Here is a 57,671-nt window from a genome sequence, read left to right as displayed (position 1 = left end):
TGTATAGAATCTGGGATAAATATACAAGGGATTAACCAAGAGGTGGCCATAGGTCAATGGGAGTTTCAATTGTTTGCAAAGGGAGCTAAAAAAGCAGGAGATGAGATGTGGGTGGCTAGGTTTTTGCTAGAGAGGTTAACAGAGAAAAAAGGCTTGTATATAGATTATCATCCCAAACCAATAAAAGGTGACTGGAACGGATCTGGGATGCATGCTAATTTTTCTAATCACACTTTGAGAACGTGTGGATCTGAAGATATTTATATGAAAATATGTGAGTCTTTTAGATCTGTTACAAAGGAACATATAGATAGTTATGGAGCGTATAACGATCAAAGATTGACTGGATTACACGAAACGGCATCTATACATGATTTTAGTTATGGTATCTCCGATAGAGGGGCTTCCATAAGAATCCCATTGATAACTGTAACTCAAGGCTGGAAAGGATGGTTAGAGGATAGAAGGCCAGCATCTAATGCTGATCCTTACTCTGTAGCTGGGAGAATTGTTAAAACGGTTAAATCTGTAAAAATTTAAGGTTAAGAACAAGAATAAGTACTTAAGTGATATAATAAAGCGGCGAGTTCTACGCAACTAGCTCCTATTTAATCCCCCAGGACAGGAATGTAGCAAGGGTTGAGTGGTTGTAGCAGTGTGATGTAGGTTGCTTGTCGCTTTTTTTAATTTTTTATACTATACTTTTCCGTGGAGATGTTTGTTATTTCTGTTATTCTGATTTCTATTTGTCTGTTGGGGCTGACAATAAAAATTTGGGGTAAAAAAAATGGAGAATTCTCTGGCACTTGTGCTAGTCAGAATATTACCTTTAGCGAAGATGGCAAAACCTGTAAAATGTGTGGTAGAGAAAAACAAACCCTAACTGATTGTAATAATAAATAGTTGAATTATTCTGAAAGAAAAATATATTCTCTTATAGAGCAAGCTCATTCTGGTAGACAAAAGGCTTATTTAAGCCTTCTAAAATTTTATTGGAATGATATTTACTCTTATATAAATGTTAAACTGAGAGATAAAACTTATGTAGAAGATCTCACCATTAGTACCTTTACCAAAGCTTTTAGTAAGTTATACTTATACGAGAGTAGATACGATTTTAAAACTTGGTTAATATCTATAGCTCATAACAATGTAATAGACTTTGTCCGAAAGAAAAACAAGTATCTTCTCATATATAATATTGATGAATTATTCGATAATGTAAAGGATAATACATCTCCTTCTCCAGAAGAAATAGTTCTAGAAAAGCAAAAGATTATAGAAATACGAAAATATGTAGATAGATTAAAGCCGATGTACAGAGATGTGATTGTACTTAAGTATTTTAAAGACTGTAGTCAAAAAGAAATATCGGCAGAATTAGGCCTTACATTGAGCAATGTCAAGATAAGATTAATGAGAGGTAAAAAGATATTATCAGATTATTATAGATCCATACAAGTATAATGCTTCATTCGACTAAAAACAAGAAATATGTATCAATTAATTAAAGAAACACATTCTGTAATTGCCTATTTAGTACTAATTGCCTTAACCTTTGCAGTAGTTAATGCTGCAAGGGGTTATTTCAAAAATGATAAATTTCAAAAAAGAGATAGAATTATTTTTCTTTTAGCTTTTATACTTTCACATATACAATTATTGCTTGGAATAGCTAATTATCTACTTTCAGATAAGACAAAAAATATCTCTAACATAAAAAATTCCCTTAAAATAAGCGATTGGAGGTTTTTTACTGTGGAGCATCCTTTTATGATGTTAATAGCCATAACTTTAATTACCATATCTTTCTCTAAGATGAAGAGAATGACTGTAGATAGAAATAAGTTTAAAACTATATTTGTTTTTTATGGTATAGCTTTAGTCTTTATTTTAATCAGAATACCTTGGAGAATTTGGTTACTTACATAATCGAAATTTAGAATGTATGCACTGTGGAGAAAAGAGATTTCTCAATTTTTAGGTTCTGTATTCACCTATTTAATAGTAGGGATATTTTTAGTTAGTCTTTCTCTATTTTTATTCTTTTTCAATGGAGACTACAATATACTAGAAGCGGGTTATGCATCTTTAGATTCCTTTTTTTTTCTAGTTCCCAAGTTATTGGTAGTATTCATACCAGCTATAACCATGCGCAGTTTCTCCGATGAAATAAAAACTGGAAGTATAGAGTTGCTTATGATATATCCCATATCTGAATTAAAAATAGTTCTAGCTAAATTTACATCTATCCTTACAATACTGCTATTATCTATATTGCCAACTATATTTTACGTATACATTGTTTATCAGCTATCTGATTTAGGAGACATAGATATAAAGAGCATCTTTGGAGCTTATATAGCTCTATTTTTTTTATCTATGATATTTTGTTCTGTAGGTATATTTATTTCTTCACTTACTAATAATAATGTGATTTCTTTTGTATTTAGTTCTTTTTTATGTTTTTTCATATACTTGGGGTTTGAAAAAATAGCTGACTACAATGTTATAGGATCTTTAGATTTTCTTTTAAAAAGAATAGGATTACAAGAGCATTATCTGAGTATGGTTAAAGGGGTTTTAGATATTCAATCTCTGATATATTTCTTTAGTATAACATCATTATTTATACTGCTCACAGAATTTAAGTTAAAAGCCACAAAATGGTGAAAAATAAAAGGAGAGATATTATAAGACTATTTGTTTTTATAACAACATTAGTATTGATAAATATCACATTTATGAGTGTGAGTAAAATTCGTATAGATTTCACTAAAGATAAGTTTTATACTATAAGAAATGAATCCAAAGAAATAATTGATAATATAACAGAGGATATATACTGTGAAGTCTATTTGACTGGAGATTTTCCCTCAGGTTTTAAAAAACTAGAAAAAGAGGTTTTGTATCTGCTACAGGAATTGAATATGCTAAATCACAGGATAAAGTACAGTTTTGTAGATGTAGACAACTTGAGTAACAAAGATTATTATATCAATCATATTCACAATATTTCTGAAAAGAAAATAACCCCTTTACAAATAAGAGAGAAAAAAAAAAATGAGTATAAGACAAAACTAATTTTTCCATATGCTCTCTTAAAATTAAAAGATAAGTATGCTACTATTTCTTTATTGAAGACATCTGTAGGGAATAGTCTGGAGTCTCAAATAAATAGTTCCATAGAAAATTTAGAGTACAGTTTTATCAATGGGGTAAAGAAGATAACTAAAAAATCAGATAAAAAAATAGCTTTTTTAAAAGGATATGGGCAATTAGAGGATTGGCAAATTGAGGATATAACCCATGAATTAAAAAAAAGATATGAAGTAGATAGTTTTAGAGTGGATAAGGATTTATCTTTTGATAAAAATTTAGAATTGCTACTAAAAAATGATCTTCTAATAATTGCAAAGCCGACAGTTTTTATTTCCCGATCAGATATCTATCTCATAGATTTATATACAATGAATGGTGGGAAAGTCATTTGGGCTTTAAATTCTACAAAAGCAGATATGAGCGATATTCACGGGGATAAGAAATTTACTGCCATCCCTCTTGATTTAGGATTAGATGAAATATTTTTCAAATACGGCTTTAGAATAAATAAGGATTTAGTAAGAGATCTACAGTGCGCTTATATAAAGGTGTCTACTGACAAATATTTAGGAAGTAACACAAAATATCAAAATATACCTTGGGAATATTTTCCATTGTCCATGTCATCAGATCACGATATTGTATACAATATAGAGGGAGTTAAATTACAATTTGCTAGCAGTGTAGATACCATATTAGCCGAAGGTGTAAAAAAAGAGATATTATTACAATCTTCGAATTATACCAAGGTTAGTTCCATGCCTGTGAATATTTCATTACACGATTCTAAAAGAGACGAAAGTAAATATAATGACGAAAAAAAGACATTTGGACTTTTGTTGTCAGGCAACTTTTCTTCTGGGTTTAAAAACAGGGTAAAACCTATAAAAACCCTTCATCATAGAGATAGTAGTGATCACAATGAAATGATAGTTTTTTCAGATGGAAATATTCTAGCTAATCAAAGAGTGAAAGACACTACTATTCCTTTAGGTATTGATAAATGGACTGGACATAGATATGGGAATAAGGAATTAATCTTGAATTCAGTAGATTTTCTATTAGATAAGAGTTTAATTGGTTTGAGAAATAAAAAGTTCATTCTAAGAACACTCAGTAAACAAAAGTTATTAAACGAAGACTACTTTTGGAAAATAAAAAGTATTTTCTATCCTTTGTTTAGCATATCTGTAGTAGCTGCATTATTCTTATATATGAGAAGAAGAATATATGCTATATGATGAAAAATATACTGTCGCTCATAGTATTTGTATTGTCGATCCAATCTTGTGAGAATAAAGATATCTCGGAAGATAAGACAACACAACCTGTAATACAATACGAGTTCCCTTCAGATAAGTATGAGGTGTCAAAAAAAACTCTAAATACCAAAGATACTTTTATCAGTGTATTATTAAGTCACAATGTAAAATATAGTGTTATAGCTAGAATTATTGAAAAATCAAAGGGAATTTTAAATTTCAAGAATATAAAACCTGGAGAGAAATATTTAGTACTATCTTCAAAAGGTAGTATTCCCAAATTACAAATGTTGATTTATGAAGACAGTCCAACAGATTATGTGGTATTCGATTTAAGAGACAGCATAAGTATTTATAAAAGAGAGAATCCAATATCTATAAGGGAGAGAACCTCTTTTGTAGAAATAAACAATTCTATTTCGAAGAGTGTAGTCGAAAATAAATTAGATTATGAATTGGTAAATAAACTCTCTGAGATCTATGCCTGGACCATAGATTTTTTCTCTTTGCAAAAGGGAGATTCCTTTAAAATTATTTATGATGAAGTATATGTAAATGACACATCTTATGTTCGAATAGACAAGGTGAAGGCTATAAATTTTTTTCATGGCAAAAAAAATCATTACGCTTTTAGAGTGGAAACAGATAATCTCATAGAATATTTTGATGAAAATGGTAAAAATCTTAGAAAATCTTTTTTAAGAGCTCCTTTGAAATATGCTAGAATTACTTCGATGTATTCTAGGAGAAGGTTCCACCCCGTTCTTAAAATGTGGAAGTCACATAAGGGCACTGATTACGCCGCTCCTAGAAACACTCCTATACTGGCTACTGCCAATGGAACTATAACTAAAGTCGGTTATTCTAAGGGGAATGGAAACTATGTGACTATAAGGCATAATTCAATTTACTCTACACAGTATTTACATATGAATAAATTTAAAAAAGGTATTAATAAAAATACTCGTGTCAAACAAGGTGATGTGATAGGATATGTAGGTAGCACAGGATATGCAACAGGTCCTCATGTGTGTTATAGATTTTGGAAGAATGGGGTGCAAATAAATCCAATGAGAGAAAAATTCCCAGATGCTAATCCCATAAAAAAAGAGCATGAGGAAAAACTTAAAGCCAATTACCAAGAGTATTTCGATAGGATACAAATTCAGGTAGATTAGTCCATTTTTAAAAAGCTTTTTCTCAGCGAACAGCACAGATTTTTTTTAGGTTTCTATCCTTTTTTTTTGTCATCTAAAAAGGATGATAATTTGTTTTTTAATTAATAAGTTTACTTTTGTCCCTATTGCTGTTTGGATCAACTAACCGTATATATATATAACACATTATGGCTAAAAATTTAGTAATAGTAGAATCTCCTGCAAAAGCTAAAACTATAGAAAAGATTTTGGGGTCTAATTATCAGGTAGAGTCTTGTTATGGACATATATGTGATTTGGTAAATAAAAATATGGGAATAGATATTGAAAATAATTTTAATCCTATATATGAGATATCTCCCGATAAAGTAAAAGTTGTAAGTGGGTTAAAGAAAAAATCTAAGTCGGCAGAAGTAATTTGGTTAGCCTCTGATGAAGATAGGGAAGGAGAAGCGATATCTTGGCATTTAGCCAGAGAGTTATCCTTGCCTAAGGAGAAGGTAAAGAGGATTGTATTTCACGAAATAACCAAGAAGGCTATTTCTAAGGCTATAGAAAATCCTAGGGAAATAAACGATGACTTAGTCAATTCTCAAAAGGCTAGACGTGTACTAGATAGATTAGTTGGATTTCAATTATCACCAGTTTTATGGCAAAAAGTAAAGTGGGGACTTTCTGCCGGTAGGGTTCAGTCTGTTGCGGTGAGACTTATAGTAGAGAGAGAAAGAGAAATATCATTATTTTCTTCCAAGTCGTATTTTAAGGTAGTAGCATTTTTTATCAATTCAAAAGGAGAGGAATTAAAAGCAGAGCTGTCCGAAGATTTTGAAACTGAAAAACAAGCAGAGAGTTTTTTGAAAGAGTGTATAGACTATTCATTTAAAGTAGACGATATTCAAAGTAAGGAAGCAAAGAGGACGCCATCTGCTCCTTTCACGACTTCTACTCTTCAGCAGGAGGCTTCTGTGAAATTAGGATTTTCAGTTTCCCAAACTATGAGAGTAGCTCAACAACTATATGAATCTGGACATATAACTTATATGAGAACTGATAGTGTAAATTTATCTGTCGATGCAGTAGATGAGATGAGGGAAGTAATTGTTGCTAAATATGGTGATAAATACAGTCAACCTAGATCATATACTACAAAGTCAAAGACAGCCCAAGAAGCTCATGAGGCTATTAGACCTACTTCTGTCAAACAAGAGAGTGCTGGATCTGATAATAATCAAAAGAGGTTGTACTCTTTAATATGGAAGAGAGCTCTATCTTCTCAGATGTCTGATGCAAAATTAGAGAGGACCAAAGTGAAAATTGGATATTCCTCTAGTGAAACGAAATTTATATCCAAGGGTGAAGTATTATTATTCGACGGTTTTTTGAGATTATCTCTAGAAGATAAAGAGGATAATAAAGACAATATGCTCCCTTTGGTAAAGAAGGGGGAAGCTTTGAAATATGAGACTATAACAGCCACTCAAAAATTCACTAGGCCTCCATCTAGATTTACTGAGGCTTCTTTGGTTAAAAAATTAGAGGAGTTAGGCATAGGAAGACCTTCTACATACGCTCCTACTATTTCTACTATCCAAAGTAGGCAATATGTAAAAAAGTCAGAATTAGAAGGTGATAAAAGAACTTCTCACGAGTTGGTATTGAAAGAGAAAGCTATCAGTTTGAATGTAAAAGAAGAGACTTTTGGAGCAGATAAAAACAAATTGATTCCCGAGGATATAGGTGTTGTAGTAAATGATTTTTTAGTTAAAAATTTCGAAAAAATTCTAGATTATGAGTTTACTGCAAAGGTAGAAGGAGACTTTGATAATATTGCTAAAGGCAAGGAATGCTGGGTAGAGATGATAAAGCTTTTTTATACTGATTTTAAATCTACAGTGGATAATGTCAAAGACAAAGCAGAGAGAACAGTTGGAGAGAGAATACTTGGAAAGGAAGAGAAAACTGGAAAAACTATCTTGGTCAGAATAGGTAAATTCGGTCCTATTGCGCAGATAGGTGATAGTAGTGATGAAGAAAAACCCAAATACGCTAGTTTGTTAGTTAGTAAACATATAGAGACTATTACCCTAGAGGAGGCCTTGGATTTATTTAAATTACCCAGAGAACTAGGTGAGTTTGAAGGGAAGGTAATAACTGTTGCTATCGGCAGGTTTGGTCCTTATATAAAGTTTGATGGAAAGTTTATCTCTATAAAAAAGGCAAGTGGTGATGATCCTATGACTATACAGAAAAGTAGAGCTATAGAATTGATTGAGGAGAAGAGAAAAGCCGATATAGATAAGTATATAAATGTTTTTAAAAATGGAGATATAACTTTAGAGGTGTTAAATGGCAGATTTGGTCCTTATATAAGAATAGATAAAAAAAATTACAAAATACCCAAGGAAATTGATGCCAAATTGTTGACTTTAGAAGATTGTTTGAAGATAAAAGATGAAGTAGAAGAAAAGAAAGGCAAGTCTCAACCTCAACAAAAAAAATCTACGAATAAAAAATCAAAATGATTTTAAAAAGATATTTACATATAATAGTAATATCTCTAAGTCCTTTTGTTATAAAAGCCCAACAACAACCTGACTTTTCACAATTTGTAAATAATAAGATTTACTTTAGTCCAGCCAATATTTCACACGAGGATCCTAGTTTTGTATCCCTTTATTACCAAGGCAGGTGGGTGGGAATAAGTGATTCTCCATTTATTTTAGGCTTTAATTTTCAGCATTTTTTTAAGGAAAAAAATATGGGTTTAGCCTTGAGTTTATTAAATGATAAAATAGGCTTTGAAAATAATATTAATATTAGGGGATCTTATTGTTATCAGTTAACGTTGAAAGAGGATAAATTAAATTTAGGCATAGGAGTAGGAGCTCTTTATAAGAGTTTAGTAAATAAAGAATGGATTACTCCAGATTTGTTAGGTGAGGATGATATTGTAATCCCCAATAGTTTTTCTGGTGGTATTTCACCGAATTTCCATCTTGGAATACTGTATTCCAGTAAAGAATATCACCTGGGCATTTCGGCTATAAACTTATTGGAGATGCCTTCGTCTATGGCTAATATTACAGTGCCTATGAAAAGGATCATTTATTTGCATGGGGGTTATGATATAAGTTTCTCAGATAATCTAGAGCTTAAGCCTCAGTTAATATTATCCTCAGATATGTCAGATTATACAGCTAATTTAACTACAATGGCAGTTTTATATAATAAGTTTCATTTAGGTGTTAATTATCTGTTTCAAGATTCTATGGGATTAATTTTTGGGATAAAGGCGATTGATAAATTGCTGATATCATATTCGTATAATTATCCATTTTTTAATGAGTTGAAGGGGAGTCATGAAGTTTTTTTAAGGTATTCTTTAGAATTAACAGATTTATTTGACAGTAATAATAGGATTAAACTCAATAAAAACAATAGAGTTAGAGGAATAAGGTTTTTATGAAAAAAAAAATAAAACAAAAACAAAAATATTATCTTTGGCTTCAGCTTATCACAAATTTGCAGTTTATGTTTGGCAAAGGTCATTTGTTTTATTTTGTTTGTGCGTTTTTGTTCACTTCTTGTCTAGATTATAAAGGGAATGGTGATTTGGTAGGCCATCCTAGGTCTGAAGGCTGGCAGTCTGTGGTTCCTTATGGTATGGTTCATATTCCTGCAGGATCTTTTTCTATGGGATCTGCAAATATTTTTTCTAACGATTTGGTGTCTCCTACCAGGCAGGTTACCGTGTCCGATTTTTATATGGATGAGACTGAAATAACTAACAGTGAATACAGGCAGTTTGTTATGTGGGTAGCAGATTCTATAACCAGGCAGAAATTAGGTGAAAAAGTTAAGGAGTTGGGAATGGATGTTACCGATTCAAGTGGTGATAATGACATATCAGCTTACAAGTTTATTCCCTTAAATCCTGAGGCTAGTGTTTTTGATAAGTATATGATTGACAATTATGCAGATAAGATAGATTTTGATAGAATAAACTGGGATGTTCCTTTGTTAGATATAACTGAGAGTCCAGATGAAAATTATGCTATGGTTTTGGATTCTATGCTTCTTCCCGTTGAGGAGGCATTGGGAGATGAAAGAAAAATAGACGTATCAAAGCTCAATTATGGGTACTACAAGTATGATTTGCAGCAGCTCTCGTCAAGTAGAGGGCTAGAACGGTCTGAATACAAGAAGAGAATAGATATAAATGTATACCCTGATACGTTGGTTTGGTTGACAGATTTTACGTATTCGTATAACGAGCCCATGCATGATGATTATTTTAGTCATGTAGCTTATGATGATTATCCTGTTGTGGGGGTTTCTTGGGGTCAAGCTAATGCTTTTTGTAATTGGAGAACAACGTTCAAGAATAATAGTCAGAGGGCTAATGGCTTGCCTAAGGTGAGCATTTTTAGGCTCCCTACCGAAGCTGAGTGGGAGTATGCAGCTAGAGGAGGTATTCACGATGGTGTTTATCCGTGGGGAGGTTCTGAGACAAAAGATGAAGAGGGGTGTTTTTTGGCTAATTTTAAGCCTATGAGAGGTGACTATATCTCAGATGGGTCTATTTACACTGTTAGGGCAGATGAATATCTGCCAAATGCTTATAACTTATATAATATGGCAGGTAATGTGTCTGAGTGGACTAGTTCATCTTATAAGGAGATGTCTTATAAGTTTACATCTACTCTAAACCCATATTATAACGATAATAATGAATTTAGAAAAGTGGTTAGAGGAGGGTCTTGGAAGGATATTGCGTACTTTTTAAATGTAGGTATTAGGGATTTTGAATATAGAGATTCTGCAAGGAGCTATATAGGGTTTAGAACTGTGCAGTTGAAACTGGGCAGATAGGTTTTGGTTAAAAATTTTTTATGGTAATATTATTTTGTTATGGCTGAAAAGGTAAATATATTTAATACTAAGAAGGGGAAGAAGGTTGTAAATATGATTAATGGATTGGGGGCTTCTGTCGTTATTCTAGGTGCTATGTTTAAAATCTTACATCTTCCAGGGGGTAGCTTTGTGATAGGTCTTGGTTTGATGGTTGAGGTAGTTATATTTGGGATATCAGCTTTTGACCCTATTGAAGAGAAGTTAGATTGGACAAAAGCATATCCTGAGTTAAAAGAAGGAGCTCCATCCGTTGAGTTAGCTGGAAGAGGAATGGGGGGTGGTTATGCTGGAGGCGATCCAGTGTCAGAAGGGCTTTCTAGTAAGTTAGATGAAATTCTAAGAGAGGCTCAATTAGATGTTAATGTCATAAAGGGATTAAAAGAAAGTATAGATAAGTTGCAAGTCAGCACCTCTGCTATTGGTGCAGGCGCTGATATTTCTAAATTAACATCAGAATATGGAGATCAGTTAGCTTATGCTGTTGATAATATAAAGGATATAAATAATATTTATGCTGATCAGATAGAGGAAAGTTTGGTTAACAAAGAAATACAGAATAATTTAACTCTGACATTCCAGAATACTGAAAAGCTTCAAACTGAAATGAGTACTCTTGTAGGGAATATAACTGAATTGAACAAAGTGTATGAGGGTATGTTAACGGCTATGAAAAAGTAAAACTTAGTATTGTTATAATAATATAAATAAGAAAAATAGAATAAGTCATGGCAGGAGGGAATTTGTCTCCAAGGCAAAAGATGATTAGTATGATGTACCTAGTTTTAATGGCTATGTTGGCATTAAATGTTTCTAGGGATGTTTTGGTTGCTTTTGGTGCTTTGGATAATACTACCGTTAGAATAATAAATAACACTACTGATAAGAATAATGCTTCCTATGGTGAATTAAAGCTCAAGAATGATAATAATCCTTTGAGATACAAGCAAGTATATGAATCTGCTACTGAAATAAGTAAAAGGTCTAATGCTCTTGTAGATCTTTTAAATTCTTATAAAAGCGATTTAATCCAGTTGTCTGGGGTTTATGATGAAGTGACCCAAAAATTAGATTATTCTTCTATGGATGGATCTCAGGGGGATGAGTACTTTTACCCAGGAGGTGATCCTGCAAATGGGAAAGGTCAGGAGTTTGTCTCTGAGTTAAGTAAGTATAGGGAATTCTTATTGACTCAGGTTGATAATGAGCGAATACAAACGGATATAAAACAAATATTAAGTACAGAAGATATTCCAAACCCTGACGGAATTCCCAGGTCTTGGTTGAAGACCAAATTGGAAGGGTTCCCTTTGATAGCTCAAATAACCCTGTTATCACAGATACAGGCGGATATTAGGTTTTTAGAGTCTGACATTGTGAATAATCTCATAAAGGGAGAATTAGCTACTCAGATGAATGTAAACAGTATAAAAGCATTTGTAGTTCCGTTTTCTAATGCGGTTATGAGAGGGGATAAATTTAAAGCGGATGTATTTTTAGCTGCTTATGATACTACATTGTCACCAGAGATATTCTTATACAAGTATGATTCTAAGGGGAATAGATTAGGTGACTCCGAAGAAAGCATTAAAGTTAAAGATGGTATAGGAGAAGTAGCTATTCCAACTGATAGAGTGGGGGATTATTATTGGGGAGGTAGGATAAAAATTAAGAATGATATGGGGGACGTCCAGTATTATCCTTTTGAGAAAAACTTGTATACAGTATCAGAGGTTGCGGCTGTAGTTTCTGCAAAGAAGATGAATATTGTGTATAGAGGGGTTAAAAATCCTATTTCTATATCGGTTCCTGGTGTTCCGGCCAATCAAATTACTCTGGGTGCTGGTCCTGGAGCAGATATTGTGAAAACTTCTTCAGGTGAATACTCAGTAGATGTTACAAAGTTTAAGGGTAGGGATTTAGATATGTATGTAAGTGCTAAGTTATCTGATGGAACAGTTAAAAAATTTCCTTCTCAGAAATATAGAGTGAAAGACATTCCATCTCCCAACGGAACGATAAGAGGAGAAATGGAAGCTAAGATGTCTTTGAGTAATTTATTTGTATCTACAATTAGGGTTGAAATTCCTAATTTTGAGTTTGATTTAAAGATGAACGTAGTTTCTTTCAGTATAAAGGTTCCAGGTAAACCAAGTGTCTCGGTTTCTGGAGATAGAATATCTGGAAGAGCAGAAAAAATAGTTGCTATGGCTAGTATTGGAGATGAGATTGTAATTAGAGATATAAAGGTTCAAATACAAGGTAATTCTTCTTATAAAGTTGGTAATGTTTCTCCTATACTAGTTACTGTTACTGGAAAATAATCAAAATGAAAAAAAATACTGTCGTAGCCATATTATTTCTTTGTACTTGTAATAGTTTTTCTCAAAATATATTAAATAGGGTTTCTCCTAACGTGGAGGAGGAGACCAATAAGAAAAATGAGGGGGCGAGTACATCTGTAGAGGGTAAGCTTTTAGAGCCATATAAGTATCCTTATGTAGATGACAGGGATATATATTGGTCTACGGTTGTTTGGGAGCGTATAGAACTATCTGAAAAAAAGAATTTTCAGTTGTATTTTCCTACAGACACTACTAAGATAGACAAACGAAGAATATCTTTGTTTGATGCTTTATTGAGGGGTGTTTACAATAAATCGATTAAAGAGGTTTATAGTAGTGAGTATTTTTTGCCTGAGCATAAATTAACATTGGAAGAAGTTAAGGATAATTTAAATAAGTTAGATACTCTTCCAAAAGGCTTCGAGCAGTTAAATGCGGGAGAACCTATATCTAAAGAATTTATAGATAAATTATCTATAGTGGCCGCAGATATAGTTAGCTATAAGATAAAAGGCATGTGGTATTTCAATAAAAAAATGGGTGAGCTTAAATATCGAATATTAGCTATATGTCCTGTTGGACCTGATGTTTCTGAAAAGAAATCAGAGAATCCTGATCTTGTAGAGTTATTTTGGGTTTGGTATTCGGATGCTAGAAAGGATTTATACAATACTGTAGTATTTAATCCTAATAATAAGTCTAGTCATTATAACTTTGACGATATACTTAATTCTAGAAGATTTTCTTCTGTAATATATAAGGAAGAGAATACGTATGAGGATAGAGGTATAAATGATTATATAAAGGAAAATGCTACTTTGCAGCTGATAGAATCAGAAAGGATAAAGGAAAGAGTGCGAAATTTTGAGCTAGATGTTTGGCAATATTAAATATTATAAAATTAATACTGTTTCAAATGATTTTTATTTATATCTTTGCAGCCGTTAAGTTTATGAGTGGTAATGCTCTAAGCATGATTAATACGTTAGTATGAATAACTATAACAGGGATCAGATTGTGAATATTCCTTCTGGAATAAAAAAGGTTTTATTTTTACTCGGTGCAGTTGTAATTTTTGTAACAATCTTTTGGTCTAAGATGACAGTTACTATAAAGTCTGGTGAAGCTGGGGTCTTGTTTCGTAAGTTTTCTGATGGGGTAGATGTTAGTACAACTTATAGTGAGGGGTTTCATTTTATAGCTCCTTGGAATGAGATGTTTATCTATGAAGTTAGGCAACAGGAGGTGTTGGATAAGATGGTTGTTTTATCTTCTAATGGGTTACAAATAACTTTAGATATTTCTTGTTGGTATCAGCCGCATTTTAAAAATCTTCCTCTTTTGCATAAGGAGAAGGGGATGAATTATCTCGATAGAGTGATAAAGCCGTCTATAAGATCTGCTACTCGTAGCGTTATAGGTCGTTATACTCCTGAACAGATTTATTCTGTTAAGAGAGATGATATCCAAGATGAAATATATGACGATACTAAAGTTATTCTAGACGGTCAGTATGTTCAGTTAAATAAGATATTGATTAGGGATGTTACTCTTCCTCCAGCGATAAAGTCTGCTATAGAAAATAAGTTAAGGCAAGAGCAAGAGTCTTTAGAGTATGAGTTTAAATTATCCAAAGCGAGACAAGAAGCAGAGCGTCAGAGGATATATGCTGAGGGTAAAGCTAAGGCAAATCGTATATTGAATGAGTCTTTGACTGATAAGATTCTTACTGAGAAAGGAATTGAGGCGACTTTAAAATTATCTGAGTCTAATAATTCAAAGGTGATTGTAATAGGGGCTGGAAAGTCTGGTATGCCGATAATTTTAGGGAATCAGTGATTTTAATTTAAAAATATTATTCCTCCTTAGCTCAGTTGGTTAGAGCATCTGACTGTTAATCAGAGGGTCCTTGGTTCGAGCCCAAGAGGGGGAGCTTATAAATTGTACTCTTCATTGTTTTTTTTTGAAGAGTATTTTTTTTTTAAATCTTTCCAAATTAAATATATCTCTTTTTATAGAGAGAGGTATTTATATAGTTACTAGTGATAAGTAATAAATTAAAGATATTTTTAAAAAAAATCCTACATCCCTACATATTTTCAGTTGTAAATGGGGATACTCTAAAGGAGAGGATTTCTATAAAAATAAAGCCTTTATATGTTTTGTTACTTTGTTTTATTTCTGTAATACTTATAGTATCTATAACTTCTATATTTATAGCTTTTACTAATCTTAAGGAATATATACCAGGTTATGATTCAGGAGGAATTAGACGAAAAGCTTTTTCTACAATAGAAAAAATAGATTTTTTGGATAAAGAGGTCTCACTAAATACTAATTACATTAACAGTATAAAGAAAATCTTAAAAGATTCTATAGAAATAGATAGTGAGATAGATGAACAAGAATTAAAAAAACAAATGTCCAATAATATAGATTTGTCTATAAAAGAAGGAGAATTAGAATTTAGAAAAGAAGTAGAAATTAGCGATCAGTATAATCTTTTTAAAGATGAGGGAAAATATAGCGATATAGTATTTTTTTCTCCTATAAAGGGAAATGTCATAAAAAAATATGATATTAAAAATAGTCCTTACGTAAGTATATCCTGTGAGGCTAATTCTCCTGTAAAATCAGTAGCTGATGGAGTTGTTTTATTAACTGATTGGACTTTAGAAAATGGCTTTATTATTGTTATAAAACACAAACAAAATTTTATTTCTATATACAGGAACAATGTTGTTTTAAAGAAAGAGCGAGGCGATTTTGTAGAAACGGGTGAAATAATAGCTAGTTCTGGAATTGTAAATGCTTTGTCAGATGAGGTATATCTCAACTTTGAATTGTGGCTCAATAATTATCCTGTAAATCCAGAGAATTATATAATTTTTAAGGATATATAATATATCTCCCATAAGTTCTTTAAAGAGATTTTTTTATTAAAATCAAGGTTATAAGTTATTTATTTTATGTTTGATGAAATTTCTTCAGAAATTTTTTTGAAATCAATATCTGTGACAGGTATTTTATTGGAGAAATTTAGATCAGACTGTTTATTAAAAGGTATTAGATGTACATGTGCATGGGGCATGTTTGATGAAATTTCTTCAGAAATTTTTTTGAAATCAATATCTGTGACAGGTATTTTATTGGAGAAATTTAGATCAGACTGTTTATTAAAAGGTATTAGATGTACATGTGCATGGGGCACTTCAAGTCCTTGAACTATTATGGATATTTTTTTACAGGGGATAACTTTTTTCATGGCTACGGCTATTTTCTTAGAGATGAGCATTAAACCTATATATGTCTTGTCATCCAAGTCGAATAAATAATCGACTTCCTTTTTAGGAACCACTAAAGTATGTCCTTTAGTTACGGGGAAGGCATCTAAAAAAGCAAAATAGTCATCATCTTCAAATATCTTAAACGAGTTTAATTCTCCTTTTATTATACGAGTAAATATTGAAGCCATATTATTGAGTGATATACAATTATAGATCTAGTAGATAGTGGTAAAGCTAGAATTTTATTTTAACAAAATTAAAAATTATTTTTGCGTGTCACCCACGCTAAGTAACAAAATTAAAAAAAAGAAATATGTCAGCAATTTCAGAAAATGATAAAAAAATACTAAGAGAAGGCTTAGCTTATGACGATGTTCTTATGATTCCAGCATATTCGGATATTTTACCCAGTGAGGTAAATACTGAGACGTATTTTACCAAAAATGTAAAATTAAACATACCCATAGTCTCTGCTGCTATGGATACTGTTACTGAGTCTAGTATGGCCATATCAATAGCGAGGGAAGGGGGTATAGGAGTGCTTCATAAAAATATGTCCATAGAGGATCAGGCGGAGAAAGTTAGGAAGGTAAAGAGGTCGGAATCGGGAATGATACTAGACCCTATAACCTTAGAGAAGAATGCTATTGTTGGAGATGCTAAAAAATTAATGAAAGAATATAATATTGGAGGCATCCCCATAGTAGAGAAAGATATGACTCTTATAGGTATAGTTACTAATAGGGATTTGAGGTTTGAAAGTGATATGAACTGCCCTATTACAAAGGTTATGACCTCTGAAAACATAATTACTACTCAAGAGAATACTTCCCTAAAAAAAGCTGGATCAATACTAGAGAAATACAAGATAGAAAAATTGCCTGTAGTATCGGAGTCTGGAAAACTAAAAGGTCTAATTACTTTTAGGGACATAGATAAGTTAGAGGTAAATCCTCTTGCTAGTAAGGATAAGTATGGAAGGTTGTTAGTTGCGGCAGCGGTAGGGGTTACAGAGGATGTTTTAGATCGAGTTACTGCTCTTAGGAATGCAGGTGTAGATGTATGCGTTATAGATACTGCTCATGGGCATACAAAGGGCGTAGCTTCAGTTTTAGATCAGGTAAAGACTAAGTTCCCAGATATGGATGTGATAGTGGGTAATGTAGCTACTGCAGAGGGAGCCAGGTATTTGCTCGAACTAGGAGCTGATGCTATAAAGGTGGGAATCGGTCCGGGCTCTATATGTACTACGCGTGTGGTTAGTGGGGTTGGATATCCTCAATTATCTGCTATAATGGAAGTGGCTAATGCTTTAAAAGGCACTGGGGTTCCAGTTATTGGAGATGGAGGTATTCGTCATACTGGAGATATAACCAAGGCAATCGCTGCAGGTGCTGATACAGTTATGTTAGGATCATTATTGGCGGGGACTAACGAGTCTCCAGGGCAGACTACAATATACGAAGGTAGAAAATATAAAATATACAGAGGAATGGGGTCTTTAGAGGCTATGAGAGATGGATCCAAAGACAGATATTTTCAAGCCTTTGAATACGATAATAAAAAATTAGTTCCAGAGGGAATAGTTGGAAGGGTGCCTTATAAGGGAGCTCTAAGAGAGACAATACATCAATTTATAGGAGGTCTTAGAGCGGGTATGGGTTATTGTGGAGCTAGATGTATATCAGATCTCAAAAATGCGAAATTTGTAAAAATAACTCCATCAGGTCTTCATGAGAGTCATCCCCATAATGTTACAATCACTGCAGAGTCTCCTAATTATTTTAGGTAGTATTTTTTTGATTTCAAATTATATTTTGATTTAATTATGATTAGTATAAAGACTCCTTCTGAAATAGAGTTGATGAGGGAGAGTGCTCTAATAGTTTCAAAAACTTTAGGGATGTTAGCCAAAGAGATAAGGCCAGGGCAGACTACTTTACACTTAGATAAATTAGCACAAGAGTTTATTAGGGATCACGGGGCTATTCCGGGTTTTTTAGGCTTGTATGACTTTCCAAATACTCTATGTGTTTCTCCTAACGATCAGGTTGTTCACGGTGTTCCAAATAATAATTTTTTAAAAGAAGGTGATATCTTATCTGTAGATTGTGGTGTTTTAAAGAATGGTTTTTATGGAGATCACGCTTATACTTTTCAAGTAGGGGAGGTATCATCAGATGTAAAACATCTGATTGAGGTAACCAAAGAATCTCTGTATTTAGGGATCAGGGAATTCAGAGTTGGAAATAGAATAGGAGATTTAGGTTTTGCGATTCAAGGTCATTGTGAAAAAAATGGTTATGGAGTAGTTAGAGAATTAGTAGGGCATGGCCTAGGCAGGGAGATGCACGAAGATCCTCAAGTTCCCAACTACGGGAGAAGGGGAAAGGGCAAAAAGATAAAAGAGGGAATGGTCATAGCCATAGAGCCTATGATAAATATGGGAACTCATAAGATAAAATCCATAGATGACTGGACTATAAAAACATTAGATGGGAGCATGTCTGCTCATTTTGAGCACAATGTAGCCATAATAGATGGAGAGCCTAGGTTGTTATCTACTTTCGACTATATATATGAGGCCTTGGGAATCATCTCTGATGAAGAGTCTGAGTTTAGGTGATTTTTTATTTATACAGATGCTTTTCACGATAGTGTCTGTATAAATTATATTAATCGTCTTTTAGTAATTCGGGTCTTAGGATTTTAGTTCTTTCTATAGATTTGGAGGTTCTCCATTCATCTATTTTTTTTTGATCTCCCGATAGTAATATTTCGGGAACTTTTTGTCCTTTGTATTCAGATGGACGAGTATATATTGGTGCTGATAACAAACCGTCTTGAAATGAATCGCTAAGAGCAGAGGTGCCATCTCCCAACACATTAGGAATTAACCTAACTATGCTGTCTGTTAAAATAGCAGCCGCTAATTCTCCTCCAGACAACACAAAATTTCCTATAGAAATCTCCAAGGTGATAATATTATCTCTTATTCTTTGATCTATTCCTTTATAATGACCACACAGTATTATTATATTTTTTTTAATAGATAATTTATTACACATAGACTGTTCTAGAATTTTTGCATCAGGAGTCATATATATTATTTCATCGTATTCTCTCTGGCTTTTTAACATATCTATGCACTTGTCTATGGGCTCTATCATTAGAACCATTCCAGATCCTCCTCCAAATTGATAGTCGTCTATTTGCTTGTATTTATTATTAGAATAATCCCTTAAATTGTGGATCTTTATCTCAACTATTTTCTTATCTATGGCCCTCTTAATTATAGAGTTTCCAAAAAAACTATCTAATAATTGAGGTATAGCTGTAATTATATCTATCCTCATTTTATATTGTCGTTTGGTTGAAATAACTGTTCACTGTTTTCTCTAGTTATATTCATAACTTCCTCTATAGGTAGACTATACAATGAAGCTACTTTATTAGCTATTTCTATTAGATAACAGGTTTCATTTCTCTTTCCCCTATATGGGTTTGGTGCTAAATAGGGAGAGTCTGTTTCTAATACTATGTTTTCTATTGGTATTTTATCTAAAAATTTATCTAGTCCACCGTTTTTAAATGTCACTATACCTCCTATGCCTATTTTTAATCCGTATGATAAAACTCTTTGAGCTTGTTCTAAGTTTCCAGAAAAACAATGAAAAACGCCTTTTAATCTATTATCACTTTCTTTATCTAAGACTTTGAAGATTTCATCAAAAGCCTCTCTACAGTGTATGACAATGGGTTTATTTATCTCTTTAGCCAATCTTATCTGTTCGATAAAAGCCCTTTCCTGCTCTTTTATATAAGTGGTATCCCAATGTTTATCCATCCCTATCTCTCCTATGGCTATGAAATCCCTATCTAATAGCCATTTTCTTACTATATCTAATTCTTTATCTACATCATCTTTTACATAACAGGGATGCAGTCCTATCATGGCAAAGCAGTTATTTGGATATCTATTTTCTAGTGAAAGCATTTTATCTATATAATCACCAGATATAGACGGTAAATATATTTTATGAATACCAGCTTTTATACTTCTATCAATTATTTCATCCCTATCTAGATCAAATTGTTCAAGATATAAATGCGAATGAGTATCTATGAAGTACATCTACAAAAAGTTTTCTACATTGCTATAAGGCATATTAAATGCTTGGGATACTGCTTCATATACTATTTCCCCTTTTATTACATTTAATCCTTTTTTTAATTCTTTATTTTCCTTGCAGGCATCTTTCCAATTTTTATTTGCCAATTGTATAATATAAGGTAAAGTAGCATTAGTCAGTGCTATTGTTGAGGTATATGGAACGGCTCCTGGCATATTAGTCACACAATAGTGGATTATATCATCTATTATAAATATTGGATCTTCGTGTGTTGTAGGAGAACCAGTTTCTATACATCCCCCTTGATCTACCGATACGTCGACTATTACCGTTTTAGGTCTCATTTGTTTTAGCATATCTCTAGTTATTAAGTGAGGTGCTTTAGCTCCTGGGGTTAAAACAGCTCCTATGATAAGATCAGATGTTTTTATATTTTTTTCAATATTGTACTTATTAGACATTTCAGTAAACACATTTGCTGGTAAAATTTCTTCTAATCTTCTCAGTCTCTCTAAAGAAATATCCATGATAGTTACGTTAGCTCCAAAGCCAGCTGCTATTTTTGCCGCTTGAGTTCCTACTATTCCACCGCCTAATACCAGTACTTTTGCTGGCTTTACTCCAGGCACTCCACCTAATAACATCCCTTTTCCTTTGAGAGGTTTTTCCAAATACTTAGCTCCTTGTTGAGCTGCCATTCTCCCTGCTATTTCAGACATGGGAGCGAGTAGAGGTAAACTTCTGTCGGACTTTTCTACAGTTTCATAGGCCAAACAGACAGAATTACTTTTTATCATGGCATCTAAAAGAGATTTGGAAGATGCAAAATGAAAGTAAGTAAACAACAATTGATTCTCTTTTACCAAGGGATATTCGTATTCAATAGGTTCTTTTACCTTTATTATCATATCTGATTTAGAATATACATCTTCTATGGTAGGCAATATTGTAGCTCCTGCATTTATGTATTCTTCATCTGTAATTCCGCTGTTAATCCCGGCTGAGGACTGTACATATACCTGATGTTGGTATTTTAGTAATTCTATAATTCCAGAGGGAGTCATAGCTACTCTATTTTCATTGTTTTTAAGTTCTTTTGGAATACCTATTTTCATAATATATTTAGAGTTAAAGTGTTTTTCAAAAAGACTATCAATTATAACAACTCAATATTTTAGCACAGGTAAATTGTGCTATTGAGATGGTTTAAATTTGAAACGCCGCAATTTACAATAGTTAATCAAAATTACCCTAATTTTGTTCTGTCAAAGGTATTTGATAAGCCTTTATATAGCTTTGCAGTTGATTTTTTTATTGGTTAAAGTTATACTGAAATTAGAGCTAGGTTCCTTAATCTCCAAAATCTGAACTTAAAACATATACTTTGAATTTTAAAAATTTACTCATTTTAAAGGATGAGTAATAGTAATGGCAATATAATTATGAAAAATTATAAAATGATAGCTAAGACACTCTATGGATTAGAGGATGTATTAGCTGATGAATTGAGCAACTTAGGAGCTTTTAATATAGAGGTAGGCATTAGGAATGTCAGTTTTTACGGAGATATAGGCTTCATGTATAAAGCTAATTTATGCTTGAGAACAGCTCTGAAGATTTTAAAGCCCATATGTGTTTTTAAGATTAGAAGTGAGGGGGATTTTTACAAGAAGGTAAAAGCTATAGTGTGGGAAGATTACATAAATGAAGATAATACTATACTGGTCGATTCTGTATTGTCAGAAGCTTTTTCCTTTAGTCACACTCAGTATCTCTCTCAAAGGACAAAAGACGCTATAGTAGATAGGTTTTTAGAAAATACAGGTCGACGACCTAGTGTAGATAAAGATTCTCCTGATTTGAGAATACATATTCATCTCCACAAAGAAACTTGTACTATATCATTGGATAGCTCTGGAGAATCTCTGCATAAGAGGGGCTATAAGACAGAGTCGACAACAGCTCCTATAAATGAGGTTTTGGCAGCTGGGATTATCTTGCTAACCCGTTGGAAAGGGGATACTCCTCTTTTGGACCCAATGTGTGGTTCTGGAACCTTCTTGATAGAAGCAGCTATGATAGCTATGAATATTCCTGCAAATATTCACAGAAAGGAATTTTCTTTTGAGAGATGGAATGATTTTGATTTAGATTTATTTGATAAAATAAAAGATCATGCCTTGAACAAAGAGGTGGAGCTAAAGCATAAGATAATAGGTTATGACAAAAGTAAATATGTAGTAGAAAAAGCAAATTCTAATATTAGAAATGCTCTATTAGACGGATATATAGAGGTTTATAAAAAAGACTTTTTCATGTCAGAAAAAAAAGATGATTCTTTTTATACATTGATTTTCAATCCTCCATATGGAGAGAGATTGAGCGTAGAGGTGGAGAGTTTTTATAAGATGATAGGAGATACTCTAAAAAAGGGATATGAAAACGTCCACGCCTGGTTGATCATGTTAGAGTTGAAAGGTTTAAAGCATCTCGGCCTAAGGACTTCTAAAAGGATAAAGTTATTTAATGGAAAACTAGAGTGCAGATTGGCAAAATACGAGATATACAAGGGGAGTAAAAAGATGCATAAGGCATAGGTATGTCAATATTTATAGAGGTTATAGTTCCGCTTCCCCTAAGAGATTTATATGTTTATGAGGTAGATGACAATGACAGGAAGAAATTAAAAATAGGAATAAGAGTTATAGTCCCATTCAGAAATAATTACTACACAGCTATAATCTATAGGATAGGAGTTGAAAAGCCGTCTTTGTTTAAAACTAAGAGAGTACATCATTTTATAGATATCAATCCAATTATAGATTCTCTTCAATTAGATTTGTGGTTTTGGTTATCCAGTTATTATATGTGTCCCATAGGGGATGTTTTTAGGGTTGCTATGCCTTCAGTATTCAGATTGGGAAATGAGACTCTGGTGACTAAGGAAAAAGATACAGAAAAGGATTTAGAAGTAGATCTCAGTATTATGAGCGATGATGAGCTTTCAGTTTATAAAGCCTTGAACTACCGAGCTTTAAGCATAGATAATTTATCTAAAGTTTTAAATAATAAGGATATAATTCCCATTATAAATAATTTAATAGAAAAAAAACTCATAAAAGTAGAAGATGTAGTAAAGGATAAGTACAAACCTAAGATGGTCAAATACGTTAGGATTCATCCAGATATAGGCCATGATATAGATAATCTCAATACTAAAGTAGATGGCATTATAGGGAAAGCCCCCAAGCAAAGAGAGCTCTTTATGAGGTTTATTCAATTAAAGTCTGAAAGTCCGTTGCCTGTAGCCAAGCTTTTAGGAAGACATCTAAAGATGACATCTTTAAAAGAGCTAGAAAAAAAAAGGGTTTTGCAAACCTACTATTTACAGACAGATAGACTTGAAATTACCAAAGGAGAAAAGCCATTATCTATATTAAGTGAAGAGCAATCTATAGCATTATCTAAAATAAGATCTGAATTTTTTCGTAAGAGAGTTACTTTCTTATACGGAGTTACCTCTTCTGGAAAGACAGAGGTGTATATTCATCTAATAAATGAATTTATATCTAAGGGCAAACAGGTTTTATATCTGCTTCCAGAGATAGCCTTGACAGTTCAAATAGTTCAAAGGCTATCTGTTTTTTTTGGTGAAAAGTTAATAGTCTATCACTCTAAGTATACAGATAACGAAAAGGCTGAAATATGGACTCGTATTTCATCTAAAAAATCTTCAATTGTATTGGGAACTCGATCAGCTTTGTTTTTGCCTTTCAAAGACTTGGGGCTAATCGTGGTAGATGAAGAACACGATCCTTCATTCAAGCAGCAGAATATACTTAGGTATCATGCAAGAGACATGGCTATTGTCTTGGCTGAAAAGTGTGGAGCTAATATTCTTTTGGGTTCTGCTACACCATCTTTAGAAACTATCTTCAATGTAAAAAAAGGCAAGTATTCTTGTGTTGAGATGACTACTAGGTATGGAAATATAGAGATGCCTGAAATAAAACTAATAGGTATAAGAGAACAATCAGAAAAAAAACAGATGAGAGGGGCTTTTTCTCTGTTTATGTTAAAAGAGATAAAGAGGGTTTTAGAACTAGGCGAGCAAGTTATTTTGTTTCAAAATAGAAGGGGATATTCTACCATTATGGAATGTGATATTTGCGGCACTTCTATGCGATGTGTAAACTGTGACGTTAGTTTGACATATCACAAATATTCCTCTACATTAAACTGTCATTATTGTGATTATGTCATAAGTAGACCAGATAGATGTATTTCATGTGGCAGCAGAGAAGTTGGAGTTAAGGGATTGGGCACTCAACAGGTGGAGAATCAGATAAAACAGATTTTTCCAGAGGCGATTGTAGACAGGATGGATTATGATACCACTAGAAGAAGGAGATCTTTCGAGGATATATTAGAGAGATTTAGCAATAAGCAGATAGATATTTTAATAGGAACTCAGATGGTTGCCAAGGGATTAGACTTTGAAAGTGTCTCTTTAGTTGGAATTTTAAATATCGATTCTATATTTAATTTTCCAGATTTTAGGGCTTATGAAAGGGCTTATCAACTCATAACTCAAGTAGCGGGCAGGGCAGGTAGAAAGGACAAAAGAGGAAAAGTTATAATACAGTCGTTTAATGTTTCTAACAGTGCTCTGACGTTATTACCTCATAATTATAAAGAAATTATGGATGATCAATTATCTGAGAGAAAACAGTACAATTATCCTCCTTATTGTAAGATTATAAAGATAGTTTTTAAGCATCCTAATAGAGATAAACTGAATAAATCTACAGATTATATATCTGGTATTTTAAGGAGTTTTTTCAAGGAAGATATGTTAGGACCTCAATACAATATAGTTCCCAAGATAAAGAACGATTACATAAAAAACATAATTATAAAGATTCCTATTGGAAAATCTATATCTAAGGTCAAGAGGTATATAAATGAGTCTCTCTATGATTTTTCTTTGAGGCAAGAACACAAAAGTATAAAGCTATTTATGGATGTAGACTCCTACTAAAACCTTGATTTTATGGCATTAAAAAAGGGGCATAAAAAACACCCCTTTTTTGAAAATTAAAATATTTTGAATCTATCCATATGTTATAGAATAGTAATAGCTTCAATAGCCGCTTTAGCTTCGTCAATAGCGGTTTTAGCCTGATCAGCAGCATCCTTAGCAGCATCAGCCTTAGTCTCAGCTTGAGTAGCAGCACTTTTAGCCTCAGTAGCCTTAGCCTCAGCTTGAGTAGTCGCTTCCTTAGCCGCAGTAGCTGCATCTTTAGCTTTTTGAGCAGCAGTTTCAGCATCAGACTTAGATTTTCCAGTTGTAATTTTTTCAGCTTCAGCTTTAGCTTCAGCAGCTTTTTTCTTAATTTCTTCAGCTTTTTCTTTAGCCATATTAGCAGCAGTTTCAGCTTCTTCAGCTTTAGTTTTAGCCTCTCCAGCAGCGGTAGCAGCTTCTTCAGCTTTAGCCTGAGCTGTATCAGCTTTACTTTTAGCTTCGGAAGCATCAATAGAAGTGCCAGCTATAGCAGAGATTAAAGCTTCTATAGCGGTTTTAACTTTTCCAACCTCAGTGGCAGCATCTTCAGAAGATCCCTTAGCGGTTTCAGCAGCAGATTTAGCTGCTTCAGCACTATTAGCTGCAGTTTCAGCAGCAGATTTAGCTGCCTCAGCACTATTAGCTGTTGTAGTAGCAGAAGCGGCGTTAGTAGCATCAACAGAATCGCCACTTATAGATGAAATAGCAGAAGCTAAAGAAGTAGTATTAGTCTCAGCTGTAGTAGCTTTATTCTTAGCTTCAGTAGCATCACTCTCAGCTGTAGTAGCTTTAGTCTTAGCATCCTTAGCATTAGTCTCAGCTGTTTCTGCGTTATTCTTAGCTGTGGTAGCAGCAGTTTCAGCTATAGTAGCTAAAGCTAAAATAGCTTTTTTAAGAGTTTCTTTAGCAGTAGTAACAGATTGGGTAGCTTTATTCTTAGCAGCGGTAGCTCTGCCCTTAATAGTAGCATCAATAATAGCTGTTTCAGCCTCAGTAGCAACAGTAACAGCTTGGGTAGCAGTGGCAAGAGCAGTTTTAGCAGTAGTTACATTTGTGGTGGCTGTATCAACTTGAGTAGCATCAGTAGTGTTTTTAGCAGAATTGGCTTGAGTCTCAGCATCAGTAGCAGCATTCTCAGCAAGAGTAGCAATAGCTCCTTCAGCTTTAGTTACAGCTTGGGTAGCTTTAGTTTTAGCATCAGTATTGGTAGTAGCGTCAAGAGCTATTTTAGCCTCAGTAGCAACAGTAACAGCTTGGGTAGCAGCAGCAAGAGCAGTTTTAGCATTAGTAACTGTGGTGGCAGCAGTAGCATCAGTTTCAGCTTTCTCAGCAGCTTTTTCAGCAGCAGTAGCAATAGCTCCTTCAGCTTTGGTTACAGCAGCAGTGGTAGCAGTAACTGCTGCTGTAGCTTTATTTTTAGTATCCTGAGTAGCTGCATCAGTTAAACCCGATTTAGCAGTAGTAGCAGTTTGAACAGCAGACTTAGCAGTGTCAAGAGCTGTTTTAGCAGAAGTCACTGCTGTAGAAGCAAGAGAAACAGTATTAGCGGCATTAGCTTGAGTCTCAGCAGCTTCAGCAACTGTACTAGCATTATTAGCAGCATTTTCAGCAATAGTAGCAATAGCTCCTTCAGCTTTAGTTACAGCTTGGTTAGCTTTAGTTTTGGCTTGAGTAGCTTTACCCTTAGCTACAGTAGCTGTATCAGGGATAACTGTTTCAGCTTCAGTGGCAGTTTGAACAGCAGACTTAGCAGTGTCAAGAGCTGTTTTAGCAGAAGTCACTGCTGTAGAAGCAAGAGAAACAGTATTAGCGGCATTAGCTTGAGTCTCAGCAGCTTCAGCAACTGTACTAGCATTATTAGCAGCATTTTCAGCAATAGTAGCAATAGCTCCTTCAGCTTTAGTTACAGCTTGGTTAGCTTTAGTTTTGGCTTGAGTAGCTTTACCCTTAGCTACAGTAGCTGTATCAGGGATAGCTGTTTCAGCTTCAGTGGCAGTTTGAACAGCGGCCTTAGCAGTAGTAAGAGCTTCGTTAGCTTTTTTCAAAGCTTGAGTAGCAGCTGTAACAGTATTAGCGGCACTAGCTTGAGCCTCAGCAGCATTAGCTTGAGCCTCAGCAGCATTAGCTTGAGTCTCAGCAGCATTAGCAACTGTACTAGCGTTATTAGCAGTATTCTCAGCAGAAGCTATAGCATCAGTCTGAACTTTAGTGTCAGCAGCAAGCTTAGCGGCATCAGCAGCACTCTTAGCAGCATCAGCCTTAGTTTTAGCATCCTCAGCAGCTTGGTTAGTTTCTTCAACTTTAGTCTTAGCTTGAGTTAAAGCTTCAGGAGTAGTAGCATCAGTCACAGCTTTAGTAGCAGCCTCAACAGCAGTAGTAGCAGTCTGAAGAGCAACCTTAGCATCAGCAACAGCTTGAGTAGCAATAGCCTTAACATCATCAGTTAAGGGTTTAACAATATCAGAGGCTGCAGTAGCAGTAGCATTAGCTTCTCCAATTTTATCGTTAGCAGTAGCTATAGAAGTACTAAGTTCCTCTTTAACTTTAGAATTAGACTTTTTGTATATAGTAGCTTTATAATTTTTTATAAAGGTTTTGTCCTCTATTGTATAAGTGACTGGAATAATGGCTTCATAAGTATTTTCATCATCTTCTTTCTTTTTGAAAGAAACTGTAGTTGGAGTAGTTGGGGAAGGGATATTTTTGTAAGTATCCTGACCGCCATCTGGAATTATTCTATTAAATCCTATAGTTATATCTAATTCAATATTCTCATCAGCAAGTTTATTCTTTAGATTTGGATTATCTGTAGAACCAAATATTATTGTTTGACTTAAATTATCAACAGTTGGAGTAGCAACATCAGAATTAGATAAAAGCTTTTCATCAGCTTTAATTAAAGTTTTAGTAGGGTCAATAGCATCAGGAGCTCTGAGTGCTATAACTCTATATTTTTTAACTGAACTGTCTTGATCAGCTGTAACAGTATACTCTACACCTGATTGTGATAAATCAAAAACATTTTCAGTAATAACGATTTTTCCAAGCTCTTGAGCTGACCCACTCTCAGGGCTTATAGTAGTGCCTTGGGATATCTCAACAGTAGGTTTAAATTCTTTAGTATCAGTATTTACATCATGAGGCAATAATAAAATATAGATTTTTTGTTCGTTTGATTCAATGACTTCAGCATTTATATCAACACCTCCTATTTGAGGATTTTGAGATTTCTTTAACTTTACACTTATTATCTCTTTAGGAATTGTGCTTCCAGAATTTTCATCATCGGGAATGATATTTTTCTTATCACATGAAAATGTAAAAAGAACTGACAATATGAGCAATGATGTTTTTTTTAGATTAGATATTTTCATAATTTCAATACTATTAAGTATGGATTAACTTTAAGTCTACTAAGGTAGTTTATGTTTAGCTAAGCGGGGAGAAAAAATATTAATTGAACTCAGGTTTATTTAAAAAAATATAAGGGGAGAAAGGTTACGCTACTTTTTTAGACGAAAAGTATAGATAATAATTATTACATTTGCGCTTACTAATGTAAAAGCAATAAACTTTTTTAAAATCAAAAATTATGTTAAAAGAAAAACAAAGAGAATCTATCCTAAGTACTAATTTAGTAAATAATGGTTGGAATATAGAGGGTGAGGCGTATGAGAAAAATGTATATTTCTCTGAGCCACCATATCTAGATCAACAGCAGAAGTTAGGAGACAAAAAACCCCATTGTATACTGTATCAAACAGGAACTAATAAGCCAATAGCTGTAATAGAGGTTAAGAAAAGTGCTAAAAACCTTGATTTGGCACTGAAAAGAGGTATGGAGTATGCAAAGGCTCTAGATGCGCCTTTGGTTTTTGCTATGAATGGCTCTTATTGTGAAGCTCGTTTTGTTCCTAATAACAAAGAGCTCGTTTTAAATGGTAAAGAAGTAAGAGGGGTGATAAATGAAAAAGAAGTTTTAGAATTTTTAAAGGTAAATAGTAATGAAGCTTGGACAATTCCTCAGTATGTAAAAGAATCTAGAGAAGAATCTGTAGATCAGTTCAAAAATTTGAATGAAGTTTTAAGAAGCGAAGGTTTGACAACTGAGGTTGAAAGATTTGTAGAATTTTCAAATATTATGTTTTTGAAGCTATTATATCAGGATGATAGGAAGTCTCTATGGGATGCCATAAAATCCCAACCAGACGATCGCATTATAGACTACGTAAATAGCTATGTATTAAAACAGGTAGAAGATAAATATGGTAAAGATATCTTCAAGCCGATTTCTATAAAAAAAACTCATAATTTCAGACATATAATAAACGCTATCGATCCCCTAGTTCTTTCTACTTCCAGTATGGATGTAAAGGGAGAGGTTTTTGAATATTTTTTGGAAAAAGCGACCTTGATAGAAAGTGATCTAAGAGAGTATTTCACGCCTAGAAATATTGTAAAGACTATGATAAATTTAGTCGCTCCTAAACTTAAAGAGAAAATTTACGATCCTTTTTGCGGTACTGGAGGTTTCCTAGTTGAATCGTTCAATTACATAAAAAAGAACAATATAATTAAAGACGAACTAGATTTAGAAATGCTGAAAAATGACACTTTTTACGGTAGGGAAATAACTGAAATTTCTAGGATTGCAAAGATGAATATGATTTTAAATGGTCATATAAACAGCGATATACAACAGATTAATTCTCTTAAAAAGCCTGATTATACGCAAAAGGCTATGTTTAAAGGCAAGGAGATAGATAAGGTTAAAAGATTTGATTTAGTAGTTAGCAGTATTCCTTTTTCTCTTAATATAAGCAGAAAAATAACCAAAGACAGAAAAACTATTATAGAAAATGATATCTCTCCTCTTTACTACAGTGGGATAGCTAGAAATAGCGGTGATGCTGCATGTGTTTTACATTGTCTTAGAGCTTTAAAAAAGGGTGGAAGGATGGCATTGGTGGTTCCAGAGGGATTTTTATTTAGAAAGAATAGTGTTGAAGTTCGTAAGTTTTTATTGTCAAGGGCAAAATTACACAGTGTTATTTCTCTTCCTAAAGGGACTTTCTTGCCATACACAGAGGTTAAAACAGACATCTTGTATTTTACTGATGCTCATATGAATAATGATCAAGAAAATTTCTCCTTTTTCAATACGAATAATATAGGTGTAACTCTTGATAATCACAAGAGAAAAATTAAAGGAAGTAATGATCTAAAAAAAATAGAGAGTTCAGATATTAAAAAAGTAGATGAAAATCCATCTTTACAGGATAATATTCTTGAAATGGGCTTTGAAATTATAGATCTAGATAAAGTGAGGGATAATGACTATAACCTAGTCGGCAGCTTGTACAGAGAAACTAAAAATCTATCGTCTTATCCTTTGATTAAGCTAGGTGATTTATGTCATATTCACACTGGAACCACACCCTTGAGAAAAAACGAATTTTACTGGAACAACGGAAGCATTTGTTGGTTTACTCTCAATGATTTAGAAAATGGTGAAATGGTTTATAAAACCAAACAAACCATAACAGAAAAAGCCTTAGAAGAGACTACTATAAAATTACTTCCTGTAAATACGGTTTTACTATCTTGTACTGCTACCATAGGGAAAGTGGCTTTGGCTAAAGTTCCAGTAACTACGAATCAACAAATAAACGCTTTGATAATAAGAGATGAGTATAAGGATAAAATTTTGCCAGAATTTTTATTCTATGCGGCTAAGTCTTTAGAGGATAGTTTAATTAAGATTTCTACTACTCAAACTACTAAGTACATCTCTTCATCTAAGTTGTCTAAGGTTCAAATTCCTTTACCTCCTATGGAAGAACAGAAAAAAATATTAAAGTCAATTCAAAAGAGAGAAAAGGAAATACAAAAATTAGAACAAAAAATTGGAGAAAATAAAAAAGGTATAAATCAAGAAATTAATAAAATATGGGAGTCAGAAGAGGAAACTAAATAGTTGAGTAAATATTTTTTAAAAAAAAAATATTCTCGGGCAAAATAGGAAGATGCGATATTTCAACTCTTCCTATTTTTTTTATATCAACAAAACATAATCGGAAAACTTCCTACTGGACTTTTGTAGCGTCAGATGATTCTGGTAAAGTCGGCAAAGGCGGCGGTAACGTTTTTTTGTATAGTTCAAGTGTGTATTTCCTTGAAAAGGAAGTATTCCTAATTATAGAAGTAACAATAATATCGCCGACATATTTATTGGCATTATTTTTTTTATCTCCTTTTTTGGTAAACAAAATATCTTTTGGAAATATGGTAATATCAGTCTCTTTAATACCATTTGGAGTTTTACTAAAAACTATCCCGTTTATGGTTATAGTGTCAAGAGTATCGTGAGGTAAAATAGGATTTGTAGGATCGCCAAAGGTTATTATTTCGTTAAAATTATCCACAGTAGTAGCTTCAATATCTTTGGTAGTAAAAGAATTTTTTTCAGTTGGTATGGATGTTCCACTTGAACTAAAAGCTACAGGGAACTTCAAAGCTAATATTTTATAGCTTTTCGTGCTCTTATCCTCTGCTTCTACAGTATAAATTTGAGGATCATTAACCTTAAAGAATTCTTTAGGTTCGTTATCAGCAGGACTTACATTAGACTTATCTGAAATGACAACAGTTGGCACAAGAGTTCTGTCACTTGCGCTTCCAATATTCATTCCACTGGGAAAAACGGCATATATATAATTCTGTTGATTGTCAGTCACTCTTTTGCCTTCTATATCATAATTTCCTATTCTAGATACTAAATTAGTTTTGTTGTCTTCCTTTTTGAAATAAAAAGATAGGATCTCTTTTTCTCTATTTGGTGAATAAGAAGATTTTTTATTTAGGATGTTCTTCTCTTGGTTACAAGAAAATAAACATGCGGCAATGAATGTTAAAACGGCTCTGTTAAAGTAATTATTTACGATACTTTTCACATTGTTATATAGAAATCTCAAAAGCATTTTTTTCATTTAAAATAAATAGTGTAAATAAAAAGTGTATTGTAAATTTTAATAAGATTTTAAATATTAAAACTGCGCAAAACGACTTCAATTTATCCCAAGGTGTTGGCCCGACTAAGGTAGTGATTTTTAAAATGATAATTCTTTGGTTCAATATGACTTAAAAAGAATTTTTTGAATGTTTAATTACTGCTTTTTAGGTATATGAAAATAATTTGTGATATAAAAATAGCTGGTGTAAAAGACAGAAGAATATACAGCTCCACTCAACAATGTGTTTTTGAAAAAAGGTAGGGCGGCTACATAACAGGCTGTTATTCCTCCAATATTATGTGGATATAGGTTTCCAGAATACCAAACAAAAAAATTAGATATTATAAAAAAACAAACCGAACTCAACGTAGAGTAGAAAATGACTTTGATAGGAGTTGTTCCAGATCTCATGAGTGATCCCATAAAAGAAGTTAGAAGTACACAAAAGTATGTTACTAGATTAGCTCTTATTATAAGGGATTCATTTGTTATGTAGTTTATGATTAAATCAGAACTTATCACGATAAACAAAGGGAATAAATAAGCCCATTTTTTACTGTAAAAGTATGTTCCAGAGAAAAGAGCTGCTGCAAATACAGGGGTAAAGTTAGGCGGATGAGGAACTAATCTACTCAATAGTAATCCAGTAATTACAAGAGTTTGAATCAATGGGCTGATGGTTGAATTATTTATTTTCATCTCTTATTTTTTTTGCTAAATTATAAATAAACATTCAAAATAAAAGACGATTAAAATAGAAATAAGCATTGCTATTTTTTCTAAAATATTAAAATCCCATCTCTATCATTTCCAAAGAATTGGGAGTTTTAAATCTATCTAGATTTACTTTGTAGTAAGATATGAGCATTTTGTTAAGTGTCTTTTTTTCATTTGTTGTGAAAACAGTACGGCAGTATTTATCCATTTTTAACATTTTATTAAACAAGAATAATTCATCATTTTCCAAATAGAAATTGTGATCTGGACACGTTAAACTACACCGGCCTTCTTTCATATCAAAAAATACTTCATCATTATTTTCGTACATGAGAGGGTATATTCCTATATATTTCAATAGTTCTTTCATGAAAAATAAATAAAAATTTTGGTGTTCTGTCAGTTGATCGAACCACATAATAGAATTCGAAATAAACTTGAACAATGGTTCATTTGTAAATTCATCTGTTATGGTCATGGTCAATATCTCAGATAAAAATAGGGTTACAGAAATCTTATTAGGATCGGTATAGATGCTATCGTAAATGTGATGAGATACTATTTCTCTTATGTGTTCTAATTTATTTCCCCTGTTGTAAACTATTAGATTTAACTGAGACAGAGGTTGGGAATAAGATTTTTTAAAGTAATTATTCAGATTAACCAAATAAGACTTAAATCCTAATTTTTCCGTATAACAATTGAGAATAATTCTATTGTCTGTATACTTCAAGGAGTTTAAAACCACGCTTTGGGTTTGAGTAAACATAGGTAAAGGCCTTCAAAAGTAAAGGGCTCAAATTTATGATTATAAAGCAAATTGTTTAATGAATATTAATGTTTCATTAAAAATTGTACTTTTGTCCGCCCAGGTTTTTTTTAATATTTAAAAAAGAGTAGTTTATGTTATCTAAAAACATCATAAAAGATTTGAATCAGCAAATAAAAATGGAAGCAATGGCATCTCAAATATACCTTTCTATGGCTTGTTGGGCTGAAGAACAGGGGTATGAAGGAGTCTCTACATTCTTGTATGGACATGCCGAAGAAGAAAGAGGGCATATGCTTAAAATCATAAAGTACATCAATGAAAGGGGCGGAGGAGTAGTTGTTCCTAGTTTAGAGGCTCCTCAAGAAGATTTTGAATCTCTAAATAACTTATTCCAAATGCTTTACGATCATGAAGTTAAGGTGTCTGAAAACATAAATGAACTAGTGTTTAAAAGTCTGCAAGAGAAAGACTACGCTACCCACAACTTTTTACAATGGTTTGTATCTGAGCAGGTAGAGGAAGAGACATTAGCAAAAACGATCCTTGATAAGATAGGATTAATTGGAAATGATAAGGGGGGATTGTATTTGTTCGATAGAGATTTAAAAAACATATCTAGTAGTGTACATTAATATAGTGAGGTCTCAAGCGTTTATTACTGAACGAATCTAAGTTGTTTTTTTTATGCAGAAAAATAAAAACTACTAACTTTGTAGTTTAAAAGTTACTTATGTCTGAATTTCAGCTAAAAATGCCCAAAATGGGCGAGAGCATAGATGAAGCTACCGTTAGCGTTTGGCTCAAAAAAGTAGGTGAAAATGTAAATGCAGAAGAGTCTGTATTGGAAGTAGCGACCGACAAAATAGATTCAGAGATTCCATCGCCAGTATCTGGGAAGTTGAGTAAAATATTTTTTCAGAAAAAAGATACTGTAAGAGTAGGTGATGTCATAGCTATTATAGAGACTGATGAGCCTCAGAGTCAAGAGGAAGAAAACAGTAAATCTTCAGAGTTATCTCATGCCCCTTCGGAATTATTAGAATTATCTGAGGATGTTATTCTAAAAGAAGCTCAAGCCATAAAGGATCCAATAGCTCCAGATTTAACAGAATATAGATCCATATCTCCATTGGTCAGAAGTATGTGTGCGGCTGAAAATATCTCTACAGATGAGATACAAGGAATAATTGGATCAGGTAAGAATGGTAGAATTACCAAAGACGATGTCTTAGATTACATAAAAAAAAGAGGGCAAAAAATAGTAGAGGAGAAAGAGACATCTTATTCTACAAATGATCAGCCCAAAGTAATATCTGCTCAAGAAATAAGTTTTAATACTAGTTTGGCTAGAGAAAATGAGGAGATTGTAGAAATGAGCAATACGCGTAAGATCATTTCAGAACATATGATCAGGAGTATAAATACATCAGCTCATGTGACCTCTTTTGTAGAAGCAGATGTGACTAATATAGTCATGTGGAGAGATAGAGTTAAAGAAGATTTTCAAAAAAAGAAGAAAGAAAAAATAACTTTTACACCTATTTTCATAGAAGCTATAGCTAAAACTATAGAAGATTTTCCTATGATCAATATCTCTATAGAGGGGGATTTTATTATCAAAAAAAAATACATAAATATAGGGATAGCTACTGCTTTAGACAATGGCGACTTAATTGTCCCTGTTATTAAAGATGCTAATAAATACAATCTTCTTGGATTAATAGAACAAGTAAATGACTTGGCTTCTAGAGCTAGAAGTGGTAATCTAAACCCTGCTGAAACTCAAAACGGAACTTTTACGTTCACTAATATTGGAACTTTCGGTAACATTATGGGGACTCCTATAATAAATCAGCCTCAAGCGGCAATATTAGCTGCAGGGGTAATATCTAAAAAAGTATCAGTGATAGAAAGCCCACAGGGAGATAGTATAGGCATCAGACACAAAGTGTTTCTCTCTCATTCATACGATCATAGAGTTATAGATGGGTATATGGGAGGGCTATTCGTAAAAAAAGTAGCTGAATACTTAGAAAATTTTGATATAACCAGAGATATTTAGACGTTTATTTTTTTTCCTTTTTTTAATCAGGCTATTTTTTTTCTTGAGAAAAATGATAAGAGCAAATAATATACATAAGTGCTATAACGATTCTCATATCTTAAAAGGAATAGATTTTAGTGTTGAGAAATCTGAAATAGTATCTATAGTAGGGGCCTCTGGAGCGGGTAAAACTACTCTATTACAGATACTAGGAACCTTAGACAAAGCAGATTTAAAAAAGGATACTTTTCTATTTATAAATGATATAGAGATATATAAACTCGGAGATAGAGAATTATCTAAGTTTAGAAATGAACATATAGGATTTATATTTCAATTTCATCAATTGTTACCAGAATTTACAGCTTTAGAAAATATTTGCATGCCTGCTTTTATAAAGGGAGAATCTAAGAAAAAGGCTGCTGAAAAAGCTAGTGAGCTGATGAGTTTTCTAGGAATAGAAAATAAAAAGAACAAAAAGCCTTCTCAACTTTCAGGGGGAGAACAACAAAGAGTAGCCGTGGGTAGGGCTCTCATAAATAATCCCTTAGTGGTTTTTGCTGATGAGCCCTCAGGAAATTTAGACTCTAAAACAGCAAGGGAACTTCACAACTTATTCTTTGAGCTGAGAGAAAAATACAATCAAACTTTTGTAATAGTAACACACAACCAAGAGTTTGCTGATATGGCTGATAAAACTTTTGAGATGAAAGACGGTTTCATAGTTTAGTTGTCATTTTTTTAGAAGATTCATCATTCTATGATGAGAAATTATATTCTTATAAGTTTATAACAATTTTAACTGAGCATGTGTTTGTCTGTAGAAAAAATAAACTTGTTGTGTAATAACAAAGTTTATTTCGCCTCTGATCAGCATTTTGGGATCCCTAATCGTAAAGAGAGTTTAAAGAGGGAGAAGATATTTGTAGGTTGGTTAGATTCAATAAAAAAAGATGCACAAGTCCTATTCCTATTAGGTGATATGTTCGATTTTTGGTTTGAATATAAACACGTCATTCCAAAAGGTTTTACAAGAGTTTTAGGAAAATTAGCAGAGTTGTCTGACTCGGGAATAAGGATTTATTTTTTTGCTGGGAATCATGATTTTTGGATGTGTAGTTTCTTTGAAAAAGAATTAAACATATCGATTTTTAATTCTGAAAAAGAAATACATATAAATAATAATTCTTTTTTCATAGCCCATGGTGATGGTTTGGGAACAAAGAGTAAAAAATATAAAATCATAAGAAAATTACTTCACTCTCGCATATGTCAATCTTTGTTTTACTTAATTCATCCTGATTTATCATTCAGAATAGCTAATTATTTCTCCAATAGAAACAAAAATAAATACTGCAAAAGTGAAAATGTATTTACTGGAGAAGATAGAGAAGAGTTGATTCTTTTCTCCAGAGAAAAACTAAAGGAAAAACACTTTGATTATTTTGTGTTCGGTCACAGGCATATGGCATTAGAGTTCAAACTTTCTGAAAAAAGCACATATTTTAACACTGGCGACTGGGTAAAGGATTATACCTATTTAGTATTTGATGGAAAAGAGGTAGTGTTGAAAAAAATAGAAGTATAGATCTATTATAACCTGGATTTTCTTAAGCAACCTCTTAAATTTCAATAAGTTTAAAAGATTCAAGCGTTTTTTTTTATTAATCCAACTCAGTTATGAATAATCGGGGATAATCCAGGTTAAAAAGTATTTCGCTACTATGTTAGCATATTTAAAAGAAAAAGTGTTAACTTTGTATTTTAATAATTCAAAATTTGAATAAATATGATTACTAAGACATTTTATTTTACTACTCTAAAGAGTGTTTTTTATTTTGCGTTTTTGTCGTTGTTTATTTTGTCTTGTACAAAGAATAATAAGTTTAAAAATAATGATAGTGGAGAATGCTCTATTAGTAAATTTATATTAGAGAAATCTAAGAATGAGGGGAAAATTTTTGCAAATAGAATTGGTGTTATCGATGAAAACCTTACTCCTCCTACCATAACACTACACCTATCTGAATCTGCAACTTTAAGCGGTTTGAAACCTACAATAATTCATTCTGGTGTCAGTTTTTCTCCTAATGAGAAGAAAAAAGTTCCCTTTAGTGCAAGTTTTTCAATGGAGCATAATGAAAAGAAAGAAGTCACCTTTAGTTCAAATTCTGCAGAGTATACAGTAATCGGTAAAAATGGACAAAAAAAAGTATACAAGGTTATAATTATTAAAGATTTAAAATCGTCTAAGTTAATATCTTTTAAGTTTAAAGCAGAAGGGGACAATCTAAGTACTGGTAAAATTGTTAAAGAATTAGATGGTGTTATTAGCACTACTGATTCGGATAATAATACAATAACTATTAATGTTCCTCATGATGCAAATGTTAGTAGTTTAATTCCAACTATAGAGATTTATGGAAATGGCAAGGTTAACCCTGAAAGCGGTATTCCTCAAAACTTTGAGAGCGCTAAAACTATAAGTTATGTAATAACGGGTGAAGATGGAACTATTGCTACTTACAATGTAGGAGTAATTAAAAACTCCGAACCTAGGATAAAAACTTTGATTTTTGATATCAACAATTCTGAAAATTTAAATAAAAACCTTGGAAATAGTAATGTAGTTGGTACAATTAATCACGATGATAATACTATAATGGTAACAGTTCCATATAATGCAGATCGTGGTGATTTACTTCCAACTATTACAGCTGACAATGATAATCTTGCTGGAACAGAAATATATAGTGGGGATACTGGAAATTCTCCTATTACTTCTGTTAGGTTTATAGATTCTGAAATTAATCCTATAAAATATACTGCAGTAGGTCCTGCAGGGGGTAGAAAGGTTTATAACGTAAGTGTTTATAGGGAGCAAAGAATAAATGGGCTAAAGTCTAGTAAAGATCAAAATGCTATAGATAGATCTTCTATTGACATGACAGATTATATTAGTGTTACGAGTTTACTCGGGGGGCCCTTCACCGAAGAATATAAACGAATCCAATCTAGGGGGGATAGAGAGGCGTTTAAAAAGAGGATACCCAATCCATAGATAACACATGTTTTAACTCAAATGAAGCTGTCTCAAAACCGAGGCAGCTTTTTTTTTGTTTGAAGGTGTAGTTTTTACCTGTTAGTTTATCTTGCTGACTGATTGATAATCAAATAGTATGAATACAAATTTCAGGGACTATAACCAACAACAAAATTGGCTTTTTCCACTTGGTCTATGATGATACAGTATTTATGGAGAAGAAATTTATAGAATTGGTTTTAGTGAGGCTGTATAAAGAGATTTACTAACGGATTACAAGGCGCTTATTTTAACGATTAACGAAAAAGATGTTCCAAAATCCATACAAAAAAATATGATTTCTGATGAAAAATAACGAAATCACTTCTGATGATGCTTTTAAACTCATGGTTGTATTAATGCACTGTCTAAACAGGTTATAGGTGATGAAAGCTTAATAGAAGCTGATCCAGTTCCTATTTTGGTTTGAATATAAACACGTAATTCCAAAAGGGTTTACAAGAGTTTTAGCCCGCATTATTCATAGTCATACTAAAATAGATTAGACGTGATATTTTTTCCTTAACTTTTTTACTAATCGAAGAGAACTCATCTTCTTTGTCGTTTTTTTGCACCTTTTTTTAGGATGACAATGCTCTTTTTTAGTGTTTTTACATGGTTTTTTAACGACAAGGCGTAACTATCCCAAGGTTGTTCATTTCACAAATAAACAACCGTTACTGGGTAATAATTTCCCGAAATAAACCCTTGTAAACAAAAGATTTAGATAGCTGATAATAGATTCGCCTTTTGGTAATTTTAATCGTTGCTCCTACCTTGAGAAGATAGGTTCTAATCGAACTGATTAACCATTTTTTTGCTACTTCAAATCTTGTTTTCTTTATCTTCTGTTTCAGTAATAAAAACATTTCATAGGCAAGACTACTCATCATAAGTCGAAAAAAATTAGCAAGAAAACTATGATTTGACAAACGATCAGAAAAACACATATTTTTAACTTCTTTTATTCTATTTTCACTTGAATCACCTCTTTTCACATAAAAGTCAAAGTAAATTTCTCTAGCATCCTTTTGGGGAAGATTACTAGAAAAATGCCTTATGTTCATCCCTAATCCTGTACTCTCAACTTTAGAATAGCACTGTTGAGGCTTGTGCCAACTCTTGGCTTTGTACGTAAAACTCATAAAATGTTGGTGCTTCTCTCCCTGATCTAAATACATTTTTTTTACAGCATTTTTTGACCAAGATACCTTTCTTTTTAAAACTTCATTGCTCGCTATGCCTGTCACATATAGTAAATCAAAATCATCTACTAATTGGTAAAAAGGAGCGCAACTAAAGCCGCTATCACTTCTAATAATTATTTCCATCTCTGGGTGACTCTCACGTATTTTGATAATTATTCGCTTTAAAATACTCACATACCATTTATTANAATGACTATTTCCTGGGCGGAGTACAGGAAGGATAATCTGTCCTGTTTTTCCATCATGAAAAAATAGTTCATTGTACATGAATTGACTATAATAACCGTTAAACATTGACAATTGTTGACTGCCATGAGTTGGATCATCAGTTGAATCTACGTCAATAACTATTCTCTTACGATCAGATAAACTTGAAACATATTTGTATAACCACGCATCACAAAACTTAAAAACAGCTTGTTTGTCAAAGCTATTCTCAAATCTTGATATAGTAGGTTGAGAAGCCAAATCACCTTGAAGAACATCTTTGAATAAAGGATCGTTATGTAAATGATTAACATCATNGGCGTCTTCATAGCCTAACATGATCATATAAACCCTTTGTTTTAACTGTTGCTTTCTGGTATAAGTAATAAATCTAGAGTCTCGAGTATCAGGCAAAAGTTTACTGTAATAATGAATCAATCTATGATCTCTTTCTAGTTTTTCAAGCATGATTAAAGATCCATCAGAGCTAATTTCTGATGATGAAAAAGTTAACTCAACAGAAGTTTTCCCTCTATAAAATAATGTGTTTTTATTCCTCATTTTTGGGCTATATTAAAGTATGTTTCTTTGGACTTTAATGCCTTAAAATTAACACTTTATGCGCAATATTTAAAGGGTAACTATGAATAATCTGGGTTAGGGAAATTAGCAGAGTTGTCTGACTCGGAAATAAGGATTTATTTTTTTACTGGGAATCACGATTTATGGATGTATAGTTTCTTTGAAAAAGAATTAAACATATCGATTTTTAATTCTGAAAAAGAAATACATATAAATAATAATTCTTTCTTTATAGCCCATGGTCATGGTTTGGGAGCAAAGAGTAAAAAATCTAAAATCATAAGAAAAGTACTTTCATTCTCGCATATGTCAATCTTTGTTTTACTTAATTCATCCTGATTTATCATTCATAATAGGTAATTATTTCTCCAATAGAAACAAAAATAAATACAGTAAAAGTGAAAAGGTATCTATTGTAGAAGATAGAGAATAGTTAATTCTTTTCTCCAGAGAAAAATTAAAGGAAAAACATTTTGATTATTTTGTATTCGGCCACAGGCATATGGCATTAGAGTTCAAACTTTCTGAAAAAAGCACATATTTCAACACTGGCGACTGGGTAAAGGATTATGCCTATTTAGTATTTGATGGAAAAGAGGCAGTGTTGAAAAAAAATAGAAGTATAGATCTGTTATAACCTGTAAGATTTCCTTAAGGAACCTCTTGAATCTCAATAAATTTAAAAGATTCAAGCGTTTTTTACTAAACAAATTATTAATCGAACTCAGGTTATGAATAATCTGGGATGATCCAGGTTAAAAAAAATATTTTGCTACTATGTCAGTATATTTAAAAGAAAAAGTGTTAACTTAGTGTTTCAAAATTTTAATGGACTAGTTATGATTACCAAGACATTTTATTTTTCTCATAAAAGGAGTATTTTTTATTTTGTGTTTTTGTCAGTGTTTATTTTGTCCTGCATAAAGAGTAATAAGGTTAAAGACAATGATGAGGTTAAAAACAATGATAGTGGAGAATGCTCTATTAGTAGTTTTATATTAGAGAAGTCTAAGAATGAGGGGAAAATTTTTGCAAATAGAAATGGTGTTATCGATGAAAAGGTCACTCCTCCTACTATAACACTACACCTATCTGAATCTGCAACTTTAAGTGGTTTGAAACCTACAATAGTTCATTCTGGTGTTAGTTTTTCTCCTAATGAAAAAAAGGGGATTACCTTTAATGTAAATTCTGCAACGGAGTATACAGTAATCGCTAAAAATGGAGAAAAAAAAATATACAAGGTTATAATTATTAAAGATTTAAAATCATCTAAGTTAATATCCTTTAAGTTTAAAGCAGAAGGGGACAATCTAAATACTGGGAAAATAGTTAAAGAATTAGGTGGTGATATTAGCACTACTGATTCGGATAATCATACAATAACTATTAATGTCCCTCATGATGCAGTACTTACTAATTTAACGCCTCATATAGAATTACATAAGGGAGCTAGTATTAGTCCTGAAGCTACTATAGCGCAAGATTTTAGTAGTCAAAAAACTTATACAGTTACTGCTCAGGATGGAACTATTGTTACTTACAATGTAACTGTAATTCAAAATGCTGTTCCTCAGATACAAAGTTTCACATTTACTAACACCGATAAAAACCTTGGAAATAATATAGTTGTTGAAGTTAATCATAGTGAAGGAGAAATAATTGTTAAAGTCGCTCATAATGCTATATTAGAAGGATTAACACCAACTGTTACAGCCGACAATAATAACCTTGATGGAACGGAAGTATATAGTGGGGATACTGGAAATTTTTCTATTACTGCTGTTAGTTTTATAAATTCTCATACTAATCCTGTAAAATATACTGCAGTAGGTCCTGCTGGGGGGAGAAAAGTGTATAACGTAAAGGTTTATAAGGAGCCAAGAATAAGTGAGTTAAAGTTTAGTAAAGATCAAAATACGGGGGCTAATTTTCCTTCTGGCATAGAAGAATATATTGGCACTGTTGATGAAGTAAATAATACTATAACTGTCACAGTTGCTGGAGCGGTTAACATAAGTTCTTTAAACGCTATTATTTCTGGTGATAACATTAATCTTTCAACCACTTATCCTCTAAATTTTACTGGATCTACTTCTCCTTATTCTCAAACTATCACGGTTAAAAATCAATATTTAGAGTCTTATTTTAAAAATTATACTGTGACAGTGACCCTGTCAAAAGATTTTGTATCAAAATGGAAAATTGGGAGGAGTAAGCAATTAGGATTACCCATAGATTATGATGGCAAGTATGATTTTATTGTAGATTGGGGGGATGGCAAATCCGAAAGAATTACTTCTTGGACTGTAAAGAATCATACATATGATAAAGAAGGTGAGTATACTGTGACAATCACAGGACAAATTGAAGGGTTTCACTTTGGAATAACAGGAACTGATAGTAGCCAAATAATAAGTATTTCATCTTGGGGGAATTTAAAATTTGGCAATGATAAAGGAGGATATTTTGAATATTGTTCTCAGTTGAAATCTCTACCTTTAGAGGCTCCAAATTTAGAGGGAATTACTAATATGTCTCGTATGTTTTCAGGTGCTACATCTTTCAACGGTGATATAAGTAATTGGGATGTTTCCAAAGTTACTAATATGTCTGAGATGTTTTCATATGCTACATCTTTCAACAGTGATATAAGTAATTGGGATGTTTCCAAGGTTACTAACATGTCTGGTATGTTTTTAAGTGCTACATCTTTTAATCAAGATTTAATAAGTTGGGATACTTTTAATGTTACTAACATGGAATCGATGTTTAAAGAAGCTACATCTTTTAATGGATATTTAAATAATTTTCAGGTTTATAATGTTACAAATATGAGTAGTATGTTTGATGGAGCCACGTCTTTCAATAAAAGTTTAAGCAACTGGGAAGTAAGTAATGTTACTGAGATGACCAATATGTTTAAAGGCGCTATAAAATTTAATCAGAATATTAGCCAATGGCAAATACATAGCAGTAATAAAATGACTGATATGTTTAGTGGAGCTACATCAATGACAGAAAGCTATAAGCCATAATAAAAATAAGGTTCAAGGATTTCTGAGGCAAAATTCAGGTCTATTTTTAGATAAATAGTCCAAAGGTTGAGGAGTAAAAATACTGAGAAAAACAATGTTTTTAACCTCAAAAATTTGTATAACTATGAATTATGAATAATCTGGGTTAAAAAGTATTTTGCTACTATGTCAGTATATTTAAAAGAAAAAGTGTTAACTTAGTGTTTCAAAATTTTAATGGACTAGTTATGATTACCAAGACATTTTATTTTTCTCATAAAAGGAGTATTTTTTATTTCGTGTTTTTGTCAGTGTTTATTTTGTCCTGCATAAAGAGTAATAAGGTTAAAGACAATGATGAGGTTAAAAACAATGATAGTGGAGAATGCTCTATTAGTAGTTTTATATTAGAGAAGTCTAAGAATGAGGGGAAAATTTTTGCAAATAGAAATGGTGTTATCGATGAAAAGGTCACTCCTCCTACTATAACACTACACCTATCTGAATCTGCAACTTTAAGTGGTTTGAAACCTACAATAGTTCATTCTGGTGTTAGTTTTTCTCCTAATGAAAAAAAGGGGATTACCTTTAATGTAAATTCTGCAACGGAGTATACAGTAATCGCTAAAAATGGAGAAAAAAAAATATACAAGGTTATAATTATTAAAGATTTAAAATCATCTAAGTTAATATCCTTTAAGTTTAAAGCAGAAGGGAACAATCTAAATACTGGGAAAATTGTTAAAGAATTAGGTGGTGTTATTAGCACTACTGATTCGGATAATCATACAATAACTATTAATGTCCCTCATGATGCAGTACTTACTAATTTAACGCCTCATATAGAATTACATAAGGGAGCTAGTATTAGTCCTGAAGCTACTATAGCGCAAGATTTTAGTAGTCAAAAAACTTATACAGTTACTGCTCAAGATGGAACTATTGCTACTTACAATGTAAGAGTAATTAAAAACTCTGAACCTAGGATAAAAACTTTTAGTTTTGATACCAACAATTCTAACAATGTAAATAAAAACCTTGGAAATAATATAGTTGTTGAAGTTAATCATAGTGAAGGAGAAATAATTGTTAAAGTCGCTCATAATGCTATATTAGAAGGATTAACACCAACTGTTACAGCCGACAATGATAATCTTGATGGAACGGAAGTATATAGTGGGGATACTGGTACTACTCAAGCTAACACTTCTTCTGATGATTTCAGTAATTCTCATATAACTCATGTAAAATATACTGCAGTAGGTCTTGCTGGGGGGAGAAAGGTGTATAACGTAAAGGTTTATAAGGAGCCAAGAATAACGGAACTAAAGTTTAGTAAAGATCAAAATACGGGGGCTAATTTTCCTTCTAGTATAGAACAATATATTGGCACTGTTGATGAAGAAAAAAAGACTATAACTGTCACAGTTGCTAACCAGGTTAATATAAGTTCTTTAAATGCTTCTATTTCTGGTGATAATGTTACTGCTACTAATCCTATAAATATAACTTTTACCTCTACTAGTGGTGCTTCTACTTATTCTCAAGCAATCACAGTTAAAAATAAATATTTAGAGTCTTATTTTAAAAATTATACTGTGACAGTGACCCGTCTGTCAAAAGATTTTGTATCAAAATGGAAAATTGGGAGGAGTAAGGAATTAGGATTACCCATAGATCATGATGGCAAGTATGATTTTATTGTAGATTGGGGGGATGGCAAATCCGAAAGAATTACTTCTTGGACTGTAAATAATCATACATATGATAAAGAAGGTGAGTATACTGTGACAATCACAGGACAAATTGAAGGGTTTCACTTTGGAATAACAGGAACTGATAGTAGCCAAATAATAAGTATTTCATCTTGGGGGAATTTAAAATTTGGCAATGATAAAGGAGGATATTTTGAATATTGTTCTCAGTTGAAATCTCTACCTTTAGAGGCTCCAAATTTAGAGGGAATTACTAATATGTCTCGTATGTTTTCAGGTGCTACATCTTTCAACGGTGATATAAGTAATTGGGATGTTTCCAAAGTTACTGATATGTCTGAGATGTTTTCAAATGCTGAATCTTTCAACAGTGATATAAGTAATTGGGATGTTTCCAAGGTTACTAACATGTCTGGCATGTTTTCAAGTGCTACATCTTTCAACCGTGATATAAGTAATTGGGATGTTTCCAAAGTTACTGATATGGAATCGATGTTTTCAGGTGCTACATCTTTTAATCAAGATTTAATAAGTTGGAATACTTTTAATGTTACTAACATGTCTCATATGTTTTTAAATGCTACATCTTTTAACGGATATTTAAACAATCTTAATGTTAATAATGTTACTAATATGGAATCGATGTTTGAAGGTGCTACATCTTTCAATAAAGGGTTAAACAGCTGGCATGTAGATGTAGGTAATGTTACAAATATGACCAATATGTTTAAAGGCGCTGTAGAATTCAATCAGTATATTGGCGACTGGCAAATACATACCAGTAATGCAATGACTAATATGTTTGATGGAGCCACGTCAATGAAAGAAGACAATAAGCCAAAAAAAAATTAAGGTTCAAGAATTTCTGAGGCAGAATTCAGGTCTATTTTAAGGTTATTTTGCATGGATATTCAAATAACAAAGGTTAGTAGGGTGCCCGCATTATTCATGGATATATTTGAATATTGTGGGGATAAAGCCCAAAAGAGTAAGGAATAAAAACACTGAGTAAAACAATGTTTTTAACCTGAAAAATTTGTATAACTATGAATAGTTAGGGTTAACGCACCTTTTTTTTTGTTATTGAAACCGTTTTAGCTCTCTAGGATTATGATTTTTTCTTCAGAGAAAAGGGATAACCAATGTTTTTAAAAAAAACTGGGAGTAAATAAACCTGATCTTAAGGTTTTTGTTTTAGATATTATATAGATTTAAAATTACAGCCTCAAGACGATTACATCTCAAACATATAATATTCCTTATCTATTTTTTTTACTATTTCCTCTGTTCTCTGGTAATGAGTATCTGAAATAAATATCTGTCCAAAATTATCTCGTTTTATGAGATTTATAATTCTCTCTATTCTAACTTGATCTAATTTGTCAAAGATATCATCTATCAATAAGATAGGTTTGATATTACGTGTTTTTTCGAGGAAGTATAACTCAGCGATTTTTAAAGCTATGAGAAAAGATTTTTGCTGACCCTGAGATGCATTTTTTTTAACTGGGAATTCTCTTATGCTAAAGAGCCAATCGTCTTTATGTATTCCAGTCGAGGTGCTTTGTGTCTCCATGTCCCTGCCAATAGACTCTGAAAATAAAATATCAGCTGTTTTATGATTCAGTTGACTTTGATATTCTATTTCCACTTTCTCGTCACATCCAGAAATATTTTCGTATATCTCTTTAAATAAAGGAAGAAAATCCTCTAAAAAAGACTTTCTTCTAATGTGTATTTCAAAAGATAGATCGGATAATTGATCGTTGTATATCTCTAAATTATCCCTATTAAAAACATTATTACTGGCAAAATGTTTGAGCAAATAATTTCTTTGAATAAGTATCTTTTTGTATCTGACGAGTTTATCTATATAATTTTTATCTAATTGACAGATTATACTATCTATGAATTTTCTCCTCATCTCGCTTTTTTCTATAATATCTCTATCTGTGGCAGATATTATGACTATAGGGATTTTGCCTATGTGTTGGTATAATTTTGTGTATTTTTTCCCATTTCTTTTAACTATTTTCTTATTGCCACGTTGAAAACCACAAAGTATAATATCTGTATCTTCTGAGTTTTTATATTTTCCTTCTATAGAAAAAAAATCTTCTCCGTGTAATATATTTTGAACATCGATATTGTTGAAATAACTCTTACAACACGAGAGATAATAAATAGCATCTAAAATATTAGTTTTCCCCACTCCATTATTGCCTACAAAGCAGTTTATATTCGGAGATAATTTGAAATTTTTATTAGCTAAATTTTTGAAGTTTGAGATGCTTATCTGTGATAGAAACATGTAACACTTAAATATTTTGTTTTGACCCGCCAAAGTATTAAAAAATATCAATGTTAAACCTGGTTAACATATGAGCTAGTTTAACTATTCCCTTTGATATCATAAATTAAATTGAGATATATTTTAACTAAATATTAATCGAACTCAAAGTTTATATAAGAGGTATGATCGTTCCAAATAATTATTATTATTTTCTACTGTCTACAAGTAAACGTTAATTTTGCTCAGATTTAGTAAGAGCACTTTATATGTCATTTTTAAGATATTTTAAAAGCAAATATTTCCTCATTACCACAGGGATTATTTTCACAACTACAATAACATTGGTTTTTATATTGTCTATTGTATTGAAATGGATGACATTACACAATGAGCATATTACAGTTCCTGATTTAATAACTATGAAAATAGACGATGTGGAAAAAAAATTATCTAGCGAATCGCTCAAATACGAAATCATAGATTCTATACATTACAATGACAAACTAGAAAAAAATAGTGTGGTAGATCAATTACCTTTGGCTGGAGAATTAGTAAAAGTCAATAGAGTAATATATTTAACTATTAATTCTTCTAGCTATTATAAAGACACTATTCCAGATGTATTTCAAAAGTCTAAAAGGCAAGTCATACCACTTTTAGAATCAAAAGGCTTTAAAATTCGAAATTTAAAATACGTGCCCGATTTAGGAAAGGATATTCTATTGGAAATACGTCACGAAAATAAAATAGTTGAAAAGCATGAACTTCTAAGAGTAGGGGCAGAGTTAGATTTAGTCTTTGGATCTGGATTGAGCAACAAAAAGGTTTCACTTCCAAATGTGATGGGCTTAACATTAAATAAGGCAAAAAAAGTATTAAAAAGGAAATCACTTACTTTGGGAAGTGTAGTTTACGATGGGGAGATAGTAGATACTTTAAATGCTATTATATACAATCAATTCCCAAAATTTAAGGAAAATACCAGTATGTATATTGGAGAGAGCCTTGACGTCTGGCTATTAGAGGTGGGTATGGAAGAGTGAGACAAAGAGATAGGACTAATTCTTAGATTAATTTCAACTGTATTTTTTGTAAAAAATGATTGATAAATATGAATTTAAAGTAGATGAAGATCAGCACCCTTTAAGGGTGGATAAATACCTCATGGGTGTATTGAAAGAGGTATCTAGTCGAAATAAAATTCAGAGTTTAATCGAATTAGGAAATATTAAGGTTAATGATGTAGTTGTAAAATCTAATTACAAGGTAAAGTCTAATGATATGGTTAAAGTAACCATATGCTCTAATCCTTATGAAACTGAAGTTATACCTGAAAATATTCCTCTTAATATAGTTTATGAAGATCAGTGTATAATAGTTGTGGATAAAGAGCCAGGGATGGTTGTACATCCTGGCAATGGCAACTACAATAAAACTCTAATTAACGCTTTGTTATTTCATTTTGATAAGTTGCCTGTAGCCCAAAAAGATAATCACAGACCTGGATTAGTACACAGAATAGATAAAAACACAAGTGGTCTTTTGGTAATTGCCAAAGATGAATCCTCTATGGCGCATCTTACAAAACAATTTTATGAGAGGACCACAGAACGAATGTATATAGCCTTAGTTTGGGGAGATATAGAACAAGATAGTGGACGTATCACAGGCAATATAGGTCGTGATTTGAAAAACAGAAAGATCATGAGAGTATTCCCCGAGGGAGATATGGGAAAAAAAGCTATTACCAACTATAAAGTCATAGAGCGTTTTGGATATACAACTCTTATAGAATGTAAATTAGAAACTGGTAGAACTCATCAGATCAGGGTTCATCTAAAACATATAGGACATCCAATATTTAACGATGATACCTACGGAGGAGATAAAATCTTAAAAGGAACTACATACAGTAAATATGAGCAATTTATTAGGAATTGTTTTAAAACGATGAATAGGCATGCTCTGCATGCAAAAACACTGGGATTTGAACATCCTAATAACAGACATTTTATAAGATTTAATTCTCTTATACCGCCTGATTTTGATGCCTTGTTAAAAAAATGGAGAAACTATTCTAATCGAGAATAGAAAGCCAGATTATCTAATAGTTTAGAGATTTATATTATCCTAGAATATATGGATTAGTTCTTCTAATTTCATGGATCTAGATCCCTTTATGAATATTTTTTTGTTTGAGAAATAATCATTTTTTAAATCGCTTTTTAGATTTTCTATATCTCTGTATTTATAAATATTAGGCTTTGTAATATTTGTCTTAAAGAATTGATCACCTAATAGATAAGTTTTGTGAAAATTTCGCTGTTCAATGAGAAAAACCAATTTTTGGTGTTCTTCTTCTGAAAAGGATCCCAATTCTGCCATATCTCCTAATATTAAAACCACATCACTTTGATTTGATAAACTGCTCAAAGCTATTTCCATACTCGAAGGATTTGCATTGTATGCGTCCAAAATTATTTCTAGATCCTCTTTTTTTAAAACTTGTGAACGATTATTTGTAGGGAAATACTTTTGTATTCCATCTTTTATCTGCTCAAAACTCAATCCAAAATGCTCTCCTATAGCTATGGCTGCAGATATATTATAAAAATTATAGCTGCCTATTAGATTAGACTTTATAATCTTACCCAAATAATTGACACTTACAAAGGGATCGATGTTTTCGAGATTTATATCTGTATTCGAATCAGGTCCAAAAGGTATGATATCGATAATTCCTTTTTTAGATAATATTGTATTTTGTGTTTCATCTGCAGTGTTTACAAAAACTTTTGCGCTGTTGTTTTTTAAAAAGTTATAAAGTTCAGATTTTCCCTCTATAACCCCTTCCAAATTACCAAATCCCTCCAGATGAGCTCTTCCAAAATTTGTTATATATCCATAATTGGGCTTTGATATTTTACATAAAAAGTCTATTTCACCTTTATGATTGGCACCCATTTCTATTATGGCCATTTCCGTATCAGTTTGTATAGATAAAATAGTGAGAGGTACTCCTATGTGATTATTTAAATTTCCTTTTGTACAGTGAGTTTTATATTTTTCCAATAGAACAGAATTCACCAATTCTTTGGTAGTAGTCTTTCCATTGCTTCCAGTTATGGCTATAAATGGTATCTGGAATTTATCTCTGTGATAAACGGCTAACTCTTGTATCATTTTAAGAGTATCGGGAACGTATATTACATTTTCTAAATCAGAATATTTTTTGTCATCTACAAAAACTAGTTTAGCTCCTTTACTCAACGCTTTCTTTGCAAAGGCATTTCCATCGAAATTTTCTCCTTTTAAAGCTACAAATACACTGTTGTCTTCTATAGATCTGGTATCTGTACTTATTCTTAGATTTTGTTTGTAAATAATCTTATAAATCTCTGAAATATCCATATGATTATCAGCTAAAAAAAGATGAATTCTATAATATTTATATTATTTCAGTTGTAAATATGCAGTGTCTGATATTGAGAATTATAACTAACCTCATATTTCTTCAATCCCACTGTTGGATTTCCAGTTAAGGGTTCTCCTGTCAGGAGCCAAAAAGTGCTGTTATCACAATCACATTTTGCTATAAAAGAGTCTTGGTTTATAATCATTTTACTGCATCGTTTAGGGTATATATGAGGGCAACTCTGTTCATAAGCGAAAAACACATCTTTAGAAGATCTATAAATTATTATACCCTTTATTCCTGCATCTATGGTTTTTATTCCGCCTATGATTTGTAGATCTATATTGGAAGGATTGTTTAACCATAGGGTCTCATCTACTGAGACATGAGGCAAGATGTATTCTTGATCTCTAATACATCCTAATCCGACTAGTGCACACAAGATTATTTTAACAATTGATATATATCTATATCCCATAGATAATTATTTCTTTTTTTCATTTACACAACCACATCCTTTTTCACTATTACAGCAACTATTACTGCCAATAGTTTTTTTTATGTGTTTAAACATAAAATATGCAGAATACAAAAACAAAATGGCTATGATTATTTTTTCTATCATTTTTTTTGTTTTTTATCCTTAAAACAGAAGGAATATATTATAAGTAATCCAAGCAGATATATAAGCGTATATCGTCATAAAAATTACCTGAAAAATAGCCCACTTCCAACTATTTGTTTCTTTTCTTACTACAGCTACAGTACTCATGCACTGCATAGAGAAAGCATAAAAAATAAGTAAGGAAGCACATACAGCATTAGAAAATATGGGCTTATTAGTTTTTGGATTTTTTTCTTTTTTAAGGCGTTGCCTTATGGCTAAATCACTATCTTCCGTATCTCCTATACTGTATATTGTAGTAAGTGTGCCTACGAAAACCTCCCTGGCACTAAAAGAAGTTATAATGGCAATGCCTATTTTCCAATCGTAACCTAATGGGGAAATTATAGGTTCTATAAATTTTCCCATCTTGCCTATATAAGAGTTTTCTAGTTTATACGACTCTATTTCTCGAGATAGTTCTTCCTCACTTAGATTCTGATCTTTTACTTGTTGGGCGACTATCTCATGGGCATTATCGCTGTAACCATATGAGCCTAAAACCCATAACAGTATAGATATAGAAAAGATAATTTTCCCTGAACGAACTACAAATGATTTAGTTTTTTCTACCACAGTATAGAATATATTTGATATTTGAGGTATCTTATAACTAGGCATCTCTATCAAAAAGAGACTAGTGACTTTGGATCTTACAAACTTATCTAAAATTAAGGCAGCTATCAAAGCTGTGAAAAAGCCTACTAAATACATGGCCATAAGAACTAATCCTTGTAAATTGAATCCAAAAAAAAATTTATCTGGAACAGCTAATCCTATTAATATTGCATAGACAGGCAGTCTTGCAGAACAAGTCATAAAGGGCACGATCATTATTGTCAATAACCTCTCCTTTTGAGTTTCTATATTTCGGGTAGCCATAATAGCGGGAATCGAACAAGCTACACCAGATATCATAGGGACTACACTTTTGCCATTGAGATTGAACTTTCTCATAAATTTATCTAACAAGAATACGACCCTAGACATATAACCAGTTTGTTCTAATACAGAAATAAAGAAAAATAATATAGCTATCTGCGGTATAAAAATAATAACACCTGAGATTCCCGGTATGATTCCCTCTGTAATTAGATTTGACAAACTATTTTCAGGCAGAATGGATTTGAGAGTTTCAGATACATTAGAAAAAAGACTATCTATCATATCCATGGGATACGAAGCCCAAGAAAATATACATTGAAAAATAAATATTAGCAGAGTAAAGAAAATTATATATCCGTAAAATTTATGAGTGAAAGAGGCATCAATCTTATCTGTGAGATTATATTCACTTTTAGATGTGTTTACAGTTTTTTTTATTATATCGTTTATACGTTGATATCGTTTTATGGATTCTCTTATACTAAACTTAAATCTCTTGTGTTTTTCTAAAACACCACTTATATCTGATCTTATATCCATTGGAATATTCTCAGATATCAAGTTTTGTTGTACACAGTACAACCACATAAAATAATGCGTTTTATCCTTAAAATAAGGTTTTAAATCTTCTATAAATTCAGGGTTTTCTTTTTCAGAGTCAAATACGGGTTCCTTAGACTTGACAAAAATATTTTGTGCTATATAATCTTTTATGTCATCTATGCCATTACCCTTTGAGGCATTTATAGGTATAATATCTGTATTTAGCTCCTTTTTTAATTTTTCTATATCTACCTTTAAGCCTTTGCTTTTGGCTATATCTAACATATTTAGAACCATCAAAACTGGTCTTCCTATATCTAATATTTGAGAGAATATATATAGATTTCTCTTTATGCTAGAGGCATCTACAACCACGATGAATAGATCTATATCCTCTGATAGGAATAATATCTCTTTTAAAACTATAACCTCATCGAGCGATGAAGGTTCTAGAGTATATGTTCCAGGGAGATCTGCTATCGTTACATCTGTGCCATTTTTTAGGGTAAAATGTCCATATTTTTTTTCAACCGTACTGCCAGGATAGTTTACTACTTGTTGATTTAGCCCTGTAAGCTTGTTGAATAGACTAGTTTTTCCTGTATTAGGATTACCTATAAGCGAAATCTTCATGGACTTAAAAGAATTATTTAAGTAAAATTTTTCTGGCTTCTTCTCTTCTAATAGCCACGTCGCAGTCTAGTAATTTTAAGCACAACAAATCTCCGAATGGAGACATGCATTTTAGGCATACTTCCCCATCTGGAATACATCCCATATTTAACAATCTTATAGGGATATCGCCATCGATATAGCCCATTATGATCGCTATTTCTCCAATTTTCATATCTAAAACTGATCTGTGCATTTTTTCTAAAGGCATTTCAGCAAAAATAAATATTATAATTTTAATTTAGTCTTAATCTATACTTTTTTAAAACTAAATGAGCTTTTTCTTAACTTTTCTCATCAATTAAGAAGCTTAACGTTTCATTTTTTTGAAAATTAAAAGACTTATCAGTCAATAAGTTCTTGAACTTTTTCTTTATCTCTTTTCTTTTATAAGGTTTAACAAATAGTTTCCATATCCGCTTTTGAGCAGAGGAATAGCGATTTTTTCTATCTGTTTTTCATCTATAAATCCCATTCTATAAGCGACCTCTTCTATAGAGCCTATCTTTAATCCCTGTCTCTCTTCTATTACTTGAACGTATTGTCCAGCATGCATAAGTGAAGAAAAAGTCCCAGTATCTAGCCATGTGGTTCCTCGACTTAAAACTTCTACTTTTAATTCCTTTCTGTTGAGATATTCATTGTTTACATCGGTAATCTCATACTCCCCTCTAGCACTAGGCTTTAAACTTTTGGCTATATCTATAACCTTGTTATCGTAAAAATATAATCCCGGTATAGCATAATTAGTTTTAGGATTTGTAGGTTTTTCTTCTATAGATTTAACATTAAAATCCTTGTCAAAGTCTACCACGCCATATCTCTCTGGATCATTTACATAATAAGCGAATACGGTGGCTCCACTCATATCTTTTTTGATACTCTTTAGTATATCCTCCATTTTTCCACCGTGGAATATATTATCTCCTAATATTAGGGCTACATTATCATGGCCTATAAATTTTTCACCTATTACAAAGGCCTGAGCCAAACCATTAGGAATATCTTGTATAGAATAAGAGAAATCACACCCTATATTTTTTCCATCTCCCAATTGTTTCTTTATAAGAGGCAGATCATGAGGTGTAGAAATAATTAAAATTTCCCTTATTCCTGCTGACATCAATGTAGATATAGGATAATATATCATTGGTTTGTCGTATACGGGCATCAGTTGTTTTGTGACCGACACAGTAAGAGGATACAATCTAGTACCTGAACCGCCAGCTAATACTATTCCTTTCATAGTTTTTTATTGATTTCTCGTATGTATTCTATTATTTCATCACGTCCTATTCCAGAGGAAGAAGAACTCTTGAATATATTTGGAAGGAATTCCCAAGTTTTTAACATCTCATTCTTAAAATTTGATATGTTATTCTCTAGTGCAGAATTACTTATCTTATCTGCCTTAGTAAATATAATGTCAAATGGAATTCTGTTTACTCCGAGCCATTCGATGAATTCCAAATCTATTTTTTGTGGAGAATGCCTGCAATCTATCAGTACAAAGAGAGTTATCAACTCCCCTCTTTTAGAGATGTAATCTGTAATAATCCTCTTGAATTCATTCTTTTTAGACTTAGACACTTGTGCGTAACCATACCCTGGCAAGTCTACTAAAAACCAACTGCCATCAATTTTAAAGTAATTTATAAGCTGTGTTTTGCCAGGTTTATTAGACGTTTTAGCTAATCCCTTTCTTCTGACTAACATATTTATCAATGAAGACTTGCCCACATTAGAGCGCCCTATAAAAGCATATTCGGGAATATTATCACTTGGACATTGCTCAACATTTGTGCTGCTCGTTACGAATTCTGCATTTATAGAGTTCATAGTTGTTCACATTTATGAAATATCTTTTCACTCAGCCATTTTCCCAAAATATCGTTAAATAATTCAGGGTGTTCCATCATTGGAGCGTGTCCACATTTATCTAATAAATAAAGATCAGAATTTGGAAGTAAAGTGTGAAATTCCTCAGCGACATTAAGGGGAGTGACAATGTCATTTTCGCCCCATATAATACAAGTGGGAGCCTTTATATTAGGTAATTCATCAGATATATTATGTCTCATAGCGCTCTTAGATATAGCTATTGTACTGATGACTTTTTTTCTGTCTTGTGAAATATCAAAAATTCTGCTTGTGAGCTCTTCGGTAGCTATATCAGGATTGTAAAACACTTCTCTAGTTTTTTTCTTAACGTAATCATAACTTTTTCTGTGTGGAAAAGAATTAGTCATACGCTTTTCATAAAGTCCAGAACTAGATACTAACACCAGAGCTTTAACATTATCTGGACATATTACAGAGTAAAGTAAGGCGATGTGGCCTCCTAGAGAATTGCCTAGCAAAACTACCTCATCCAATGCTTTGAAAGCTATAAAGTCTCTTATGAAGTTAGCTAGAAACTTAACTCCTATTTGTAAAATAGAGGTTGAATACAGAGGCAAGACAGGCATCAATACCTTGTAACCTGTTTTACCTAGAAAAGAAATAGTCGAATCAAAATTGCTTAAATCTCCCATCAATCCGTGGAGGATAATTATAGGTTCACCTTCTCCGAACTCTAAATATTCGAATTTATCTTCTCTTTTTATTTCCCTTTTCATTTTTATAATCAAATTTTAAAAATGGATAGTAAAAGTTTATTTTCCTATATCCTAAAACCTCATGTTTAACCCCATAGAAATAATCATAGATTGCGCAAGGGGATCGATTGAAATAGATTCACGATCGTAGCTTTTGTAATTTGTAAGGGTGGGTATATTAAGAGCAGATAGATAAATTCTAAAGTGAGACATTCCTATTTTTTCTAGAACAATATCAGACAGAGAATATCCTAAGACTAACTCTTTGAGGTGTAAATGGTCAGAACTCTCTAAAAACCTAGTAGAAGGATTACTGCCGTTGTCAATTCCATAGATTAGTTTTGGGGTATTGCTATTATCTCCTTTCTTTTGCCATCTTTTTAGCATTTCAGAAGACTGATTGTGTAATCCCTTTGAAAATCCTGACTCATGTATTTCCCTGTGTTTACTGTATCTCTTGCCTCCCACTGTTGCTTGGAAAGCAAAAGACAAATCAAAGCCAATATATTTGATGGTGTTATTCAACCATATAAAGGCGCTTGGAAATAAGCTTCCAAAAATTCTTTTTTCTGCCTCTTGATAATTTTCTGTTTTTGTCTTGTCTAACTCTCCATTATTTTTGAGAGTGTTTTTGTAGTACATAGCCTTTCCGTTATTTGGATTAACTCCAGCATATTCCTTCAAATAAAAAGAGTTGATAGCACTTCCTTGTCTTAAAATATTATTGTCGATTACAATATCTGCCCCCCCTCCTAAACTCCTAATTTTATTGATATTTACAGATATACTAAAATTAGTATTCCACAAAAAAGACAAATCTTCTAGTACTATACTTTTAGTGTTTAAACTAAATTCTATTCCCTGATTGCTAATGCCTATATCTTTGAATTTATCATATTGAGAGTTTAAAAAAACACCATTTGTGATTTTCTTATACAGATCTAAGCTACCTGTTAATCTATCTTCATAAAGAGAGTAATCTA

The 57,671-nt window shown here is 32.3% G+C and carries 48 protein-coding genes, 1 tRNA gene, 1 other RNA gene and 1 pseudogene (2 of these 51 running past the window's edge); 32 read left to right on the top strand and 19 right to left on the bottom strand.

Annotated elements, in window-relative coordinates; all coding sequences use genetic code 11:
• The 16 genes from JBKA6_RS07225 to JBKA6_RS07145 all read left to right on the top strand — a co-directional run.
• Window positions 1–540 carry the 3' portion of a glutamine synthetase beta-grasp domain-containing protein gene (locus JBKA6_RS07225; RefSeq protein WP_096687249.1) on the top strand. Its footprint begins 468 nt before the window's first position, so only the last 540 of its 1,008 coding nucleotides appear in the window; its start codon lies off the left edge, out of view; the stop codon is at window positions 538–540.
• 40 nt (window positions 541–580) lie between these two features.
• An RNA gene (ffs, locus tag JBKA6_RS07220) (signal recognition particle sRNA small type) lies at window positions 581–680 on the top strand.
• A gap of 223 nt (window positions 681–903) precedes the next feature.
• The gene (locus JBKA6_RS07210) at window positions 904–1,467 is read left to right on the top strand and encodes an RNA polymerase sigma factor (RefSeq protein WP_096687245.1); all 564 of its coding nucleotides are present in this window, start codon (window positions 904–906) and stop codon (window positions 1,465–1,467) included.
• Window positions 1,468–1,494: 27 nt separating this feature from the next.
• Entirely contained in the window at window positions 1,495–1,932 is a 438-nt protein-coding gene (locus tag JBKA6_RS07205; RefSeq protein WP_096687243.1) for a hypothetical protein, read from the top strand.
• Window positions 1,933–1,944: 12 nt separating this feature from the next.
• Window positions 1,945–2,673: an ABC transporter permease subunit gene (locus JBKA6_RS07200; RefSeq protein WP_096687241.1), complete on the top strand. Its 729-nt coding sequence runs from the start codon at window positions 1,945–1,947 to the stop codon at window positions 2,671–2,673.
• Complete coding sequence (gene gldG, locus JBKA6_RS07195) at window positions 2,670–4,343, top strand: gliding motility-associated ABC transporter substrate-binding protein GldG (RefSeq protein ID WP_157777005.1); 1,674 nt, start codon at window positions 2,670–2,672, stop codon at window positions 4,341–4,343. Before JBKA6_RS07200 ends, gldG begins: the two co-directional genes overlap by 4 nt.
• Window positions 4,343–5,542, top strand: a complete 1,200-nt coding sequence (locus tag JBKA6_RS07190) for a M23 family metallopeptidase (RefSeq protein WP_157777004.1) — start codon at window positions 4,343–4,345, stop codon at window positions 5,540–5,542. Before gldG ends, JBKA6_RS07190 begins: the two co-directional genes overlap by 1 nt.
• Window positions 5,543–5,709: 167 nt before the next feature.
• Entirely contained in the window at window positions 5,710–8,043 is a 2,334-nt protein-coding gene (gene topA, locus JBKA6_RS07185) for a type I DNA topoisomerase (RefSeq protein WP_096687235.1), read from the top strand.
• Window positions 8,040–8,987 (top strand): PorP/SprF family type IX secretion system membrane protein, encoded by a 948-nt coding sequence (locus JBKA6_RS07180; RefSeq protein WP_096687233.1) that lies wholly within the window; start codon window positions 8,040–8,042, stop codon window positions 8,985–8,987. Before topA ends, JBKA6_RS07180 begins: the two co-directional genes overlap by 4 nt.
• A 65-nt stretch (window positions 8,988–9,052) precedes the next feature.
• Window positions 9,053–10,393 carry a T9SS ring complex lipoprotein PorK/GldK gene (gene porK / locus JBKA6_RS07175; protein WP_096687422.1) on the top strand — a complete coding sequence of 447 codons (1,341 nt, stop codon included), beginning with the start codon at window positions 9,053–9,055 and terminating at the stop codon, window positions 10,391–10,393.
• A gap of 39 nt (window positions 10,394–10,432) precedes the next feature.
• Window positions 10,433–11,113, top strand: coding sequence for a type IX secretion system motor protein PorL/GldL (gene porL / locus JBKA6_RS07170; protein WP_096687231.1), 681 nt, complete (start codon window positions 10,433–10,435; stop codon window positions 11,111–11,113).
• A gap of 47 nt (window positions 11,114–11,160) precedes the next feature.
• Window positions 11,161–12,756 (top strand): type IX secretion system motor protein PorM/GldM, encoded by a 1,596-nt coding sequence (porM, locus tag JBKA6_RS07165; protein ID WP_096687229.1) that lies wholly within the window; start codon window positions 11,161–11,163, stop codon window positions 12,754–12,756.
• A gap of 5 nt (window positions 12,757–12,761) precedes the next feature.
• Window positions 12,762–13,667 (top strand): type IX secretion system ring subunit PorN/GldN, encoded by a 906-nt coding sequence (gene porN / locus JBKA6_RS07160; RefSeq protein ID WP_096687227.1) that lies wholly within the window; start codon window positions 12,762–12,764, stop codon window positions 13,665–13,667.
• 100 nt (window positions 13,668–13,767) lie between these two features.
• Window positions 13,768–14,616 carry a prohibitin family protein gene (locus tag JBKA6_RS07155; protein ID WP_096687225.1) on the top strand — a complete coding sequence of 283 codons (849 nt, stop codon included), beginning with the start codon at window positions 13,768–13,770 and terminating at the stop codon, window positions 14,614–14,616.
• Window positions 14,617–14,636: 20 nt separating this feature from the next.
• Window positions 14,637–14,710: transfer RNA gene (locus tag JBKA6_RS07150), tRNA-Asn, on the top strand.
• Between the two features lie 109 nt (window positions 14,711–14,819).
• Window positions 14,820–15,680 (top strand): murein hydrolase activator EnvC family protein, encoded by an 861-nt coding sequence (locus JBKA6_RS07145; RefSeq protein WP_096687223.1) that lies wholly within the window; start codon window positions 14,820–14,822, stop codon window positions 15,678–15,680.
• 59 nt (window positions 15,681–15,739) lie between these two features.
• Here JBKA6_RS07145 and JBKA6_RS07140 read toward each other — a convergent pair whose 3' ends face one another.
• Complete coding sequence (locus JBKA6_RS07140) at window positions 15,740–16,252, bottom strand: HIT family protein (protein WP_096687221.1); 513 nt, start codon at window positions 16,250–16,252, stop codon at window positions 15,740–15,742.
• Between the two features lie 125 nt (window positions 16,253–16,377).
• On the opposite strand from JBKA6_RS07140, the gene guaB reads away from it, so the two are divergent.
• Together guaB and map are read left to right on the top strand one after the other, a co-directional pair.
• Window positions 16,378–17,856, top strand: coding sequence for an IMP dehydrogenase (gene guaB, locus JBKA6_RS07135; RefSeq protein ID WP_172843120.1), 1,479 nt, complete (start codon window positions 16,378–16,380; stop codon window positions 17,854–17,856).
• A 36-nt stretch (window positions 17,857–17,892) separates the two neighbouring features.
• A complete protein-coding gene (gene map, locus JBKA6_RS07130) occupies window positions 17,893–18,690 on the top strand; it encodes a type I methionyl aminopeptidase (protein WP_096687219.1) in 798 nt (265 codons plus the stop codon).
• Window positions 18,691–18,739: 49 nt separating this feature from the next.
• Here map and trmD read toward each other — a convergent pair whose 3' ends face one another.
• Genes trmD through ald form a run of 3 tightly spaced genes read right to left on the bottom strand, consistent with a single transcriptional unit; the run spans window position 18,740 to window position 21,312 of the window.
• Entirely contained in the window at window positions 18,740–19,420 is a 681-nt protein-coding gene (trmD, locus tag JBKA6_RS07125) for a tRNA (guanosine(37)-N1)-methyltransferase TrmD (RefSeq protein ID WP_096687217.1), read from the bottom strand.
• A complete protein-coding gene (locus JBKA6_RS07120) occupies window positions 19,417–20,199 on the bottom strand; it encodes a TatD family hydrolase (protein WP_096687215.1) in 783 nt (260 codons plus the stop codon). Before JBKA6_RS07120 ends, trmD begins: the two co-directional genes overlap by 4 nt.
• Window positions 20,200–21,312, bottom strand: coding sequence for an alanine dehydrogenase (gene ald, locus JBKA6_RS07115; RefSeq protein ID WP_096687213.1), 1,113 nt, complete (start codon window positions 21,310–21,312; stop codon window positions 20,200–20,202).
• Between the two features lie 324 nt (window positions 21,313–21,636).
• On the opposite strand from ald, the gene JBKA6_RS07110 reads away from it, so the two are divergent.
• Complete coding sequence (locus JBKA6_RS07110; RefSeq protein ID WP_096687418.1) at window positions 21,637–22,794, top strand: THUMP domain-containing class I SAM-dependent RNA methyltransferase; 1,158 nt, start codon at window positions 21,637–21,639, stop codon at window positions 22,792–22,794.
• 2 nt (window positions 22,795–22,796) lie between these two features.
• The gene (priA, locus tag JBKA6_RS07105; RefSeq protein ID WP_096687211.1) at window positions 22,797–25,238 is read left to right on the top strand and encodes a replication restart helicase PriA; all 2,442 of its coding nucleotides are present in this window, start codon (window positions 22,797–22,799) and stop codon (window positions 25,236–25,238) included.
• An 83-nt stretch (window positions 25,239–25,321) separates the two neighbouring features.
• Here the strand turns inward: priA and JBKA6_RS07670 are convergent, their stop codons facing one another.
• The gene (locus JBKA6_RS07670; protein WP_157777002.1) at window positions 25,322–28,636 is read right to left on the bottom strand and encodes a hypothetical protein; all 3,315 of its coding nucleotides are present in this window, start codon (window positions 28,634–28,636) and stop codon (window positions 25,322–25,324) included.
• Between the two features lie 218 nt (window positions 28,637–28,854).
• Here JBKA6_RS07670 and JBKA6_RS07095 point away from each other — a divergent pair, with 218 nt between their 5' ends.
• Entirely contained in the window at window positions 28,855–31,239 is a 2,385-nt protein-coding gene (locus tag JBKA6_RS07095) for an N-6 DNA methylase (protein ID WP_096687209.1), read from the top strand.
• 109 nt (window positions 31,240–31,348) lie between these two features.
• On the opposite strand, the gene JBKA6_RS07090 is transcribed toward JBKA6_RS07095, so the two are convergent.
• From JBKA6_RS07090 to recO, 3 genes are all read right to left on the bottom strand, one after another.
• Window positions 31,349–32,215 carry a hypothetical protein gene (locus JBKA6_RS07090; RefSeq protein WP_157777001.1) on the bottom strand — a complete coding sequence of 289 codons (867 nt, stop codon included), beginning with the start codon at window positions 32,213–32,215 and terminating at the stop codon, window positions 31,349–31,351.
• Between the two features lie 213 nt (window positions 32,216–32,428).
• The gene (locus tag JBKA6_RS07085; RefSeq protein WP_096687205.1) at window positions 32,429–32,974 is read right to left on the bottom strand and encodes a DUF6580 family putative transport protein; all 546 of its coding nucleotides are present in this window, start codon (window positions 32,972–32,974) and stop codon (window positions 32,429–32,431) included.
• 88 nt (window positions 32,975–33,062) lie between these two features.
• Complete coding sequence (gene recO, locus JBKA6_RS07080; RefSeq protein WP_096687203.1) at window positions 33,063–33,761, bottom strand: DNA repair protein RecO; 699 nt, start codon at window positions 33,759–33,761, stop codon at window positions 33,063–33,065.
• Window positions 33,762–33,895: 134 nt separating this feature from the next.
• Between recO and JBKA6_RS07075 the strand changes: the two genes are divergently transcribed.
• The 5 genes from JBKA6_RS07075 to JBKA6_RS07055 all read left to right on the top strand — a co-directional run bounded on the left by JBKA6_RS07075 (window position 33,896) and on the right by JBKA6_RS07055 (window position 38,869).
• Window positions 33,896–34,396 (top strand): ferritin, encoded by a 501-nt coding sequence (locus JBKA6_RS07075; RefSeq protein WP_096687201.1) that lies wholly within the window; start codon window positions 33,896–33,898, stop codon window positions 34,394–34,396.
• Between the two features lie 98 nt (window positions 34,397–34,494).
• The gene (locus tag JBKA6_RS07070) at window positions 34,495–35,826 is read left to right on the top strand and encodes a dihydrolipoamide acetyltransferase family protein (RefSeq protein WP_096687199.1); all 1,332 of its coding nucleotides are present in this window, start codon (window positions 34,495–34,497) and stop codon (window positions 35,824–35,826) included.
• 52 nt (window positions 35,827–35,878) lie between these two features.
• Window positions 35,879–36,538 carry an ABC transporter ATP-binding protein gene (locus JBKA6_RS07065; RefSeq protein WP_096687197.1) on the top strand — a complete coding sequence of 220 codons (660 nt, stop codon included), beginning with the start codon at window positions 35,879–35,881 and terminating at the stop codon, window positions 36,536–36,538.
• A gap of 108 nt (window positions 36,539–36,646) precedes the next feature.
• Window positions 36,647–37,396 carry a UDP-2,3-diacylglucosamine diphosphatase gene (locus JBKA6_RS07060; protein ID WP_317044157.1) on the top strand — a complete coding sequence of 250 codons (750 nt, stop codon included), beginning with the start codon at window positions 36,647–36,649 and terminating at the stop codon, window positions 37,394–37,396.
• A 201-nt stretch (window positions 37,397–37,597) separates the two neighbouring features.
• Window positions 37,598–38,869 carry a hypothetical protein gene (locus tag JBKA6_RS07055; protein ID WP_096687193.1) on the top strand — a complete coding sequence of 424 codons (1,272 nt, stop codon included), beginning with the start codon at window positions 37,598–37,600 and terminating at the stop codon, window positions 38,867–38,869.
• Between the two features lie 698 nt (window positions 38,870–39,567).
• Here the strand turns inward: JBKA6_RS07055 and JBKA6_RS07050 are convergent.
• A complete protein-coding gene (locus JBKA6_RS07050; RefSeq protein WP_096687191.1) occupies window positions 39,568–40,866 on the bottom strand; it encodes an IS1380 family transposase in 1,299 nt (432 codons plus the stop codon).
• A gap of 523 nt (window positions 40,867–41,389) precedes the next feature.
• Here JBKA6_RS07050 and JBKA6_RS07975 point away from each other — a divergent pair.
• From JBKA6_RS07975 to JBKA6_RS07665, 4 genes and pseudogenes are all read left to right on the top strand, one after another.
• Complete coding sequence (locus JBKA6_RS07975) at window positions 41,390–41,524, top strand: hypothetical protein (RefSeq protein WP_262490684.1); 135 nt, start codon at window positions 41,390–41,392, stop codon at window positions 41,522–41,524.
• Window positions 41,525–41,789: 265 nt separating this feature from the next.
• Window positions 41,790–43,925 carry a BspA family leucine-rich repeat surface protein gene (locus JBKA6_RS07040; RefSeq protein ID WP_231952082.1) on the top strand — a complete coding sequence of 712 codons (2,136 nt, stop codon included), beginning with the start codon at window positions 41,790–41,792 and terminating at the stop codon, window positions 43,923–43,925.
• 290 nt (window positions 43,926–44,215) lie between these two features.
• Window positions 44,216–46,471 (top strand): BspA family leucine-rich repeat surface protein, encoded by a 2,256-nt coding sequence (locus JBKA6_RS07035; protein WP_231952081.1) that lies wholly within the window; start codon window positions 44,216–44,218, stop codon window positions 46,469–46,471.
• Window positions 46,472–46,480: 9 nt separating this feature from the next.
• Window positions 46,481–46,555, top strand: a pseudogene (locus JBKA6_RS07665) (IS1595-like element ISIse1 family transposase); the annotation flags it as partial.
• A 298-nt stretch (window positions 46,556–46,853) separates the two neighbouring features.
• On the opposite strand, the gene recF reads toward JBKA6_RS07665, so the two are convergent.
• The gene (gene recF / locus JBKA6_RS07030; RefSeq protein WP_096687183.1) at window positions 46,854–47,930 is read right to left on the bottom strand and encodes a DNA replication/repair protein RecF; all 1,077 of its coding nucleotides are present in this window, start codon (window positions 47,928–47,930) and stop codon (window positions 46,854–46,856) included.
• A gap of 356 nt (window positions 47,931–48,286) precedes the next feature.
• Here recF and JBKA6_RS07025 point away from each other — a divergent pair, with 356 nt between their 5' ends.
• Both JBKA6_RS07025 and JBKA6_RS07020 read left to right on the top strand, forming a co-directional pair.
• A complete protein-coding gene (locus JBKA6_RS07025) occupies window positions 48,287–48,955 on the top strand; it encodes a PASTA domain-containing protein (protein WP_172843118.1) in 669 nt (222 codons plus the stop codon).
• Window positions 48,956–49,010: 55 nt separating this feature from the next.
• Window positions 49,011–50,003: an RluA family pseudouridine synthase gene (locus tag JBKA6_RS07020; protein WP_096687179.1), complete on the top strand. Its 993-nt coding sequence runs from the start codon at window positions 49,011–49,013 to the stop codon at window positions 50,001–50,003.
• A 39-nt stretch (window positions 50,004–50,042) separates the two neighbouring features.
• Here the strand turns inward: JBKA6_RS07020 and JBKA6_RS07015 are convergent, their stop codons facing one another.
• From JBKA6_RS07015 to JBKA6_RS06980, 9 genes are all read right to left on the bottom strand, one after another.
• Entirely contained in the window at window positions 50,043–51,323 is a 1,281-nt protein-coding gene (locus tag JBKA6_RS07015) for a UDP-N-acetylmuramoyl-tripeptide--D-alanyl-D-alanine ligase (RefSeq protein WP_096687177.1), read from the bottom strand.
• A gap of 47 nt (window positions 51,324–51,370) precedes the next feature.
• Complete coding sequence (locus tag JBKA6_RS07010; RefSeq protein WP_096687175.1) at window positions 51,371–51,805, bottom strand: Rieske (2Fe-2S) protein; 435 nt, start codon at window positions 51,803–51,805, stop codon at window positions 51,371–51,373.
• 6 nt (window positions 51,806–51,811) lie between these two features.
• Complete coding sequence (locus JBKA6_RS07660) at window positions 51,812–51,952, bottom strand: hypothetical protein (RefSeq protein WP_157776997.1); 141 nt, start codon at window positions 51,950–51,952, stop codon at window positions 51,812–51,814.
• A gap of 18 nt (window positions 51,953–51,970) precedes the next feature.
• Complete coding sequence (gene feoB, locus JBKA6_RS07005; protein WP_096687173.1) at window positions 51,971–54,052, bottom strand: ferrous iron transport protein B; 2,082 nt, start codon at window positions 54,050–54,052, stop codon at window positions 51,971–51,973.
• A 13-nt stretch (window positions 54,053–54,065) separates the two neighbouring features.
• Window positions 54,066–54,287 (bottom strand): FeoA family protein, encoded by a 222-nt coding sequence (locus JBKA6_RS07000; RefSeq protein WP_157776996.1) that lies wholly within the window; start codon window positions 54,285–54,287, stop codon window positions 54,066–54,068.
• 177 nt (window positions 54,288–54,464) lie between these two features.
• Window positions 54,465–55,337, bottom strand: a complete 873-nt coding sequence (gene rfbA / locus JBKA6_RS06995) for a glucose-1-phosphate thymidylyltransferase RfbA (RefSeq protein WP_096687169.1) — start codon at window positions 55,335–55,337, stop codon at window positions 54,465–54,467.
• Window positions 55,334–55,930, bottom strand: a complete 597-nt coding sequence (gene yihA, locus JBKA6_RS06990) for a ribosome biogenesis GTP-binding protein YihA/YsxC (protein WP_096687165.1) — start codon at window positions 55,928–55,930, stop codon at window positions 55,334–55,336. Before yihA ends, rfbA begins: the two co-directional genes overlap by 4 nt.
• Complete coding sequence (locus tag JBKA6_RS06985) at window positions 55,927–56,709, bottom strand: alpha/beta fold hydrolase (protein ID WP_172843117.1); 783 nt, start codon at window positions 56,707–56,709, stop codon at window positions 55,927–55,929. The genes yihA and JBKA6_RS06985 overlap by 4 nt, the downstream gene beginning before the upstream one ends.
• Before the next feature lie 51 nt (window positions 56,710–56,760).
• Window positions 56,761–57,671, bottom strand: partial view of a SusC/RagA family TonB-linked outer membrane protein gene (locus JBKA6_RS06980; protein ID WP_096687163.1) — the 3' portion only. Its footprint extends 1,999 nt past the window's final position; 911 of the gene's 2,910 nt are visible here — the last part of the coding sequence; its start codon lies off the right edge, out of view — the gene reads right to left on this strand; its stop codon occupies window positions 56,761–56,763.

It is taken from the genome of Ichthyobacterium seriolicida, assembly GCF_002369955.1.
Taxonomy (GTDB): domain Bacteria; phylum Bacteroidota; class Bacteroidia; order Flavobacteriales; family Ichthyobacteriaceae; genus Ichthyobacterium; species Ichthyobacterium seriolicida.
This window is presented reverse-complemented; position numbering and strand designations above follow the sequence as displayed.

What these genes read in the sequence shown, in the direction of transcription:
- JBKA6_RS07075 (WP_096687201.1), top strand. Translation starts at nt 33,896, where the DNA reads ATGTTATCTAAAAACATCATAAAAGATTTGAATCAGCAAATAAAAATG.
- ald (WP_096687213.1), bottom strand. Translation starts at nt 21,312, where the DNA reads ATGAAAATAGGTATTCCAAAAGAACTTAAAAACAATGAAAATAGAGTA.
- trmD (WP_096687217.1), bottom strand. Translation starts at nt 19,420, where the DNA reads ATGAGGATAGATATAATTACAGCTATACCTCAATTATTAGATAGTTTT.
- guaB (WP_172843120.1), top strand. Translation starts at nt 16,378, where the DNA reads ATGTCAGCAATTTCAGAAAATGATAAAAAAATACTAAGAGAAGGCTTA.
- JBKA6_RS07065 (WP_096687197.1), top strand. Translation starts at nt 35,879, where the DNA reads ATGATAAGAGCAAATAATATACATAAGTGCTATAACGATTCTCATATC.
- map (WP_096687219.1), top strand. Translation starts at nt 17,893, where the DNA reads ATGATTAGTATAAAGACTCCTTCTGAAATAGAGTTGATGAGGGAGAGT.
- JBKA6_RS07025 (WP_172843118.1), top strand. Translation starts at nt 48,287, where the DNA reads ATGACATTACACAATGAGCATATTACAGTTCCTGATTTAATAACTATG.
- porK (WP_096687422.1), top strand. Translation starts at nt 9,053, where the DNA reads ATGTTTGGCAAAGGTCATTTGTTTTATTTTGTTTGTGCGTTTTTGTTC.
- yihA (WP_096687165.1), bottom strand. Translation starts at nt 55,930, where the DNA reads ATGAACTCTATAAATGCAGAATTCGTAACGAGCAGCACAAATGTTGAG.
- JBKA6_RS07155 (WP_096687225.1), top strand. Translation starts at nt 13,768, where the DNA reads ATGAATAACTATAACAGGGATCAGATTGTGAATATTCCTTCTGGAATA.
- feoB (WP_096687173.1), bottom strand. Translation starts at nt 54,052, where the DNA reads ATGAAGATTTCGCTTATAGGTAATCCTAATACAGGAAAAACTAGTCTA.
- JBKA6_RS07000 (WP_157776996.1), bottom strand. Translation starts at nt 54,287, where the DNA reads ATGCACAGATCAGTTTTAGATATGAAAATTGGAGAAATAGCGATCATA.
- JBKA6_RS07095 (WP_096687209.1), top strand. Translation starts at nt 28,855, where the DNA reads ATGTTAAAAGAAAAACAAAGAGAATCTATCCTAAGTACTAATTTAGTA.
- JBKA6_RS07180 (WP_096687233.1), top strand. Translation starts at nt 8,040, where the DNA reads ATGATTTTAAAAAGATATTTACATATAATAGTAATATCTCTAAGTCCT.
- porN (WP_096687227.1), top strand. Translation starts at nt 12,762, where the DNA reads ATGAAAAAAAATACTGTCGTAGCCATATTATTTCTTTGTACTTGTAAT.
- porL (WP_096687231.1), top strand. Translation starts at nt 10,433, where the DNA reads ATGGCTGAAAAGGTAAATATATTTAATACTAAGAAGGGGAAGAAGGTT.
- JBKA6_RS07085 (WP_096687205.1), bottom strand. Translation starts at nt 32,974, where the DNA reads ATGAAAATAAATAATTCAACCATCAGCCCATTGATTCAAACTCTTGTA.
- JBKA6_RS07010 (WP_096687175.1), bottom strand. Translation starts at nt 51,805, where the DNA reads ATGGGATATAGATATATATCAATTGTTAAAATAATCTTGTGTGCACTA.
- JBKA6_RS07200 (WP_096687241.1), top strand. Translation starts at nt 1,945, where the DNA reads ATGTATGCACTGTGGAGAAAAGAGATTTCTCAATTTTTAGGTTCTGTA.
- JBKA6_RS07190 (WP_157777004.1), top strand. Translation starts at nt 4,343, where the DNA reads ATGAAAAATATACTGTCGCTCATAGTATTTGTATTGTCGATCCAATCT.
- JBKA6_RS07140 (WP_096687221.1), bottom strand. Translation starts at nt 16,252, where the DNA reads ATGGCTTCAATATTTACTCGTATAATAAAAGGAGAATTAAACTCGTTT.
- rfbA (WP_096687169.1), bottom strand. Translation starts at nt 55,337, where the DNA reads ATGAAAGGAATAGTATTAGCTGGCGGTTCAGGTACTAGATTGTATCCT.
- JBKA6_RS07205 (WP_096687243.1), top strand. Translation starts at nt 1,495, where the DNA reads ATGTATCAATTAATTAAAGAAACACATTCTGTAATTGCCTATTTAGTA.
- JBKA6_RS07670 (WP_157777002.1), bottom strand. Translation starts at nt 28,636, where the DNA reads ATGAAAATATCTAATCTAAAAAAAACATCATTGCTCATATTGTCAGTT.
- JBKA6_RS07020 (WP_096687179.1), top strand. Translation starts at nt 49,011, where the DNA reads ATGATTGATAAATATGAATTTAAAGTAGATGAAGATCAGCACCCTTTA.
- JBKA6_RS07055 (WP_096687193.1), top strand. Translation starts at nt 37,598, where the DNA reads ATGATTACTAAGACATTTTATTTTACTACTCTAAAGAGTGTTTTTTAT.
- recF (WP_096687183.1), bottom strand. Translation starts at nt 47,930, where the DNA reads ATGTTTCTATCACAGATAAGCATCTCAAACTTCAAAAATTTAGCTAAT.
- porM (WP_096687229.1), top strand. Translation starts at nt 11,161, where the DNA reads ATGGCAGGAGGGAATTTGTCTCCAAGGCAAAAGATGATTAGTATGATG.
- topA (WP_096687235.1), top strand. Translation starts at nt 5,710, where the DNA reads ATGGCTAAAAATTTAGTAATAGTAGAATCTCCTGCAAAAGCTAAAACT.
- JBKA6_RS07660 (WP_157776997.1), bottom strand. Translation starts at nt 51,952, where the DNA reads ATGATAGAAAAAATAATCATAGCCATTTTGTTTTTGTATTCTGCATAT.
- JBKA6_RS07015 (WP_096687177.1), bottom strand. Translation starts at nt 51,323, where the DNA reads ATGGATATTTCAGAGATTTATAAGATTATTTACAAACAAAATCTAAGA.
- JBKA6_RS07070 (WP_096687199.1), top strand. Translation starts at nt 34,495, where the DNA reads ATGTCTGAATTTCAGCTAAAAATGCCCAAAATGGGCGAGAGCATAGAT.
- JBKA6_RS06985 (WP_172843117.1), bottom strand. Translation starts at nt 56,709, where the DNA reads ATGAAAAGGGAAATAAAAAGAGAAGATAAATTCGAATATTTAGAGTTC.
- JBKA6_RS07975 (WP_262490684.1), top strand. Translation starts at nt 41,390, where the DNA reads ATGGCATTAGAGTTCAAACTTTCTGAAAAAAGCACATATTTCAACACT.
- priA (WP_096687211.1), top strand. Translation starts at nt 22,797, where the DNA reads ATGTCAATATTTATAGAGGTTATAGTTCCGCTTCCCCTAAGAGATTTA.
- recO (WP_096687203.1), bottom strand. Translation starts at nt 33,761, where the DNA reads ATGTTTACTCAAACCCAAAGCGTGGTTTTAAACTCCTTGAAGTATACA.
- JBKA6_RS07120 (WP_096687215.1), bottom strand. Translation starts at nt 20,199, where the DNA reads ATGTACTTCATAGATACTCATTCGCATTTATATCTTGAACAATTTGAT.